The organism is Mycolicibacterium iranicum (assembly GCF_014190915.1).
In the GTDB taxonomy this organism is placed as follows: domain Bacteria; phylum Actinomycetota; class Actinomycetes; order Mycobacteriales; family Mycobacteriaceae; genus Mycobacterium; species Mycobacterium iranicum_B.
Genome location: NZ_JACHVU010000012.1, coordinates 1 through 56,219 on the forward strand (window position 1 = coordinate 1; position 56,219 = coordinate 56,219).

57 protein-coding genes, 1 tRNA gene, 1 rRNA gene and 1 pseudogene (1 of these 60 running past the window's edge) are annotated in these 56,219 nt (G+C 67.2%); 37 read left to right on the forward strand and 23 right to left on the reverse strand.

Annotated features, from left to right (window positions below; translation table 11 throughout):
- The first annotated feature begins 156 nt into the window (after window positions 1–156).
- A 5S ribosomal RNA gene (rrf, locus tag FHR72_RS21270) occupies window positions 157–269 on the forward strand.
- Between the two features lie 111 nt (window positions 270–380).
- Here the strand turns inward: rrf and FHR72_RS21275 are convergent.
- Together FHR72_RS21275 and FHR72_RS21280 are read right to left on the reverse strand one after the other, a co-directional pair.
- Entirely contained in the window at window positions 381–2,117 is a 1,737-nt protein-coding gene (locus FHR72_RS21275) for an MOSC domain-containing protein (RefSeq protein WP_183472108.1), read from the reverse strand.
- Window positions 2,114–2,776 carry a pyridoxamine 5'-phosphate oxidase family protein gene (locus tag FHR72_RS21280; protein ID WP_183471879.1) on the reverse strand — a complete coding sequence of 221 codons (663 nt, stop codon included), beginning with the start codon at window positions 2,774–2,776 and terminating at the stop codon, window positions 2,114–2,116. The genes FHR72_RS21275 and FHR72_RS21280 overlap by 4 nt, the downstream gene beginning before the upstream one ends.
- Window positions 2,777–2,863: 87 nt before the next feature.
- Between FHR72_RS21280 and FHR72_RS21285 the strand changes: the two genes are divergently transcribed.
- The 11 genes from FHR72_RS21285 (at window position 2,864) to xerD (ending at window position 14,138) form a co-directional block, all read left to right on the forward strand.
- Window positions 2,864–3,694: a tetratricopeptide repeat protein gene (locus FHR72_RS21285; RefSeq protein ID WP_183471881.1), complete on the forward strand. Its 831-nt coding sequence runs from the start codon at window positions 2,864–2,866 to the stop codon at window positions 3,692–3,694.
- Between the two features lies 1 nt (window position 3,695).
- Window positions 3,696–4,709, forward strand: coding sequence for an HAD-IIA family hydrolase (locus FHR72_RS21290; RefSeq protein WP_183471883.1), 1,014 nt, complete (start codon window positions 3,696–3,698; stop codon window positions 4,707–4,709).
- 13 nt (window positions 4,710–4,722) lie between these two features.
- A complete protein-coding gene (locus FHR72_RS21295; protein WP_183471885.1) occupies window positions 4,723–4,878 on the forward strand; it encodes a hypothetical protein in 156 nt (51 codons plus the stop codon).
- Between the two features lie 5 nt (window positions 4,879–4,883).
- Window positions 4,884–5,690 (forward strand): TlyA family RNA methyltransferase, encoded by an 807-nt coding sequence (locus FHR72_RS21300; protein WP_183471887.1) that lies wholly within the window; start codon window positions 4,884–4,886, stop codon window positions 5,688–5,690.
- Window positions 5,687–6,619 carry an NAD kinase gene (locus FHR72_RS21305; protein WP_183471889.1) on the forward strand — a complete coding sequence of 311 codons (933 nt, stop codon included), beginning with the start codon at window positions 5,687–5,689 and terminating at the stop codon, window positions 6,617–6,619. The genes FHR72_RS21300 and FHR72_RS21305 overlap by 4 nt, the downstream gene beginning before the upstream one ends.
- A complete protein-coding gene (gene recN / locus FHR72_RS21310) occupies window positions 6,619–8,406 on the forward strand; it encodes a DNA repair protein RecN (protein ID WP_183471891.1) in 1,788 nt (595 codons plus the stop codon). The genes FHR72_RS21305 and recN overlap by 1 nt, the downstream gene beginning before the upstream one ends.
- 92 nt (window positions 8,407–8,498) lie before the next feature.
- Window positions 8,499–9,683, forward strand: coding sequence for a putative cytokinetic ring protein SteA (steA, locus tag FHR72_RS21315; protein ID WP_183471893.1), 1,185 nt, complete (start codon window positions 8,499–8,501; stop codon window positions 9,681–9,683).
- 10 nt (window positions 9,684–9,693) lie between these two features.
- Entirely contained in the window at window positions 9,694–10,635 is a 942-nt protein-coding gene (locus tag FHR72_RS21320; RefSeq protein WP_183471895.1) for a copper transporter, read from the forward strand.
- 182 nt (window positions 10,636–10,817) lie between these two features.
- A complete protein-coding gene (locus FHR72_RS21325) occupies window positions 10,818–12,560 on the forward strand; it encodes a CTP synthase (protein WP_183472110.1) in 1,743 nt (580 codons plus the stop codon).
- Window positions 12,553–13,188, forward strand: coding sequence for an NUDIX domain-containing protein (locus FHR72_RS21330; protein ID WP_311736222.1), 636 nt, complete (start codon window positions 12,553–12,555; stop codon window positions 13,186–13,188). The genes FHR72_RS21325 and FHR72_RS21330 overlap by 8 nt, the downstream gene beginning before the upstream one ends.
- Window positions 13,185–14,138, forward strand: a complete 954-nt coding sequence (gene xerD, locus FHR72_RS21335) for a site-specific tyrosine recombinase XerD (RefSeq protein WP_183471897.1) — start codon at window positions 13,185–13,187, stop codon at window positions 14,136–14,138. Before FHR72_RS21330 ends, xerD begins: the two co-directional genes overlap by 4 nt.
- A gap of 10 nt (window positions 14,139–14,148) precedes the next feature.
- Here the strand turns inward: xerD and FHR72_RS21340 are convergent, their stop codons facing one another.
- Window positions 14,149–14,895, reverse strand: coding sequence for an O-methyltransferase (locus FHR72_RS21340; protein WP_183471899.1), 747 nt, complete (start codon window positions 14,893–14,895; stop codon window positions 14,149–14,151).
- Between the two features lie 126 nt (window positions 14,896–15,021).
- Here FHR72_RS21340 and FHR72_RS21345 point away from each other — a divergent pair, with 126 nt between their 5' ends.
- The 8 genes from FHR72_RS21345 (at window position 15,022) to FHR72_RS21380 (ending at window position 22,244) form a co-directional block, all read left to right on the forward strand.
- Window positions 15,022–15,891 (forward strand): ParA family protein, encoded by an 870-nt coding sequence (locus FHR72_RS21345; protein ID WP_183471901.1) that lies wholly within the window; start codon window positions 15,022–15,024, stop codon window positions 15,889–15,891.
- The gene (locus FHR72_RS21350; protein ID WP_183471903.1) at window positions 15,888–16,715 is read left to right on the forward strand and encodes a segregation/condensation protein A; all 828 of its coding nucleotides are present in this window, start codon (window positions 15,888–15,890) and stop codon (window positions 16,713–16,715) included. Before FHR72_RS21345 ends, FHR72_RS21350 begins: the two co-directional genes overlap by 4 nt.
- A 7-nt stretch (window positions 16,716–16,722) precedes the next feature.
- Window positions 16,723–17,445 (forward strand): SMC-Scp complex subunit ScpB, encoded by a 723-nt coding sequence (gene scpB / locus FHR72_RS21355; RefSeq protein WP_183471905.1) that lies wholly within the window; start codon window positions 16,723–16,725, stop codon window positions 17,443–17,445.
- 1 nt (window position 17,446) lies between these two features.
- Window positions 17,447–18,190, forward strand: coding sequence for a pseudouridine synthase (locus tag FHR72_RS21360; RefSeq protein ID WP_183471907.1), 744 nt, complete (start codon window positions 17,447–17,449; stop codon window positions 18,188–18,190).
- Window positions 18,187–18,873, forward strand: a complete 687-nt coding sequence (gene cmk, locus FHR72_RS21365) for a (d)CMP kinase (RefSeq protein WP_183471909.1) — start codon at window positions 18,187–18,189, stop codon at window positions 18,871–18,873. The genes FHR72_RS21360 and cmk overlap by 4 nt, the downstream gene beginning before the upstream one ends.
- Window positions 18,870–20,303, forward strand: a complete 1,434-nt coding sequence (gene der, locus FHR72_RS21370) for a ribosome biogenesis GTPase Der (RefSeq protein WP_183471911.1) — start codon at window positions 18,870–18,872, stop codon at window positions 20,301–20,303. Before cmk ends, der begins: the two co-directional genes overlap by 4 nt.
- A 25-nt stretch (window positions 20,304–20,328) precedes the next feature.
- Window positions 20,329–21,096 (forward strand): sulfite exporter TauE/SafE family protein, encoded by a 768-nt coding sequence (locus tag FHR72_RS21375; protein WP_183472114.1) that lies wholly within the window; start codon window positions 20,329–20,331, stop codon window positions 21,094–21,096.
- A 212-nt stretch (window positions 21,097–21,308) separates the two neighbouring features.
- Window positions 21,309–22,244 (forward strand): sulfite exporter TauE/SafE family protein, encoded by a 936-nt coding sequence (locus FHR72_RS21380; protein ID WP_183471913.1) that lies wholly within the window; start codon window positions 21,309–21,311, stop codon window positions 22,242–22,244.
- Here FHR72_RS21380 and FHR72_RS21385 read toward each other — a convergent pair.
- A complete protein-coding gene (locus FHR72_RS21385) occupies window positions 22,224–23,720 on the reverse strand; it encodes a cryptochrome/photolyase family protein (RefSeq protein ID WP_183471915.1) in 1,497 nt (498 codons plus the stop codon). The genes FHR72_RS21380 and FHR72_RS21385 overlap by 21 nt on opposite strands.
- A 96-nt stretch (window positions 23,721–23,816) precedes the next feature.
- Between FHR72_RS21385 and FHR72_RS21390 the strand changes: the two genes are divergently transcribed.
- Window positions 23,817–23,890, forward strand: a tRNA-Pro gene (locus FHR72_RS21390).
- 78 nt (window positions 23,891–23,968) lie between these two features.
- Here the strand turns inward: FHR72_RS21390 and FHR72_RS21395 are convergent.
- Both FHR72_RS21395 and FHR72_RS26635 read right to left on the reverse strand, forming a co-directional pair.
- On the reverse strand, window positions 23,969–24,445 hold the full coding sequence (locus FHR72_RS21395; protein ID WP_183471917.1) for a hypothetical protein: 477 nt from the start codon (window positions 24,443–24,445) through the stop codon (window positions 23,969–23,971).
- Between the two features lie 27 nt (window positions 24,446–24,472).
- A complete protein-coding gene (locus FHR72_RS26635) occupies window positions 24,473–24,751 on the reverse strand; it encodes a tyrosine-type recombinase/integrase (RefSeq protein WP_260156160.1) in 279 nt (92 codons plus the stop codon).
- 935 nt (window positions 24,752–25,686) lie between these two features.
- On the opposite strand from FHR72_RS26635, the gene FHR72_RS21405 reads away from it, so the two are divergent.
- Window positions 25,687–27,627, forward strand: a complete 1,941-nt coding sequence (locus FHR72_RS21405; RefSeq protein WP_183471919.1) for an SIR2 family protein — start codon at window positions 25,687–25,689, stop codon at window positions 27,625–27,627.
- A 68-nt stretch (window positions 27,628–27,695) separates the two neighbouring features.
- Complete coding sequence (locus tag FHR72_RS21410) at window positions 27,696–28,811, forward strand: hypothetical protein (RefSeq protein WP_183471921.1); 1,116 nt, start codon at window positions 27,696–27,698, stop codon at window positions 28,809–28,811.
- A gap of 252 nt (window positions 28,812–29,063) precedes the next feature.
- Here the strand turns inward: FHR72_RS21410 and FHR72_RS21415 are convergent, their stop codons facing one another.
- Complete coding sequence (locus FHR72_RS21415) at window positions 29,064–29,903, reverse strand: mycofactocin-coupled SDR family oxidoreductase (RefSeq protein ID WP_183472116.1); 840 nt, start codon at window positions 29,901–29,903, stop codon at window positions 29,064–29,066.
- A gap of 286 nt (window positions 29,904–30,189) precedes the next feature.
- Between FHR72_RS21415 and FHR72_RS21420 the strand changes: the two genes are divergently transcribed.
- On the forward strand, window positions 30,190–30,414 hold the full coding sequence (locus tag FHR72_RS21420) for a ferredoxin (protein WP_183471923.1): 225 nt from the start codon (window positions 30,190–30,192) through the stop codon (window positions 30,412–30,414).
- Entirely contained in the window at window positions 30,411–31,691 is a 1,281-nt protein-coding gene (locus tag FHR72_RS21425) for a cytochrome P450 (protein WP_183471925.1), read from the forward strand. The genes FHR72_RS21420 and FHR72_RS21425 overlap by 4 nt, the downstream gene beginning before the upstream one ends.
- Window positions 31,692–31,768: 77 nt before the next feature.
- Here FHR72_RS21425 and FHR72_RS21430 read toward each other — a convergent pair whose 3' ends face one another.
- From FHR72_RS21430 to FHR72_RS21450, 5 genes are all read right to left on the reverse strand, one after another.
- Window positions 31,769–32,347 (reverse strand): TetR/AcrR family transcriptional regulator, encoded by a 579-nt coding sequence (locus FHR72_RS21430; protein ID WP_183472118.1) that lies wholly within the window; start codon window positions 32,345–32,347, stop codon window positions 31,769–31,771.
- 102 nt (window positions 32,348–32,449) lie between these two features.
- Window positions 32,450–33,868 (reverse strand): aldehyde dehydrogenase family protein, encoded by a 1,419-nt coding sequence (locus tag FHR72_RS21435; RefSeq protein ID WP_260156166.1) that lies wholly within the window; start codon window positions 33,866–33,868, stop codon window positions 32,450–32,452.
- Window positions 33,869–33,885: 17 nt separating this feature from the next.
- Window positions 33,886–34,674, reverse strand: a complete 789-nt coding sequence (locus FHR72_RS21440; RefSeq protein ID WP_183471927.1) for a carboxymuconolactone decarboxylase family protein — start codon at window positions 34,672–34,674, stop codon at window positions 33,886–33,888.
- Window positions 34,671–35,474 (reverse strand): mycofactocin-coupled SDR family oxidoreductase, encoded by an 804-nt coding sequence (locus FHR72_RS21445; RefSeq protein ID WP_183471929.1) that lies wholly within the window; start codon window positions 35,472–35,474, stop codon window positions 34,671–34,673. The genes FHR72_RS21440 and FHR72_RS21445 overlap by 4 nt, the downstream gene beginning before the upstream one ends.
- Window positions 35,471–36,301: a mycofactocin-coupled SDR family oxidoreductase gene (locus tag FHR72_RS21450; protein ID WP_183471931.1), complete on the reverse strand. Its 831-nt coding sequence runs from the start codon at window positions 36,299–36,301 to the stop codon at window positions 35,471–35,473. The genes FHR72_RS21445 and FHR72_RS21450 overlap by 4 nt, the downstream gene beginning before the upstream one ends.
- Window positions 36,302–36,384: 83 nt before the next feature.
- Here FHR72_RS21450 and FHR72_RS21455 point away from each other — a divergent pair, with 83 nt between their 5' ends.
- The 4 genes from FHR72_RS21455 to FHR72_RS21470 all read left to right on the forward strand — a co-directional run bounded on the left by FHR72_RS21455 (window position 36,385) and on the right by FHR72_RS21470 (window position 39,458).
- Window positions 36,385–36,960, forward strand: a complete 576-nt coding sequence (locus tag FHR72_RS21455) for a TetR/AcrR family transcriptional regulator (protein ID WP_183471933.1) — start codon at window positions 36,385–36,387, stop codon at window positions 36,958–36,960.
- A gap of 206 nt (window positions 36,961–37,166) precedes the next feature.
- Entirely contained in the window at window positions 37,167–37,376 is a 210-nt protein-coding gene (locus FHR72_RS21460; RefSeq protein ID WP_183471935.1) for a ribosome modulation factor, read from the forward strand.
- A 197-nt stretch (window positions 37,377–37,573) separates the two neighbouring features.
- Entirely contained in the window at window positions 37,574–38,827 is a 1,254-nt protein-coding gene (locus FHR72_RS21465; protein ID WP_183471937.1) for a cytochrome P450, read from the forward strand.
- Window positions 38,820–39,458 (forward strand): TetR/AcrR family transcriptional regulator, encoded by a 639-nt coding sequence (locus FHR72_RS21470; protein ID WP_183471939.1) that lies wholly within the window; start codon window positions 38,820–38,822, stop codon window positions 39,456–39,458. The genes FHR72_RS21465 and FHR72_RS21470 overlap by 8 nt, the downstream gene beginning before the upstream one ends.
- Here FHR72_RS21470 and FHR72_RS21475 read toward each other — a convergent pair.
- Complete coding sequence (locus tag FHR72_RS21475) at window positions 39,448–40,038, reverse strand: ATPase (protein ID WP_183471941.1); 591 nt, start codon at window positions 40,036–40,038, stop codon at window positions 39,448–39,450. The genes FHR72_RS21470 and FHR72_RS21475 overlap by 11 nt on opposite strands.
- On the reverse strand, window positions 40,035–40,430 hold the full coding sequence (locus FHR72_RS21480) for a TA system antitoxin ParD family protein (protein WP_183471943.1): 396 nt from the start codon (window positions 40,428–40,430) through the stop codon (window positions 40,035–40,037). Before FHR72_RS21480 ends, FHR72_RS21475 begins: the two co-directional genes overlap by 4 nt.
- A 125-nt stretch (window positions 40,431–40,555) precedes the next feature.
- Here FHR72_RS21480 and FHR72_RS21485 point away from each other — a divergent pair, with 125 nt between their 5' ends.
- Window positions 40,556–41,803: a serine/threonine-protein kinase gene (locus FHR72_RS21485; RefSeq protein WP_183472122.1), complete on the forward strand. Its 1,248-nt coding sequence runs from the start codon at window positions 40,556–40,558 to the stop codon at window positions 41,801–41,803.
- Between the two features lie 11 nt (window positions 41,804–41,814).
- On the opposite strand, the gene FHR72_RS21490 is transcribed toward FHR72_RS21485, so the two are convergent.
- The 4 genes from FHR72_RS21490 to FHR72_RS21505 form a co-directional block, all read right to left on the reverse strand.
- The gene (locus FHR72_RS21490; RefSeq protein ID WP_183472124.1) at window positions 41,815–42,384 is read right to left on the reverse strand and encodes a cadmium resistance transporter; all 570 of its coding nucleotides are present in this window, start codon (window positions 42,382–42,384) and stop codon (window positions 41,815–41,817) included.
- Between the two features lie 47 nt (window positions 42,385–42,431).
- Window positions 42,432–43,799: an NAD(P)/FAD-dependent oxidoreductase gene (locus FHR72_RS21495; protein ID WP_183471945.1), complete on the reverse strand. Its 1,368-nt coding sequence runs from the start codon at window positions 43,797–43,799 to the stop codon at window positions 42,432–42,434.
- Window positions 43,800–43,820: 21 nt separating this feature from the next.
- The gene (locus FHR72_RS21500) at window positions 43,821–43,997 is read right to left on the reverse strand and encodes a hypothetical protein (protein ID WP_183471946.1); all 177 of its coding nucleotides are present in this window, start codon (window positions 43,995–43,997) and stop codon (window positions 43,821–43,823) included.
- Between the two features lie 61 nt (window positions 43,998–44,058).
- Window positions 44,059–44,418, reverse strand: a complete 360-nt coding sequence (locus tag FHR72_RS21505; protein WP_183471948.1) for an Rv2640c family ArsR-like transcriptional regulator — start codon at window positions 44,416–44,418, stop codon at window positions 44,059–44,061.
- Between the two features lie 98 nt (window positions 44,419–44,516).
- On the opposite strand from FHR72_RS21505, the gene FHR72_RS21510 reads away from it, so the two are divergent.
- The 3 genes and pseudogenes from FHR72_RS21510 to FHR72_RS21520 form a co-directional block, all read left to right on the forward strand.
- Window positions 44,517–44,936 carry an ArsI/CadI family heavy metal resistance metalloenzyme gene (locus FHR72_RS21510; RefSeq protein ID WP_183471950.1) on the forward strand — a complete coding sequence of 140 codons (420 nt, stop codon included), beginning with the start codon at window positions 44,517–44,519 and terminating at the stop codon, window positions 44,934–44,936.
- Complete coding sequence (arsB, locus tag FHR72_RS21515) at window positions 44,933–46,018, forward strand: ACR3 family arsenite efflux transporter (RefSeq protein ID WP_183471952.1); 1,086 nt, start codon at window positions 44,933–44,935, stop codon at window positions 46,016–46,018. The genes FHR72_RS21510 and arsB overlap by 4 nt, the downstream gene beginning before the upstream one ends.
- Before the next feature lie 9 nt (window positions 46,019–46,027).
- Window positions 46,028–46,453, forward strand: a pseudogene (locus tag FHR72_RS21520) (arsenate reductase ArsC); the annotation flags it as partial.
- Here FHR72_RS21520 and FHR72_RS26805 read toward each other — a convergent pair.
- Window positions 46,441–47,295, reverse strand: a complete 855-nt coding sequence (locus tag FHR72_RS26805; RefSeq protein ID WP_311736223.1) for a DMT family transporter — start codon at window positions 47,293–47,295, stop codon at window positions 46,441–46,443. The pseudogene FHR72_RS21520 and the gene FHR72_RS26805 overlap by 13 nt on opposite strands.
- Before the next feature lie 34 nt (window positions 47,296–47,329).
- A complete protein-coding gene (locus FHR72_RS21530) occupies window positions 47,330–48,205 on the reverse strand; it encodes an SDR family oxidoreductase (protein ID WP_183471958.1) in 876 nt (291 codons plus the stop codon).
- 329 nt (window positions 48,206–48,534) lie between these two features.
- Here FHR72_RS21530 and FHR72_RS21535 point away from each other — a divergent pair, with 329 nt between their 5' ends.
- Both FHR72_RS21535 and FHR72_RS21540 read left to right on the forward strand, forming a co-directional pair.
- Entirely contained in the window at window positions 48,535–50,499 is a 1,965-nt protein-coding gene (locus FHR72_RS21535) for an alkaline phosphatase family protein (protein WP_311736224.1), read from the forward strand.
- Between the two features lie 54 nt (window positions 50,500–50,553).
- Window positions 50,554–51,582 (forward strand): alcohol dehydrogenase catalytic domain-containing protein, encoded by a 1,029-nt coding sequence (locus FHR72_RS21540; RefSeq protein ID WP_183471962.1) that lies wholly within the window; start codon window positions 50,554–50,556, stop codon window positions 51,580–51,582.
- Window positions 51,583–51,612: 30 nt separating this feature from the next.
- Here FHR72_RS21540 and FHR72_RS21545 read toward each other — a convergent pair whose 3' ends face one another.
- Window positions 51,613–52,266, reverse strand: a complete 654-nt coding sequence (locus FHR72_RS21545; RefSeq protein WP_183471964.1) for a VldE C-terminal domain-containing protein — start codon at window positions 52,264–52,266, stop codon at window positions 51,613–51,615.
- Between the two features lie 67 nt (window positions 52,267–52,333).
- The gene (locus FHR72_RS21550) at window positions 52,334–53,938 is read right to left on the reverse strand and encodes a protein kinase family protein (protein ID WP_183471966.1); all 1,605 of its coding nucleotides are present in this window, start codon (window positions 53,936–53,938) and stop codon (window positions 52,334–52,336) included.
- 154 nt (window positions 53,939–54,092) lie between these two features.
- Between FHR72_RS21550 and FHR72_RS21555 the strand changes: the two genes are divergently transcribed.
- Complete coding sequence (locus FHR72_RS21555; RefSeq protein ID WP_260156161.1) at window positions 54,093–55,457, forward strand: amino acid permease; 1,365 nt, start codon at window positions 54,093–54,095, stop codon at window positions 55,455–55,457.
- A 43-nt stretch (window positions 55,458–55,500) separates the two neighbouring features.
- Here the strand turns inward: FHR72_RS21555 and FHR72_RS21560 are convergent, their stop codons facing one another.
- Entirely contained in the window at window positions 55,501–55,830 is a 330-nt protein-coding gene (locus FHR72_RS21560; protein ID WP_183471968.1) for a cupin domain-containing protein, read from the reverse strand.
- Between the two features lie 209 nt (window positions 55,831–56,039).
- Here FHR72_RS21560 and FHR72_RS21565 point away from each other — a divergent pair, with 209 nt between their 5' ends.
- Window positions 56,040–56,219, forward strand: the 5' end (the start) of a protein-coding gene (locus tag FHR72_RS21565) for an NADP-dependent isocitrate dehydrogenase (protein ID WP_183471970.1). Its footprint extends 2,058 nt past the window's final position; 180 of the gene's 2,238 nt are visible here — the first part of the coding sequence; it begins with the start codon at window positions 56,040–56,042; its stop codon lies off the right edge, out of view.

Below are 56,219 nucleotides of genomic sequence, written 5' to 3' on the forward strand. Positions count from 1 at the left end.
AAACTTACAACAACAACAAAACCTCGCAACCACACCACAACCACAAACACACCCCGGACCCACAAGTCCGAGACACACCCCACCACCAAAAAACACAGGGACACCCAAAGATTTCCCCCCACACCACGGGGACACTCAAAAACGAGTGAATAAAGTTACGGCGGTAATAGCGGCAGGGAAACGCCCGGACCCATCCCGAACCCGGAAGCTAAGCCTACCAGCGCCGATGATACTACCCACCCGGGTGGAAAAGTAGGACACCGCCGAACACACATTGGAATCGCCCCCCACCTTGCGTGGGGGGCGATTTCATTTGCATTTTTTTAATATCCATTTCGGGCGGATATTCGCACGGGAATTCCGCTGAATCGTGCGGATTTCTACAGGTCGAATACGACGGCATCCGCCGGCGTCGCGATACAGAGCAGTGCAGTGCCGTCGGTCGGCGGTTCCAGCGGCTCCAGCGGGTAGGACACGGTGCCGGAGAGCACGGCGGTCTCGCACGTGTGGCAGACGCCGGTCCTACACGACCAGCGAGTCGGCACATCGCAGGCTTCCGCGAACTCCAACACGCTGGAATAGGCGCCGTCCCACGGCGCAGACACCCCGGACCGGGCGAACTGCACCTCAGGACCCGGGCCGGGTTCGCCAGGCGGCAGGTGGGGCGTGGCCGCGACGGACCCCACGACCCCGGGATTGATCCCGGCTCGCGCGCCGAACGTCTCCGAATGAATTCTGTTGGGCTGCAAGCCATAGTCGGTCAGCGCGGCCGTCATGTCCGCCATGAAGCCCGTGGGTCCGCACACGTAGGCGTCCGCGTCGACGGGGAGGCGTAGCGCGTCGAGGGCGGTCTGATCCAGCCGCCGACCGACCTCGCCGGGGCCTGAGGGTCGGCTGTAGAAGATCTCCGTGCGACCGCGGGGCAGGAGGTCCATCAGCCGGGCCGCCTCCTCGGCGAGGGCGTGCTCGGCGTGGCTACGTGTGCTGTGCAGCCACCATACGGGCCGGTGCGAGCCGGTCTCGGCGAGCCGGTGCAGCATCGACAGCACCGGCGTCACCCCGACGCCGGCCGAGACTAAAACGACCGGTCCGTCCCCGTCGACGAGCGTGAATTCTCCTCGTGGGGCTGCCGTCTCGAGAACGCCGTGAACCTTCACCTGTTCATGCAGGTAAGCGCTCGCCACGCCGTGCGGTTCCCGCTTGACCGAGATCCGGTAAACGTCCGAAGAGGGTCCGTTCGACAACGAGTAGTTGCGGACGACCGGGGCGGAACCCGGCACGGTGACGCGCACCGTGATCGACTGACCGGCCCGCCGCGGCGGGAGCGGCTGTCCGTCGGGGTCGGCGAGGGTGAACGACGTGATGCCCGGGGTTTCGGTGTGCACGTCGACCACCTGCAGCGGCCGGAAGCCCCGCCACGCGGGCGGATCGGCTGCGGCACCGGTCAGGCCGGTGTTACCCGACGCCCCGCTCTCACTCTGTTCGAGCAGGCTCCGCAGGGAACCCTGCCATCCGGGGCTCAGGGCGGGAATCCGCAGAGCGCTCTCGAGGCGGTCGCGCGGATGCCCGGGCAGGTAGAGCAACGCGTCGATCTCCGCAACGGAGACGCGTTCGGGTCCGTCGCCGACCTTGACGATCTCCTGCCCGGGTTCGACCTCACCCTCCTGCAGCACGCGACAGTAGAAGCCGGGTCTGCGATGGCTCACCAGCAGGGCGGCCATCCGAGGCTCACCGAGACGCAGTCCCACCCGGTAGCAGGTGACCCGCGGCTGCGTCACCTCGAGGACCACGTCGCCGATGCGGTAGCGATCGCCGATGCACACCTCATCGTCGGGCAGACCGTCGACGGTGAGGTTCTCCCCGAATGCGCCGGGGGCGAGATCGTCGCGGCCGAGCTCTGCGGCCCAGTGCCGGTAGGAGTCCGTCTGGTACACGAGCACGGCGCGGATCTCCCCGCCGTGGCCGCCGAGATCGCCCTGGCCGTCTCTGTCGAGATTCATACGGCGCACCATGGTCGGCCCCGCGACCGGGGTCTTCCACGCCCCCGTGTGCACCACGCATCCGTGCCAGTCGACGTCGCGCGGCATGCCGACGTTGACCGACACCACCGCGGCTATGGCTGCCTCCCCGCCGGGATCAACTCGGCGCAATCGGCGAGTTGGGCACGGAGCACGGCGTTTTCCGCCTCGAGTGCTTTGAGGCTGTCGTTGTGTGCCTTCAACGCAGGCTCCAGTTCGGCGAGCGTGTACCGCTGTGGGATGTGCTGAGGGCAGTTCCAGTCGTAGGCCACCACCGTCACCACGACAGCACGCTCCACGACGGCGTCGTAGGTGGGGTCGACCAGTTTTCGCATCAGCTCGGGATTTTCCTCGGCGCTGACCACCGTCGCATGCCCGAACAGCTTGAGCCGGGCGCCGCGGGGATAGTCCAGGGCGATCAGAGCAACCCTGTCGTCGCCGCCGAGATTGCCGACGCTGATGTACTGCAGATTGCCCCGGAAGTCGGCCCAGGCGATGGTGTGGTCGTCGAGAACTCGCACGAAACCCGGTGGGCCGCCTCGGAATTGAACGTACGGCCACCCGGTCTCGCTGACGGTGCTCAGGTAGAAGCCGTCCCGATCGGCGAGAAAGTCCTTCTCCGCGTCGGTGAGCGCGTCCGGACCCTCCTCGGACTGCGCCATCCGGCGCTTCCTGCCGTAGAACGTATCGCTGCCGTGGTTGTGTTGGACCCGCTCGACGGCATCGGTGAAGCCGATCGCCGGATAGTGTCTGCTCACGGATCCCCCATGCAATCGGGTGGCGAAGTGGGTGCCGTGATTGTCGCGGAGCCGACCCCCGTCGCGTCGGCGAATGGCCGTATCCTCATGGCCGTGCCCCAAGACAGTCAGGGCGGCCGCGGCGAACGTCGACCCAGCCGCGCCTCGAACGACAGCAGACAGCGCCCCCGCCGTGATCAGCGGTCGGCCCCGCGTGCCTCCGGGCCGCATCGTGCGCGCACTGCGCAGCCGAGGCCCGACGGCGCGGATGCGCGTGCGAACGGGCCGGCGATCCCGCCCGGTGTCGAGGCCAAACAGCTCGCACCGGAGATCCGCGGCGAACTGACCACACTCGACCGTGCCACCGCCGACGCGGTGGCCCGCCACCTCGTCGCCGCCGGAGAGCTTCTCGACGAAGATCCTCAAGCCGCGCTGGAACACGCCCGGGCCGCCCGCGCACGGTCCGGACGCATCGCCGCGGTGCGCGAGGCCGTCGGCATCGCGGCCTATCAGTGCGGTGACTGGGCGCAGGCGCTGTCGGAGTTGCGCGCGGCACGCCGGATGGGCAGCCGCTCACCGCTTCTGGCTCTCATCGCCGACTGTGAACGCGGCGTGGGCCGCCCGGAGCGCGCGATCGAGCTCGCACGCTCGCCGGAAGCCGAGGCGCTGACCGGCGACGACGCCGATGAACTGCGCATCGTTGTCGCCGGAGCGCGCTCCGATCTGGGTCAGCACGAGCAGGCACTCGCGGTGCTGTCGAACCCCACCCTCGATCCGGCCCGGAAGGGTCAGACGGCGGCACGACTGTTCTACGCCTACGCCGAAACCCTTCTCGCACTGGGCAGGACAGACGAGGCGCTGCAGTGGTTCCTGCATACCGCCGAAGCCGACGTGGAGGGCGTCACCGATGCCGAAGAGCGGATCACGGAGCTTTCCTGACGTGGGAACCCTTGCGCAGCACCACGACTGTCTGCTGCTCGATCTCGACGGCACGGTGTTTCGCGGGCACGAGCCGACCGAGGGCGCTGTCGAGACGCTCGCAGCGATCGAGTCGCGGGTCCTGTTCGTCACCAACAACGCCTCTCGCGACGCCGGACAGGTCGCCGACCATCTCTGCGACCTCGGCTTCTCGGCCGCCGCGCAGGACGTGGTCACCAGCGCCCAGAGCGCGGCCCGGCTTCTCGCCGAACAGCTGCGACCCGGCGCCAAGGTGCTCGTCATCGGCACCGAATCGCTGGCGAACGAGGTGCGCGACGTCGGTCTGGACCCCGTGCGGGAATGGTCGCAGAACCCCGTGGCCGTCGTGCAGGGCCACAACCCCGAGACGGGGTGGCAGAACCTCGCCGAGGCGGCGCTCGCCATCCGCGCCGGCGCGCTGTGGATCGCGGCCAACGTCGACAAGACGTTGCCGTCCGAGCGCGGCCTGCTGCCCGGCAACGGGTCGATGGTCGCCGCGCTGCGTACCGCGACCGACACCGAACCCCAGGTCGCGGGGAAGCCTGCGCCGGCGCTGATATCGGATGCGCTGTCACGCGGGGACTTCGACACCCCACTGGTGGTCGGGGACCGGCTCGACACCGACATCGCCGGGGCCAACGCCGCCGAACTGCCCAGCCTGATGGTGCTGTGCGGGGTGAACTCCGCCGAGGACGCGATCTGGGCCGAGCCCGGCCAGCGACCCGATTTCCTCGCCGAGGACCTGCGCGCCCTGACCGCGCACGACGCCGACGAGCTGCGCATCCAGGCCCATGCGGGCTGGCAGGTCGAGCTGGGCGGCTCGGCAGTCACCGTCACCGCCACAGGCTCGGACCCGGGCGATTCGCTCGCGATGGTCCGGGCGGTGGCCGCCGCGGTGTGGGAGGCCGGAACAGACCGTTGCCCCGTCGTCGGGGGTGACGACGCAGCGCGACAGGCCGTCCAGCGCTGGTCCCTGCAGTCCACCCCCATCGACTAGCGTGAACCCCGACATGAGTAACGATCCCGACCAGATCCACGCGCAGATCGTCGAGCTCGTCGGCGAACGCGTCGAGCTGTCGGCGTCAGACCTGGACTCCGTGGCGGCGCGCCTCGAGGAGGCGCACGATCTGCTGGTGCGCGCGCTGGAATCCGTCGAGAAAGGCTGATCCGCGTGACGCGTCGCGCACGTGTGGACGCCGAGCTGGTACGCAGGGGTCTGGCCCGGTCACGCCAGCAGGCGGCCGAACTCATCGGCGCCGGGCGGGTCCGCGTCGACGGAATGCCCGCCGTCAAACCCGCCACCGCTGTCGCGGTCACCGCCAACCTGACGGTCGACGGCGGGGAGGAAGATTCCTGGGTGTCGCGGGGCGCCCACAAACTGATCGGCGCCCTGGACGCGTTCGGGCTCGCCGTCGCCGACCGCCGCTGCCTGGACGCGGGCGCGTCGACCGGCGGGTTCACCCAGGTACTGCTGGACCGGGGCGTGCGCGAAGTCGTCGCCGTGGACGTCGGCTACGGCCAGCTGGCCTGGCCCGTGCGCACCGACCCCCGCGTGATCGTCCGGGAACGCACCAACGTCCGTGACCTCACCGCCGACGCCATCGGCGGCCCGGTCGACCTCGTCGTGGCGGACCTGTCGTTCATCTCGCTGGCCACCGTGCTGCCCGCACTGACCGCCTGCGCGTCGCACCACGCCGATATCGTTCCCATGGTGAAGCCGCAGTTCGAGGTCGGCAAGGACCGGGTCGGCGCCGGAGGAGTGGTCTCGGATCCGCTCCTGCGGGCCGACGCGGTGCTGTCGGTGGCGCGCCGGGCGGCCGAACTGCACTGGCACGCGGTGGCGGTGACAGCCAGCCCGCTGCCGGGGCCGGCGGGCAACGTCGAGTATTTCCTGCATCTGCGGGCCGACGCAGACGTGAAGCCGTCCGACGAACTCAAGGCTGCAGTCCACCGGGCTGTGGAAGAAGGGCCGCAATGACTGAGACTTCGCCGGAGCGCACCATCCTGCTGGTCGTGCACACCGGACGTGCGGAGGCGACGGAAGTTGCCCGCCGGGTGGAGAAGGTGCTCGCCGACCACGGCATCGGGCTGCGACTCCTCTCCGCCGAGGCGGTCGATCGGGGGCCGGTCCAGCTGGCGCCCGACGACATGCGGGCGCTCGGAGTGGACATCGAGACCGTCGACGCCGAGGAGCGGGCCGCCGAACGCTGCGAGCTCGTTCTGGTGCTGGGCGGGGACGGCACATTCCTGCGGGCCGCGGAACTGGCGCGCAACGTCGAGATCCCGGTGCTGGGGGTGAACCTCGGCAAGATCGGCTTCCTCGCCGAAGCCGAGGCCGAGGCCATCGACATCGTGCTCGACCACATCGTGCGCCGCGACTACCGCGTCGAGGAGCGGATGACGCTCGACGTCAAGGTGCGCGCCGGCGGCGACGTCCTCGACCATGGCTGGGCGCTCAACGAGGCGAGTCTGGAGAAGGGGCCCCGGCTCGGCGTGCTCGGCGTGGTCGTCGAGGTGGACGGCAGGCCCGTGTCGTCCTTCGGGTGCGACGGCGTGCTCGTCTCGACGCCGACGGGATCCACCGCCTACGCATTCTCCGCGGGTGGACCGGTGCTCTGGCCCGATCTCGAGGCGATCATCGTCGTACCCAACAATGCCCACGCGCTGTTCGCCCGCCCGATGGTGACCAGCCCGGAGGCCTCCATCGCGATCGAGATCGAGGGCACCGGGCATGACGCGCTGGTGTTCTGCGACGGCAGGCGCGAGATGGTCGTTCCGGCGGGCGGGCGACTCGAAGTGACCCGGTGCGGAACCCCGCTGAAATGGGTCAGGCTCGACAGTGCGCCGTTCACCGACCGCCTGGTGCGCAAATTCCGGTTGCCGGTCACGGGGTGGCGCGGTCAGTAGTGCTAGCTGAGATCCGCATCGAGGCGCTGGGCGCCATCAGTGCCGCGACCGCCGAGTTCGACGGCGGTCTGACCGTGCTGACCGGTGAGACCGGCGCGGGCAAGACGATGGTCGTCACCGGCCTGCACCTGCTCGGCGGGGCGCGCGCCGACGCGACGAAGGTGCGTTCAGGCGCCGACCGCGCGGTGGTCGAAGGCCGCTTCACGACCAAGGACGTCGGCGACGAGGTCGCCGCGCTGGTGGACGAGATCCTCGATTCCTCGGGTGCCGAGCGCGACGATGACGGCAGCATCATCGCGGCGCGCTCGGTCAGCCGCGACGGGCCGTCCCGGGCCTACCTGGGTGGGCGCAGCGTGCCCGCCAAATCGCTGAGTGGTTTCACCAACGAGTTGCTCACCCTGCACGGGCAGAACGACCAGCTGCGCCTGATGCGACCCGACGAGCAGCGCGGGGCACTCGACCGCTTCGCCGACGTGACCGGCCGGTTGCAGCGCTACCGCTCGGCGCGCGACGCGTGGCTGGAGGCTCGAGGCGATCTGGAGGACCGCCGGCGCCGGGCCAGGGAGCTCGCGCAGGAGGCCGACCGGCTGCAGTTCGCGCTCAACGAGATCGAGGTGGCATCGCCGGAGCCGGGGGAGGACGAGGCCCTCGTCGCCGACATCCGCCGGCTCTCCGAACTCGACGCGCTACGCGAAGCGGTGCAGACGGCGCGCGCCGCGCTGGCCGGGGACGGCGACGACGCCGGGACCGACGGTTTCTCGGCGGCGACCGCCGTGGGCCAGGCCCGCGCAGCGCTGGAGAACACCGACGACGCCCCGCTCAAGGCTCTGGCCGAGCAGCTGGGGGCAGCGCTGGCCGTCGTCGTCGACGTGTCCGGCGAGCTGGGCCATTTCCTGTCCGAATTGCCCAGCGACGCCAGCACTTTGGAATCGAAGCTGGCGCGCCAGGCCGAACTGCGGACGCTGACGCGCAAGTACGCCGCCGACATCGACGGCGTGCTCGCCTGGGCCGCGGACGCGCGCGATCGCCTGTCGCAGCTCGACGTCTCCGAAGAAGCGTTGTCGGAGTTGCAGAAACGGGTCGACGAGCTGGAGGCCAAGGTCGCCGCGGCGGCGCAGGACGTGACCAAGGCGCGGGTGAAGGCCGCCAAGGGACTGTCCAAAGCGGTCACCACAGAACTGTCGGGACTGGCGATGTCCGGGGCGCAGTTCGCGATCTCGGTCACGCCGTTGGCCGCCCGTGCCGACGATGCCGCGCCGCTGACCCTGTCGCCGGGCACCGTCGTGCATGCCGGACGCGACGGTGTCGACGCCGTCGAATTCGGCTTCGCCGCGCACGGTGGCTCGGATCTGCTGCCGTTGAACAAGAGTGCGTCCGGCGGTGAACTGTCCCGGGTCATGCTCGCGCTCGAGGTCGTCCTGTCGGCCTCCTCGGAAGGCACGACGATGGTGTTCGACGAGGTCGACGCGGGCGTCGGCGGCAGGGCAGCCGTGCAGATCGGTCGGCGGCTGGCCAGGCTGGCCCGCACCCACCAGGTCATCGTGGTCACCCACCTCCCGCAGGTGGCGGCCTATGCCGATGCGCACCTGGTCGTCGAGGGTGTGGCCGCCCGCGACGACAGCACGCGGACCCGCGCGAAATCCAGCGGTGTGCGCCGGCTCGACGAGGAGGACCGCGTCGCCGAGCTGGCCAGGATGTTGGCGGGGCTGGGCGAATCGGACAGCGGTCGTGCGCACGCCCGGGAGCTGTTGGATGCGGCCCGCAAGGATCGTCACGACCCGTCCTGACGGTGTGACAGATGTGAAAGTAGATAACTTCTGAGGCTGGTGTTACGGCGCGCCTCCGACGGATTGCGGTGTGGGCTGTCCAGAATCGGCGCATGAAGATGTCAGCGCTGCTGTCTCGTAATGCCAGCTCACGGCCAGGTATCACCGGCACCGCCCGCGTGGACCGCGACATCGATCGTCTGCTCAGACGCGTCACGCCCGGCGACATCGTCGTCCTCGACGCCCTCGACCTCGACCGTGTCACCGCCGACGCTCTCGTCGAGGCGAACGTGGCTGCTGTCGTCAACGCGTCGCCCTCGATCTCGGGTCGCTACCCGAACCTCGGGCCCGAGGTGCTGGTGGCCAACGGCATCGCGCTGGTCGACGAGACGGGTCCCGAGGTCTTCAAGAAGGTCAAGGACGGCGCCCGCATCCGCCTCAACGAGGGCGGCGTGTACTCCGGCGATCGCCGGCTGGTTCTGGGCACCGAGCGCACCGACGCCGACATCCACGAGCTGATGCAGGAAGCCAAGGGCGGGTTGGTCGCCCACCTCGAGGCCTTCGCCGGAAACACGATCGAGTTCATCCGCAGCGAGAGCCCGCTGCTGATCGACGGCATCGGCATCCCTGACATCGACGTCGACATGAACCGGCGCCATGTGGTGATCGTGGCCGAGGAGGACAACGCGGCCGCCGATCTGAAGGCCCTCAAGCCGTTCATCAAGGAGTATCAGCCGGTCCTGGTCGGCGTCGGCACCGGCGCCGACATCCTGCGCAAGGCCGGCTACCGGCCGGCCCTGATCGTCGGGGACCCGGACAAGATCAGCACCGAGGTGTTGCGCTGCGGTGCACAGGTCGTGCTGCCCGCCGACGCCGACGGGCATGCCGCAGGACTGGAGCGCATCCAGGACCTCGGGGTAGGGGCGATGACGTTCCCCGCCGCGGGTTCGGCTGCCGACCTCGCGCTGCTGCTCTGCGACCACCACGGCGCGTCGCTGATCGTCAGCGTCGGCCACACGGCAAGCATCGAGGAGTTCTTCGATCGCACCCGCCAGCAGAGCAACCCGTCGACATTCCTGACCCGGATGAAGGTCGGGGAGAAGCTCGTCGACGCGAAAGCCGTTGCGACGCTGTACCGCAGCCGCGTCTCCGGCGGTGCCATCGCGCTGCTCGTGCTCGCGATGCTCATCGCGGTGATCGCCGCGCTGTGGGTGTCGCGCGCCGACGCCGCGGTACTGGAGTGGGTCTCGCAGTACTGGAATCAATTCCTGCTCTGGGTCCAGGGCCTCGTCTCGTAAAGGACTGACGGTGATCTCGCTGCGCTCGCATGCCATCTCGCTCGCTGCAGTGTTCCTGGCCCTGGCCATCGGTGTGGCCCTGGGGTCGGGGATGCTGTCCAACACGGTGCTGTCCGGCCTGCGTGACGACAAGCAGGAGATGCAGCAACAGATCGACACGCTGACCGACGATCGCAACGCTCTCAACGAGAAGCTCAGTGCCGCAGGGGACTTCGATGCCCAGATGGCGCCGCGCATCCTGCAGGACACGCTGGCCGAGAAGTCGGTGATCGTCTTCCGCACTCCGGACGCCGCCGACGACGACGTCGAGGCGCTGACGCGTCTGGTGTCCGCCGCGGGCGCCACCGTCACCGGCACCATCGGCCTCACCCAGGAGTTCGTCGACGCGAACTCGGCCGAGAAACTGCTGTCCGTCGTGAACTCGCCCATCGTCCCGGCAGGGGCCCAGTTGAGCACCACCACGGTGGACCAGGGTTCCCAGGCCGGCGACCTGCTGGGTATCTCGGTGCTGATCAACAGGGATCCGAAGGTGCCCCCGGTCGACGACGTCCAGCGCGGCACCGTGCTGGCCGCGCTGCGCGACACCGGTTTCCTGACCTACGGCGCCGACCGCATCGGCGCGGCCGACACCGCACTCGTGGTCACCGGCGGACCCCTCGGCGACGACGCCGGCAACCAGGGTGCCACCGTCGCGCGATTTGCCTCCGGCCTCGCCCCGCACGGCTCCGGCACCGTCCTGGTCGGACGTGACGGTTCGGCCACCGGCACCTCCGCGGTGGCTGTCACCCGCTCCGACGCCGCGCTGAAGAACGCCGTGAGCACCGTCGACGACGTCGGCAGCGAATCCGGACGCATCACGTCGATCCTTGCCCTCAGCGCGCTCGTCAACGGCGCCGGGCCCGGCCAGTTCGGCATCGGCCCGGGAGCAACGGCGGTCACCGTCGGGCAGTGACCTCGGAGCCGATCGGTTTCCCCACGCTGCGGCGCGCCGGAGACACGGTGTCGGCGCTGGTGTTAGGGTGAGATTCCGTGGGTCGGCAGGCCCCAACCTGGGCCCGAGAGCACGTGGAAGGCCCGACCGAACGAAGCCCTGCCCGGTCATCACGGAGGTATTACTTGCCTGGCCAAACGAGGCTGTTACGCAAGCACCCGCAAACGGCCACCAAACACCTCTTCGTCACCGGTGGCGTGGTGTCGTCGCTCGGCAAGGGGCTCACGGCGTCCAGCCTCGGTCAGCTCCTGACCGCACGCGGCCTGCAGGTGACCATGCAGAAGCTCGACCCGTACCTCAATGTCGACCCGGGCACGATGAACCCGTTCCAGCACGGCGAGGTGTTCGTGACCGAGGACGGCGCCGAGACCGATCTCGACGTGGGCCACTACGAACGCTTCCTCGACCGCAACCTGTCGGGGTCGGCCAATGTGACCACCGGACAGGTCTATTCGTCGGTGATCGCCAAGGAGCGGCGAGGTGAGTACCTCGGCGACACCGTCCAGGTGATCCCGCACATCACCGACGAGATCAAACGGCGCGTCCTGGAGATGGCCGAACCCGACGAGGACGGCAACCGGCCCGACGTCGTCATCACCGAGGTCGGCGGCACCGTCGGCGACATCGAGTCGCTGCCGTTCCTGGAGGCCGCCCGCCAGGTTCGCCACGAGGTCGGCCGTGAGAACTGCTTCTTCCTGCACTGCTCGCTGGTGCCCTTCATGGCGCCCTCCGGTGAGCTCAAGACCAAGCCGACCCAGCACTCGGTGGCCGCGCTGCGCAGCATCGGTATCCAGCCCGACGCGCTGATCCTGCGCTGCGACCGCGACGTTCCCGAGCCGCTGAAGAACAAGATCGCACTGATGTGTGACGTCGACATCGACGGCGTGATCTCGACCCCCGACGCCCCGTCGATCTACGACATCCCGAAGGTGCTGCACCGCGAGGAACTCGACGCCTACGTCGTGCGCCGGCTCAATCTCCCGTTCCGCGACGTCGACTGGACCCAGTGGAACGATCTGCTCCACCGCGTGCACGAGCCTCGGGAGTCGGTCCGAATCGCCCTGGTGGGCAAGTACATCGACCTCTCCGATGCGTACCTGTCGGTGGCCGAGGCGCTGCGGGCGGGCGGCTTCGCCCATCACGCGAAGGTCGAGATCCGCTGGATTCCGTCCGACGACTGCGAGACCGACATCGGTGCCTCGACCGCACTGGCCGACGTCGACGGTGTGCTGATCCCCGGTGGTTTCGGCATCCGTGGGATCGAGGGCAAGGTCGGCGCGATCCGCTACGCGCGCAAGCGGGGGCTGCCGGTGCTCGGGCTGTGCCTGGGTCTGCAGTGCATCGTGATCGAGGCCGCCCGGTCGGTCGGTCTGACCGAAGCCAGTTCCGCGGAGTTCGATCCGGACACCCCGGATCCGGTGATCTCGACGATGGCCGACCAGCGTGACGCGGTCGCAGGCGAGGCCGACCTCGGAGGCACGATGCGGCTCGGCGCGTATCCGGCTGTCCTGCAGAAGAATTCGTTGGTTTCCAAGGCCTATGAGGCGACCGAGGTGTCCGAGCGGCACCGGCACCGCTACGAGGTGAACAACGCCTACCGCGAGCAGATCGCCGAGAGTGGACTGCAGTTCTCGGGAACCTCGCCCGACGGCCACCTCGTCGAGTTCGTCGAGTACCCGGCCGACGTGCACCCGTTCCTCGTCGGCACCCAGGCCCACCCCGAGCTCAAGAGCAGGCCCACCCGACCGCATCCGCTGTTCGTGGCGTTCATCGGGGCCGCGGTCGAGTACAACAACGGCGAACGGTTGCCCGTCGAGATGCCCGAACACGAACTGAAGGCCAACGGGGCCGAGCACGCGTTGCAGGACGCCCCGGCCCGTGGCTGAGGACGATCCGGGCAGTCACGAGTTCTCGATCGCCGATTCGGAGACGGTCTACGTCGGCAACATCCTGGCGCTGCGCGCCGACGTGGTGCGCATGCCGGGCGGCGGCACGGCCCGGCGCGAGGTGGTGGAGCACTTCGGCGCGGTCGCGGTGGTCGCCCTCGACGACGAGGGTCGCATCGTCCTCATCCACCAGTACCGCCACCCGTTCGGCAGGCGGCTGTGGGAACTGCCGGCCGGGCTGCTGGATTTCGGGGGTGAGGAGCCCCACGTGTCGGCGGCCCGGGAGCTGGTCGAGGAGGTCGGGCTCGCTGCGGAGTCCTGGCGGACGCTGGTCGATCTCGATTCGGCCCCCGGCTTCTGCGACGAGAGCGTGCGGGTGTTCCTGGCCACCGGCCTGACCGAGGTGGAGCGACCGGAGGCGCACGACGAGGAAGCCGACCTGACGGTGCGACGCTTCGCGCTGTCCGATGCCGTCGCGAAGGTGTACTCCGGCGAGATCTGCAACTCGATCTCGGTGGCAGGCATCCTCGCCGCACATGCAATGCCCCACCCGGACTCCCTGCGGCCGGTCGACGCCCCCTGGACGGACCGACCGCAGGCGCTCGCCCGCCGCAAGGGACATCTGTGACGGCGGGAGTCGGATCGACAGCACTGGACGACCAGTTCCAGGGCTACCTCGACCACCTCGCCATCGAACGCGGGGTCGCGGCCAACACGTTGAGCTCCTACCGACGCGATCTGCGCCGCTATGCCGACCATCTGGCGGCGCGTGGGGTCGGCGACCTCGCCGGAGTGGCCGAGGCCGACGTCAGCGAGTTCCTGGTGTCGCTGCGCCGTGGCGATCCCGACAACGGGGTGGCGCCACTGTCCGCGGTGTCGGCGGCCAGGGCGCTGATCGCCGTGCGTGGGCTGCACAAGTTCGCCGCCGCCGAGGGAATCGCCGCGCTCGATGTGGCCCGTGAGGTCAAGCCGCCCACCCCCAGCCGCCGACTGCCCAAGAGCCTGAGCCTGGACGAGGTGCTGGCGCTGCTGGAGGCCGCGGGCGGCGACAGTGAGTCCGATTCACCCTTGACGCTGCGCAACCGTGCCCTGCTCGAAATGCTGTATTCCACCGGCGCCCGCATCTCCGAAGCGGTCGGACTCGACGTCGACGACGTCGACACCCAGGCGCGATCTGTCCTGCTGCGCGGCAAAGGCGGCAAGCAGCGGCTGATCCCGATCGGCCGCCCCGCGGTGAGCGCCCTGGACACCTACCTGGTCCGCGGCCGGCCCGACCTGGCCCGTCGAGGCCGGGGGACGCCCGCCATCTTCCTCAATGCCCGCGGTGGCCGCCTCTCCCGGCAGAGCGCGTGGCAGGTGCTGCAGGATTCGGCGGAACGCGCGGGGATCACCGCGACGGTGTCGCCGCACGTCCTGCGGCACTCGTTCGCGACCCATCTGCTCGACGGCGGCGCCGACGTGCGCGTCGTGCAGGAACTGCTCGGACACGCCTCCGTCACGACCACGCAGATCTACACCATGGTCACCGTCAACGCGCTGCGCGAGGTGTGGGCGGGGGCCCACCCGCGGGCCCGCTGACCGCCGGGTTCTACCCGAGGTACTCCGACTCCAGGACCAGGTCGGGCAGCAGGGACTGATACTCCACGTGGGCCCTGTGCTCGACGGTGTCCCACAGCCGTCCCTGGTTGCCCCGCAGGTAGGCCCGGTAGGCGGGGGCGCCGGGGATGCCGACGTTGTCGGCGACCACGATCGAACCGCGGTGCAGCCACCGGCGCTGAAGGATGCTGCGCAGGTCGGACAGATAGGCCCGCTTGTCGTGATCGATGAACACCAGGTCGACCGAGCCGTCGGTGAAGCCGTGGTGGTCGGCGAGGGTGTCGAGGGTGACGCCACCGTCGCCGAGGGTGCCGACGATGCAGGAGATCCGGTCCGCAACCCCGGCGTGTCGCCAGATACGTTGTGCCACCTCGGCATTGGCCGCCGAGAACTCCACCGAGCAGATCCGCGCGGACGGGGCCTGCCGGGCGATGCGCAGCGCGCTGTAGCCGCAGTAGGTGCCCAGCTCGAGCACGAGGCCGGGCGCGGCGCGGGTCACCGCGGCGTCGAGCAGCCGGCCCTTGCTGTCGCCGATGTTGACCAGCGTCGCCTTCTCGTAGGCGAACGCGTCGATCGCGTCGAGGACCCCGTCGAGATCACCCGGCGCGACGTTCGCCTCGACATGCGCCGCACAGGCGGCTTCCCTGCCGTCACCGATCTGGCCGGTGCGCACGAACGACGGCATCCCGACCAGGAGCCGAGCCCAGGACCACATCACCGGCTGTTTTCTGTCGCCCATGCCGCCAGACTAAGCAGGGTTGCGGGCGTGTTGCCTGCGGGTCTGCCTCACGGGCGCGTCACACACCGTTAAACTTGCCCGGATGTCCGCCACGCCTGAAGGTTGCCTGACCAGCGACGGTCCGGCATGACCGACGACACGGCAGTGGACCCCGAGCCCACACCGGGCCTGACCGGCCGTCTCCCGCGCCGCATCCCCGAGCCGGCACCACGGTATTCGCACGGGCCGGCCAAGGTCATCGCGATGTGCAACCAGAAGGGCGGCGTCGGGAAGACGACCTCGACGATCAACCTGGGCGCCAGCCTGGCCGAATACGGCCGACGGGTGCTGCTGGTCGACCTAGACCCGCAGGGCGCGCTGTCGGCGGGTCTGGGCGTGCCGCACTACGAGCTCGAGCACACCGTGCACAACCTGCTGGTGGAGCCGCGGGTGTCGATCGACCAGGTGCTCCTGACCACACGGGTGCCCGGGCTGGACCTCGTTCCCAGCAACATCGACCTGTCGGCCGCGGAGATCCAGCTGGTCAACGAGGTGGGCCGCGAGCAATCCCTGGCCCGTGCGCTGTATCCGGTGCTGGACCGCTACGACTATGTGCTGATCGACTGCCAGCCGTCGCTGGGCCTGCTCACCGTCAACGGCCTGGCGTGCAGCGACGGGGTGATCATCCCGACCGAGTGCGAGTTCTTCTCGCTGCGCGGCCTCGCGCTGCTGACCGACACCGTGGAGAAGGTGCACGACCGGCTCAATCCGAAACTCGGCATCAGCGGCATCCTCATCACCCGCTACGACCCGCGCACGGTGAACTCCCGCGAAGTGATGGCCCGCGTCGTCGAGCGTTTCGGCGATCTGGTCTTCGACACGGTGGTGACCCGGACCGTGCGCTTCCCCGAGACCAGCGTCGCCGGCGAACCCATCACCACGTGGGCGCCCAAATCGGCTGGCGCCGAGGCGTATCGGGCGCTCGCGCGTGAGGTCATCCACCGGTTCGGCGCGTGAGCGGGAATGCGACCCCGGAGGAGCCCGACGAGGCGTCGGCCCAGGTAGGTTTCCAGGTCCGGCTGAGTAACTTCGAGGGCCCGTTCGACCTGTTGCTGCAGCTGATCTTCGCCCACCGCCTCGACGTCACCGAGGTGGCGCTGCACCGGGTCACCGACGAGTTCATCGCCTACACCAAGGAGATCGGTCCGCAGCTCGGTCTCGACGAGACGACGTCGTTCCTGGTGGTGGCCGCGACGCTGCTCGACCTCAAGGCCGCCCGGCTGCTGCCCGCCGGCGAGATCCACGACGAGGAGGACCTGGCGCTGCTGGAGGTCCGGGACCTGCTGTTCGCCCGGCTGCTGCAGTACCGGGCGTTCAAGCACGTCGCGCTGATGTTCGCCGAACTGGAGGCTGCGGCGATGCGCAGCTATCCGCGCGCGGTGTCGCTGGAGGACCGCTACGCCGAACTGCTGCCCGAAGTCATGCTGGGTGTCGACGCCGCGCGCTTCGCCGAGATCGCCGCGGCCGCATTCACGCCCCGGCCGGTGCCGTCGGTCGGCCTGGATCACCTGCACCAGGTGTCGGTGTCAGTGCCCGAGCAGGCCGCCAACCTGATCTCGCTGCTCGAGCAGCGCGGGGTCGGGCACTGGGCGTCGTTCTCCGACCTGGTCGCCGACTGCCAGATGCCGATGGAGATCGTCGGACGGTTCCTGGCGCTCCTCGAGTTGTACCGGGCCAGGGCGGTAACATTCGAGCAGCCAGAACCGCTGGGGGTGCTCCAGATCTCGTGGACCGGGGAGCGGCCGAACAGCGAACAGTTGGCCACCGCTGACGCGGAATAGAAAGACTATGACAGAAGACATTTCGACGGATGCCGGGTCTGAACCGACGACCGTGTTCGACCCGACCGCCAAGGACGCAGACGATACGGGCGCTCCCGAACTCGACGACTCCGAACTCGATTCCGTCCTCGAAGCGCTGCTTCTGGTCGTCGACACCCCGGTGACGGTCGACACATTGGCGAGTGCCACGCAGCAGTCAGCGTCTCGGATCGCCGACAGGCTGCACGTCCTTGCCGCCGGGTTGACGGCGCGCGACAGCGGCATCGATCTGCGTGAGGCCGCCGGGGGGTGGCGCATGTACACGCGAGCCCGGTACGCGCCGTTCGTAGAGCAACTCCTGCTGGACGGCGCCCGGTCGAAGCTGACCCGCGCAGCCCTGGAGACCCTGGCCGTGGTGGCGTACCGGCAGCCGGTCACCCGGGCGCGCGTCAGCGCGGTGCGCGGCGTCAACGTCGACGCGGTGATGCGCACCCTGCTGGCGCGGGGCCTGATCACCGAGGCGGGCACCGATCCCGACTCGGGCGCGGTGACGTTCTCGACCACCGAGCTGTTCCTGGAGCGGCTCGGATTGACCTCGCTGACCGACCTTCCGGACATCGCGCCGCTGCTGCCCGACGTCGACGTCATCGACGACCTCAGTGAAACCCTCAGCGAAGAGCCGCGTTTCATGAAACTCAACGGGTCGGCGGCGCCTGAGGCGCCCGCGGCCATCGACGTGGATCGGGATTGACATGACGGACAACGACGGCGTACGCCTCCAGAAGGTGTTGTCACAGGCGGGAATTGCGTCGCGCCGGGTCGCCGAGAAGATGATCCTGGACGGACGCGTGGAGATCGACGACCGGATCGTCACCGAGCTCGGTACCCGCGTGGATCCGTCGGTCTCGGTGATCCGGGTCGACGGCGCCCGCATCACCGTCGACGACACGCTGGTGCATCTGGCGATCAACAAACCGCGCGGCATGCATTCCACGATGTCCGACGACCGTGGCCGACCCTGCGTCGGCGACCTAGTCGAGCACCGGGTCCGTGGCAACAAGAAGCTGTTCCATGTGGGGCGCCTCGACGCCGACACCGAGGGCCTGCTGCTGTTGACCAACGACGGCGAGCTCGCCCACCGGCTCATGCACCCCTCGTTCGAGGTGCCCAAATCGTATGTGGCCACCGTGATGGGAACGGTGCCGCGCGGACTGGGCCGCAAGCTGCGCGACGGGATCGAGCTCGACGACGGCCCGGTTCGGCTCGACGACTTCGCGGTGGTCGACACGGTCCCGGGCCGCACCCTGGTGCGGGTGACGCTGCACGAGGGGCGCAAGCGCATCGTCCGGCGCCTGTTGGCCGAGGTCGGATTCCCCGTGCAGGAACTGGTGCGCACCGACATCGGCGCGGTCACGCTGGGCGACCAGCGGCCGGGCAGCATCCGTGTGCTGACCCAGAAGGAGATCGGCGAACTGTACAAGGCGGTGGGCTTGTGAGCCATTCCCTGGTGATCGCGATCGACGGGCCGGCGGGCACCGGAAAGTCCTCCGTCGCACGGGGTTTGGCGTCGGCACTGCAGGCCGGTTACCTCGACACGGGTGCGATGTACCGCATCGTCACCCTGAGCGTGCTGCGTTCGGGGATCGATCTGGCCGACCCGGCGGCTATCGCGGCCGCGGTCGACGGTGTGGAACTGGCGGTGGGACATGAGCCCGGGGAGGACATTTCCTTCCTCGCGGGCGAGGATGTGTCGGCAGAGATCCGCGGCGACGCGGTCACCAAGGCCGTCTCGGCGGTCTCGGCGGTGCCCGAGGTCCGTGCGCGGCTGGTCGACCTCCAGCGCGAACTCGCCTCCGCGCCGGGCAATGTCGTCGTCGAGGGACGCGACATCGGCACCGTCGTGCTGCCGGACGCGGACGTGAAGATCTTCCTGACCGCCTCGGCGGAGGTGCGCGCACAGCGGCGCCACGACCAGAACATCGCCAGAGGGCTTGCCAGCGACTACGAGGACGTCCTGGCCGATGTGCGGCGCCGGGATCACCTCGACTCCACCCGCGCGGTCTCTCCGCTGCGGGCCGCCGACGACGCGGTCGTCGTCGACACCAGTGACATGAGCCAGGACGAGGTCGTCGCGCACCTGACCGAGCTGGTCGAACAGAAAGTTGGTGCGCCCCGATGACCGAAGAGAACAGCGCCGGCGCCGACGGCGTCTGGTTCGACGAAGGCGACTGGGAGCAGTGGTCGGAGGACGCAGACGTCGCCGAGGCCATCGACGAAGCGGCGGCGCCGCCGCCGGTGGTGGCCGTCGTCGGCCGTCCGAACGTCGGGAAGTCCACTCTGGTGAACCGGATCCTCGGCCGCCGGGAGGCGGTCGTCCAGGACATCCCCGGGGTGACCCGCGACCGCGTCTCCTACGACGCGAGCTGGTCGGGGCAACGCTTCGTCGTGCAGGACACCGGCGGGTGGGAACCCGACGCCAAGGGCTTGCAGCAGCTCGTCGCCGAGCAGGCTTCGGTGGCGATGCGGACCGCCGACGCCATCATCTTCGTCGTCGATTCCGTGGTCGGGGCGACCGCGGCCGACGAGGCGGCGGCGAAACTGCTCCAGCGCTCGGGCAAACCGGTGTTCCTGGCCGCCAACAAGGTCGACAACGAGCGGGGCGAGGCGGACGCCGCGGCCCTGTGGTCACTCGGCCTCGGGCAGCCGCACACGATCAGCGCCATCCACGGTCGCGGGGTGGCCGACCTGCTCGACACGGTCATCGAGGCGCTCCCGACGATCTCGGAGGTCGCGGGCGGCGGCGGGGGAGGGCCCCGTCGTGTCGCGCTGATCGGCAAACCGAACGTCGGCAAATCTTCACTGCTGAACCGACTTTCGGGCGACGAGCGGTCAGTCGTCCACGATGTGGCCGGTACGACCGTCGACCCCGTCGATTCGTTGATCGAGATGGACGGCAAGCTCTGGCGGTTCGTCGACACGGCGGGCCTGCGCCGCAAGGTCGGCCAGGCCAGCGGCCACGAGTTCTACGCCTCCGTGCGCACCCACGGCGCGATCGATTCGGCCGAGGTCGCGATCGTGCTCGTCGACGCCTCGCAGCCGCTGACCGAACAGGACCAGCGCGTCCTGTCGATGGTCATCGAGGCGGGCCGAGCGCTGGTACTCGCGTTCAACAAATGGGATCTCGTCGACGAGGATCGCCGCTACCTGCTCGACCGGGAGATCGACCTGCAGCTCGCGCAGCTGCAGTGGGCTCCCCGGGTGAACATCTCGGCCAAGACCGGCCGCGCCGTGCAGAAGCTCGTGCCGGCGCTGGAGACCTCACTGGCGTCCTGGGACAAGCGCATCACCACAGGCCAGTTGAACAACTTCCTCAAAGAGGTCGTCGCCGCCACACCACCGCCGGTGCGCGGCGGAAAGCAGCCACGGATCCTGTTCGCCACCCAGGCGACCGCCCGCCCTCCGACCTTCGTACTCTTCACCACCGGCTTCCTCGAGGCGGGTTACCGCCGGTTCCTGGAGCGGCGGCTGCGCGAGACGTTCGGCTTCGAGGGCAGCCCGATCCGGATCAACGTCCGGGTGCGGGAGAAGCGGGGCCCCAAGCGCCGATAGGGTCGGTCGAGTGTCTGCACTCGACATGGTTCTCATCGCGCTGGCCGGTGTCGGGGCGGGGGCGATCAACGCCATCGTCGGCTCCGGCACGCTCATCACTTTCCCGACCCTCGTGGCGCTGGGCTTCCCACCGGTGACGGCGACCATGTCGAACGCCGTGGGTCTCGTCGCAGGCGGGGTGTCGGGCACGTGGGGCTATCGGCGCGAACTGCGGGGGCAGTGGAGCCGCCTGCGCTGGCAGCTCCCGGCGTCCTTCGTCGGCGCCGCCGGCGGGGCATGGCTGCTCCTGCACCTGCCCGAGCGGGTGTTCATCCAGATCGTCCCCGCACTTCTGATCCTGGCCCTGGTGCTGGTGGTGGTCGGCCCGAGGATCCAGGCCTGGGCGAAACGCCGCGCAGAGGCCTCGGGACGCGCCGCCGACCGGGTGTCCGCAGCGCGGATGACAGCGCTGGTGGCGGGGACCTTCGCCGTCGGCGTGTACGGCGGCTACTTCACCGCCGCACAGGGCATCCTGCTGATCGCGGTGATGGGCGCACTTCTGCCCGAGGACATGCAGCGCATGAATGCGGCGAAGAACCTGCTGTCGCTGGTCGTCAACATCGTGGCCGCGGTGGCCTACACCGCGGTCGCATTCGACCGCATCAGCTGGGCTGCGGCGGGCCTCATCGCGGTCGGGTCGCTGCTCGGCGGATTCGTGGGTGCGCACTACGGTCGGCGCTTATCGCCGAATGTGCTGCGGGCCGTGATCGTGGTGGTGGGATTGATCGGGCTCTATCGGTTGTTGACCGTGTAGGCTTTCGAAGGTTTCCGGGTAAGTCTCGACGATGGGTTCACGATGGCAGATCGCGTGCTGGTCACGCCGGCGCCGTCTGACGTGTCCGCGCTCGAGCCCTTCTGGCCGTCACGCCGCCTGATGGCGTTCGACGAGTGGTGTCGTCCGCGTCCCTGACGCTCCCCACCCGTCCGTCCGGTCGCGCTTGCTGACCGCAGCCCCCGAAAGCAGCCATGCGTTCGCTCCTCATCTTCACCCTCGTCGGCGTCGGAGCCCAACTCGTCGACGGCGCGCTCGGGATGGCGTTCGGCGTCACCGCCACCACGCTGCTGGTGCTTTCCAATGTCGGCGCCGCGCAAGCCAGCGCCGCGGTGCACCTCGCCGAGGTCGGCACCACCTTCGCCTCGGGCCTGTCGCACTGGAAGTTCAAGAACATCGACTGGGCGATCGTCGGCAAGCTCGGTGCACCCGGTGCCGTCGGCGCGTTCCTCGGCGCGACGGTGTTGTCGTCTCTGTCGACCGAGCATGCCGCGCCCCTGATGGCCGCGATCCTGGTCGCGATCGGTACCTACGTGTTGCTGCGGTTCTCCTTGCGCACACCGCTGACCATCGGCACGCGGGGCAGCAGCCACAGCGCGAAATTTCTGGCACCCCTCGGCCTGTTCGGCGGATTCATCGACGCCTCCGGCGGCGGCGGGTGGGGCCCGGTGACCACCAGCACGCTGCTCTCGCAGGGAAAGACGGCCCCACGGACCGTCATCGGGTCGGTCAGCGCCTCGGAATTCCTTGTTGCGGTGTCGGCGTCGCTGGGCTTCCTCGTCGGACTGCGGGAGGAATTCCTGCAGAACTGGCCGGTGGTCGTCGGGCTCATGGTCGGCGGCGTCATCGCTGCGCCGCTGGCAGCGTGGCTGGTCAGCCGGATCAGCCCGGCCCTCCTCGGCACCGCGGTCGGCGGCGTGATCGTGCTGACCAACAGCCAGAAGCTGGTGCACTTCTTCGACATCCACTGGCCGTGGTCGACGGCCATCTACTTATTGATCGTCGTGGCGTGGGTGTCTCTGGTGGTCCACGCGTGGCGCGTCTCGCGGGCACCGCGGTTCGCGCCGGCGACTGCAGATCCGGTCGACGCAGCGCAGACCGACCCGGAGTCAGAACCGGTCGCGCGCTGATTCCTGCTCCAGCACCGCGTCGAGGTCGCTGAGACGTTCCATCGACGACACCGCGCGCCGGGTGCGCATGTTCTTCGAGAGCCGGTCACGGTGGCGATGTGTGAAGGCCCAGTAGCCGGCGGTGAACGGGCAGGCGTCCTCGCCGACACGCTTCTTGGGGTCGTAGGCACAGTCGCCGCAGTGGTCGCTCATCTTGTTGATGTAGGCCCCGCCCGAGGTGTAGGGCTTGGTAGCGAGGAGTCCGCCGTCGGCGTGCTGGCTCATGCCGACCACGTTGGTGGGCATCACCCAGCGGAAGCCGTCCACATAGGCGGTGGCGAACCATTCGGTGAGTTCGTCGGGGCGGTAGCCGCGTTGCAGCGCGTGGCTGCCCAGGATCATCAGGCGCTGGATGTGGTGGGTCCAGCCGCGATCGTGGACGCCCTTGAGTGCGTGGTGCAGACACTGCGCGGTGACCGCGTCGGCGTCGAGGTCGGCCCACCAGTCGGGCAGCGGAGTCCGGGCCTTCAGCTCGTTGTTCTCGCCGGTGTAGTCGGGACCGAAATGCCAGTAGAGGTGCCACATGTATTCGCGCCAGCCCAGGATCTGCCGGATGAATCCCTCGACCGCCGACAGCGGGGCCGCGTTGTCGCGGTAGGCCTGCTCGGCAGCCTCGACGGCGTCGAGCGGGTGGAGAACGCCCAGGTTCAGCGGCACCGACAGCAGCGAGTGCGCCATGGCCCAGTCTTCGCTCATGATGGCGTCTTCGTAGCGGCCGAAGGTGGGTAGGCGCTGATCGATGAACCGCGTCAGTGCCCGCTTCGCCTCGCCGGGGGTGACGGCGAACAGGCGGGGTCCGTCGGCACCGACGGTGTCGAGGTCCATGGCGTCCAGGTCGCGGCGGACCTGTTCGTCGATGTCGTCCTCGCGAGGTTTGTAGGGGGCGGGCACATCGAGTCGCGCCTGCTTCTTCGGCGGTGGCTCCCGGTTGTCCTCGTCGAAGTTCCATCGATTCCCGACGGGGTCGGCACCGTTCATCAAGACGTCGAACCGGCGGCGCTGGTCGCGGTAGAAGTCCTCCATCCGGAAGCGGGTCCGTTCCCCGGCCCAGGTCTCGAAGTCCTTGCGGGGCAGCGCGAAGGTGGGGGTGGGGAGGACCTCGGCGACGAGCCCCCGCTCCTGAAGTCGGTTGACGAACGCTTCGGCGGCATGGGACGTCGGTTGATGGACGAGCACGGGACGTCTGATGCGGTTCAGGCCCTCGGTGTAGGTGGCGGCCTTGATCAACGTGGCGCGGTCTCCGAGGTCGCGGTCGGCGTGGCGCAGGGCGGACAGGACCAGGTGCAGCTTCTGGCGGTGGTAGCGGCGCTTCGCCAGCGCCGACGTCGCTTCGATGAGAACGACCTCGCGGTGGGCGTGCTCGCCGCCGTACACGGCCGGCCCGAGCTGGTCGGCGAACAGCCACAGGGGAGTGTCGTCGCGCGTCGTCGTCACCATGTGGAAGTACCCGTACCGACGCCGTCGACGCGGTTGGGATCTAGCGGTAAGCCTGCTGTAAGCTTTCGACCGCCGCCGGCGATCCCGGAGGCACCGCGGGCTGTGGCGCAGCTTGGTAGCGCACTTGACTGGGGGTCAAGTGGTCGCAGGTTCAAATCCTGTCAGCCCGACGAAGGTCAGAGGCACTTTCCGAAGTTTGGAAGGTGTCTTTTTCCGTCCTTACCCAATCCCTGTAACCCAAACCGAGTTCACGACGGAAGTTTCGCGATGCGGCGGAAGTCTGTGATCAATGCACGATGTAGCTCATCGAGGCCGCTGGCCGACAGCACCTTAAGTTCCTCCATAGGATCGACCTCTTCTTGAAGCGAGGCGTAGTCCCACTCCGCATCCGCATGGGCTTTCCATACGGCTTTTGCGCTTTCCGCGAGTTCATCGTCTAACAGCCGGATCTGCTCCACGATCAACTCCATCTGCCACACGTGCTGCTTGGTCTTTCGCTCCTCTCGGCCGGGCAGGCGTGAGCTGAAGTTCGATACGTACGCTTCGTATTCATCCCCGAGGTCACTCTGACGGTCTCGAGACAGCTGGAGAAGATTACTTACGAGCTTCTGCAGCTCTTCGCGCCGCCACTTAATTGTGTCCCTGCGGGTTATCGCCCACTGCGTATAAAGGAAATTTGTGACAGTGCCTGCGACTGCCAGACCCGCGAATACTGTTGCCCACACGAAGCGCAGTATGCGCTAAGCATGAGCTCAGAGGCCAAGTACGGTCCCTAAACCGTTGACCGCAGCTCGCGCGGTGTCGTCCGAGGTAAGGCCGTAAAGATCGTCGGTAATGCGGATTGAGGAATGTCCGAGTAGATCGGCCGCGGCCGTGATGTGCACGCCTGATTCCAGCCAAGCGACCGCTGCGCTGTGGCGCATCGTGTGAGCGCCGACCTTCTCGATTCCGGCCTTCGCGGCCGCGAGTTCGACGGTGCGCAGGAGATTGCGCGGATCGACCATCGTGCCTAGCTCCGTGGCGAATACCATTTTGGCGTCGGTCTACCGATCACCCGCCGCGAGCCGTTCGGCCACTTGCTGTTTGCGCCAGGCCTTCAGTTTGGCAATAGCTCTTCTCCGTCCCGGTAACGGATGTCGTCTCGGAGTGTTAGGAACGCGATCATGAAGTTCGGCGGTTGCGCTCCAGGGTTTGGGTTGAGTTGCTCGAGAACCATCAGGCCAAAGTTCTCGAATCCCATGAGCAGCCAGAGTGCCCCGTCGGCCACCGGGGTTGACCCTGCTCGCCTTGCCTAGGCGGGAAGTTCGCTCCCTCAGGTATGGGCAGACGATCGAGGAATACAGCGCACAGGAGAGATGGAGTGGGCCTGCAGTGTCGTGGGTGTGGTCGCTCTGTTCTATCCGGATGTCAGCAGCATCGCCTTGGGAGAATGTTCGATAGACGCGGTGCCCCTCTGCCATCTCGAAGCCGCACAACGCGCACGCCCGGTTAATTGCTAAAGCAACCGTCCGGTCCATGTCGTTCCTACTGAAGGTGGGTTTTCCACTGAGGTAACCAGCCTCCGCTAAGACATAGAATCCACGCTCATCTTGAGGTAACCCCTCGACCCAAGGTGGTGGCGGCGCCATCTCCATAGTCGTTCCCCCTGTCTTGTGTTAGCGCTCACCTAAGTAACAGACCCGCTAGGGCTACCCCGTGCCAGTTTCGCCAGCCATGGCCCGAATGGCCTCTGCCAGGTGGGTTTACCCGTTCGCCAACTCCCGCGTGGAAGCATTCTGGGTGCTGCGAGCGACAGCCCGGAACTCGTTGGCTGCGGTGGTGGCCCACTGTGCGGCGGTGTCGTTCATGGCCGAGAAAGTAGCGGATGTGTCTGACACGAGGTGCGGCGATCCACCGTCACCGCCGGTGACCCTAGGGGAGTGCTGCGTGCGTGCGCTGGGTCCAAGCGGACGTAATCTCACAAATGATGGTTACCAATCTGCTTCTTGATGACCCATACCTTCCGCTGGCTTTCTCTCTTTTTTCAAACCCTGGCGCTTACGCAGTCTTAGCCGGGGCTGGTGTTTCCCGAGGAGCCGGGCTCCCAACAGCCTGGGATATCGTCGTCGACCTCGTTGCGCAGATTGCGCAGCAAAGCGATGACGGCTACGAGATAACGCCTTCGACGGCGGCGCCGTGGTACGAGGAGCGGTTCGGGAAGACACCGAGCTACAGCGAGATCGTCGAGCGCCTAGCCCTCACGCCTACCGAGAGGCAGAGCCTCTTAAAGGGGTATTTCGAGGCGTCGTTGGAGGGGGACAGTCCCGCTCCGTCGCTCGCCCATAGATCCATTGCCAGACTAATGGCGGGAGGTGCAGTGCGCGTCGCTGTCACCATGAACTTCGACCGCCATCTTGAGCGAGCCTTAAGGGAGCTCGATATTGAGCCGACGATAGTCGCTACAGAAGCAGACGCCGAAGGGCTCACGCCCCTTCATACCATCGATCAGTGCGTAATTCACCTCCATGGCGACTACCTGAACGCCGCTTCAATGAAGAACACTATTGTCGAGCTGAGCGGCTACGGCCCAAGCATGACGGCACTTCTCGAGCAGATCATCTCCGATTACGGGCTACTAGTCGCCGGCTGGTCCGCGGAACACGACCACGCGTTACGGGATGCCGTATCCGCCAAATACCGCTCGATCTACACGATGGGTTGGATCTCGCCCGGACAGCTATCGCCAGCTGCCCAAGGACTGATTACAAGCAAGAAAGCGTTGAAGCTAGACGCGAAGGCTGACGATGCTTTCGGGCGGCTTGCCGATCAGGTCCAGTCAATGCGGGAACGCGTTGCGCGACATCCACTCTCGTTGGCTGTCGCCGCCAGCAGAATCAAACGCGAACTGTCCGAACAGTTCCCCGCCATTTCTTCGCACGATATGCTCGCAGCCGAATTTGACGAGCTGCGCGCCAATCCTGCGCTCAATTTGGACAAGTATATGGACGACGACAATGCCCGGTATCAAACCCATCTCGACGGGGTGTTTGAGGCCAGCCGTATCGCCGCCGGCAGCGTGGCCGTTCTCTGTTACTGGGGGCCGGACTCGGCTTTAACTTGGTGGAGATCGCCGGTTGAGAAGTTGGCCCGGACCCGATTGCTCAGCGGCACAATTCGACTTATAGAGCTTCCCCTGATTCCTGCATCGATCGTCTTCTACTCCGCGTGCCTAGGTGCGACTGCCCATGGGCGGTACGGGCTGCTCGCGCAGATCCTTGAACTTCGCGGCCACAGGACAGACCGAGTTCGTCGACCTTTCTACGAGTTGCTCACAGCTGCAACCCTTCTCGACGATCAGCGGGTAGGCAAATTCCACGCGGTAATCAGATCTATTGGCGAGGAAGGCTTGGGGCTCAGCCGAGGTGTCATCGACGAGGCGCTCCAGACGTTCGAGGTGTTAAGACTGTGCAGAGAGATACTCGCACATCCCGATTTCGCCGATGAGATGGACGAATACGAACTCCCATCAACTCCAACAGAAGATTCTGCGTTGAGGACACCCACCGAGGTTTATCTCCGTAGAGAACGAAACAAAACGTTGAAAAGGATTGGGCACCTCTGTGATCCCCGTGGCGCTTATCTCTTGGCGTCAGGACGCATACTTGATCACGAGCCGACCGGTACGAAGTGGGGCTGTGCAGTAGCTGAGAACCTCGCCGAAGACGTCCAACGAGTCGGCGCACAGCACCCGGTCAGCTCCGGCTGGAGTATTCCACCGCTGAAGCTTTTCGTAGCCCTTCGAGCTGTCAGCGCGGCTGCCGGCCATCAGGGCCGTCAGCTGCAGTTCGCTGCGACGCCCGTCAACACAGCAGGATTTGTTCCATCCGCTTTCTGGCTGGACACCGGCAAAGCAGGTCCGGACGAGTAGATACTGCCTGCGGCAAATCCACCTAAGCAGCATGCAACCCTTCGCGCGTCTAACTAGCCTTATTTTGTATGACGACCCCAGATGACCGCGACGAATACGAGCAACGAGTGCTGCCCGCAACGGCGAGCTTGAGCCGCTTCGTGGAGAAGCTCGTGAGCGAGCTAGATCTTGAGAACGGCGCCTTCCCGTGGTGGTCAGGTCATTCCGATTGGAAAACGCTGACCCTGTTGGCTGACTACTTGCTCCAGTCGCTACAGGGGGCAGAGGACGCTCTATTGTCAGCGTCACTTTCCGCTCAGATTCACCGGCAATCGATGTACGCCGAGGAGCACTCCCTTCGGACTGTTTGGAGAGCCGCAGCCCAGTCGAAACGACAGAACGCGCAATCTCTCATGGCAGTGCTGCCTCAGGACGCGCAAGCTCGGCGACGGCGCATGACGATCACGTCTTCGGCTGAAAACTGCTTCTTTCACCTCGGTCAGTCGCTGGACCGGTTGGCGGCAGCGGCAATGATTGTTGGAGGTTTTGAGATTCCAGGCGAAATAACCGGCATCTATTGGAGCACGCTCGAGCAGTACGCCGAGATGCTAAAGGCGGGGAATCAGAGAAGTACGGTTCTGCAGCCGGTTGAGACGGCTGGGCGTGCAATTCAGGAAGCACTTGTGAAACCCGTGCACGAGTGGCAGCAGTTCGGCCCGACTGATTGGTTCCCGTGGATGCGAGCTACTCGCAACGCGATGTCGCATCGAGCGGTGGGGACGAAGCTCAACGTTACGGCGGGCACAAGACTGACCCGGTTGTTCTACCGCGCTCCAAAGTGGAGCGAGCTTCAGTCGCTTGTTTTCGGCGGCAGGCCTCCTAAGAAGCCGTTCTTCGATGCTTTCATCCCGGTTGGTTCGCAGGAGATCCTGGAGGGGTTGTGCGATTCGACCACCAAGATGATCGAAGCGGTGGTGCAAGAAATGGTCACGTGCTGGGACGCGCGGCGGGCGAATCCTGAGGCGATCGTGCAACATGGCGCTCAGTGGCCCACGGTCGAGCCATCACAGTCGGCACCCGCCTTTCCCGGTTATGGTCCCCCTCTGTCGATCTCTGGCAAACAGTTGGTCCTCCATCCGTTGGACGCTCGCAGGTGGGAAGCTGCGCGAGCAAGCGATGACCGGGTGGCGGATTGGTACCGATAGAGGCGTGCCTCAATGCCGCATCTCAATACCCGGGTACGGCAGGGGTCTACGCGGATAGTTCGTGCGCGACGGCTCGTGCGGAGTGCTGCGCATCCATGCATCGACATCCTCGGCAGTCAGCCAATACGACCGTCCACCGGTACCCACTGCGGGACCAGAGTCAGAGCGGGTTTTATGTATTTGGTGCCGCTGCTCGTACCGTCGGCCATACCGGAGGCGGGGTGCAGATTTCTCTTCCGGCTGGGTTGCTCCCTACTTCAGCATGCTTCCTGCGTCGACCGTCACGGGCAGACCCGTGACATAGCGTGATTCGTCGGACGCGAGGAACAGCACGGCATTGCTGATGTCGACCGGCTCCACCCAGCCGACAGGAAGCACATGCATCATCTGCGCGACGACGGCCATGTCGTCCGGTCCCGGATTGTCCAGGTCAGGGCGGAACAGCTTCATCGTGCCCTCATTCATGAACATCGGCGTGTTCACGTTCGTGGGACAGACCGCGTTGACGCGGATCGAGTGTTGGCCGAGCTCGACGGCGAAAGTACGCATCAGGCCGATGACGCCGTGCTTGGCGGCGATGTAGTGGCCGGTGTGCGGGTAGGCCTTGAGGCCGCCGACCGAGCTGGTGAGCACGATCGAGCCACCGTCGCCGCCGGAGATAATATGCGGGACAGCCGCTTTCACCGATTTCCACACGCCGGAGAGATTGATGGCGAGCATGTCATCCCAGTCCTCCTCGCGGGTCTTGTCCAGCGTCTGCCCCCCATTGCCGATACCGGCGTTGGCCACCACGATGTCGAGACGCCCGAGTTGCTCGACTCCGCCGTCGACGGCGGCCTTGAGCGCGTCGTAGTCGCGGACGTCGACTTCGGCAGTGACGATGCGCCGATCAAGACCTTTGATCAGATCGGCGGTCCCAGCCAGGTCGCCAGGCGTGGACGGGGCAATCTGCGCGTCCTCGCTGATCGGGCCGCAGATGTCCACCGCGATGATGTCGGCGCCCTCTTGGGCGAGCCGCACCGCGTGACTCCGGCCCTGACCGCGTGCTGCGCCGGTGATGAAGGCAACCTTGCCCTCGACTCTTCCAGCCATATGGCAACTCATTTCTTCTCGGAGAACTAGGTGTTGGTCGGTCGATCAGGAAGAGTTGCACCGAAATGAAGCGCCGTCAACCGCAGGTTTCAGCCCAGCGGTGCGTCTCTGCGGCTGAGAAACCCAGCGGAAAGGTGGATCAACGGATATCTGCGCATCCCGCAGGCCCGCCATCTCAGGCGACTCCATTGACCGTCAGCCACCGAAATGATAAGCATGGCCCGTACAATCGAACTGGTCGATCGATCAAGAATGGGGAATCGATGCGTCAGATGGACGGCAGGTCATGACGACGCCCAGGCGCTTGCGGGTGGACCGGCGGCTGTGCGAAGGGCACGCCCTCTGTCTCCAGTCAGCGCCGGAGATCTTCATTCTGTCCGACGACGACGTCGCAGAATGCGTTGCGCAACCCTCCAACGATCAGTGGGATCAGGCCGCCGCCGCCATCGATGCCTGCCCACGGGGAGCCATCGCCCTCGTCGAAGACTTGAAAGGACAGCCCGTCCGATGACCGACCTCGCCTCCGTGAACTTCTTCGCCGACCCGGACGTCAGCCAGAGTCCTTACGAGTATTGGGATTATCTGCGTGAGCAGGGCCCGGTCACCCGGGAACCGCATTTCGGCGTCTTCGCGGTGACGGGCTACCAGGAGGTGATGGCCGCCTTCAAAGATCATGCATCGTTCTCAGCGGTGAACGCCATCGGCGGCCCCTTCCCCCCGTTGCCTTTCACCCCGGAGGGCGACGACATCAGTGATCAGATCGAGGCACACCGACACCTGTTCCCGATTCATGAGCACATGGTGGTCATGGACCCGCCGGCTCATGAGCGTGCGCGTTCCCTGCTCGCAAAACTCCTGACGCCACGACGGTTGAAGGAGAACGAGGACTACATGTGGCAATTGGTCGACAGCCAGCTCGACGCCATCATCGGTAAGGGCCGCTGCGAATTCCTGTCCGAGTACGCGAAGCCCTTCGCGACTTCCGCCATCATCGACCTGCTGGGGGTTCCCCAGGAGGACCGGCCGGAATTCCTGGCAGCGCTCGGCGCAGAACGTCCCGAGGGCAACCGCGTCGGCGCGCTCGACGGCGAGCCCGTCGGGCTCGACCCGCTGCAGTACCTCGACGACAAGTTCTGCGGCTATCTGGCTGAACGCAGACGGGAGCCACGCGGTGACGTGCTGTCGGGGATGGCGACCGCGCTTTACCCCGACGGATCCACTCCTGAGATCCTTGAGGTGGCCAAACCCGCGACCTTTCTGTTCGCCGCCGGGCAGGAAACTGTCACCAAGCTGCTGAGTGCTGCGGTCCAGACTCTGGGCGACCGTCCCGAGTATCAGCAGCAACTGCGTGCAAATCCCGAGGGCATACCGACGTTCATCGAGGAGTCACTGCGGATGCACTCACCGACCAAAATCGACTTCAGACTGGTGCGGCGCACCACCTCACTGGGCGGCGTACACCTGCCCGCAGGCAGCGTCGTGATGCTGTGCCTGGGTGCGGCCAACCGAGACCCCGCCAAATTCGAGGATCCGCACGAGTTCCGGCCCGATCGAAAGAACGTCCGCGAGCACATTGCTTTCGGTCGCGGAATCCACACCTGTGCCGGCGCACCCCTGGCGCGCGTCGAAGGACAGATCACTGTCCGGCGGATGTTGGATCGCCTGGCTGACATCCGGATTGACGAGTCGGTGCACGGCCCAGCCGGTCGGCGCGACTACACCTACGAACCAACGTTCCTGCTACGGGGTCTGACGCAGTTACGCATCGAATACACCCCCGCGTCCTGAACGCGTGCCGGTGGGCTGGCGAGAACACCTGAGCGCATCGCCGACGCAACGCGACGGGCTACGTGCACGACGGGCGGCTAGTCACCGAGCTCCTTCAAGCGCGCCTCGACAAAAGCGCGCATCTCGGCATGCCCGAGATTGACCCCGACGGAATCCTCGTTGCACAGGCTGCGTGCTATTTGTGCGATGAGCATCGAGATCGCCACCGGCGGATATTTGTCGGTGTCCAGGCCCCGTGCGCGCATCGCAACGGTGACCGCCGCGGATTCGATGTCACGAACCCGTTCTGCGTACGCCCGTAACTCTGCACGAATTGCTTTGCGGTGGTTCGCAAGTGCCATGAATTCGGTGTTGAGCGCCGTCAGGCGGGAGTCACTGTTCATGTCCCACAACGTCCGCAGCGGATCGTCAGCCACGAGGGCGGCGCGCATCCGTTCGAGCGAGGCATCGGCTCCGGCCCGCAGCACCTCCACGAACAGGTCGTCCATGGTGGGGAAGTAATAGTAGACAAGGGCTTGCTTGACGCCGGCTTCCGCAGCCACCCGGCGCGAGGTGGCGGCCGCGTAACCCTCGTCCCGCATCACTCGCGCTGTCGCCTCGATCAGCCGGTTCCGCGCGTTGGTGTCCGGTGCACTGGGCTTTCGTGCCGGCGTCATCACGCACGCTCCATCGGCAGGCCGGGTGACCATGAACAACACACCACGATGGGCATGACGAATGCTAACAGTCTGGTCTATCGACCAGTTCGACGGAGACGGTCAGTCCAGCCCGAGTCGGATGTTCTTGACCTGTAGGAATTCATACAGACCCTCGACGCCGCCGGTACGCCCGAAGCCGCTCTGTTTGTATCCGCCGTACGGTCCTTGTGGCGAGATCCGGCTTATCGAATTGATCCACACCGAGCCTGATTCGAGAGCCCGGGCCACGCGGTGGGCGCGCCGCAGATCCCGCGTGTGCAGGAAGGCATTCAAGCCGTACGCCGTATCGTTGGCGATCCGTACCGCCTCGCCGTCATCACCGAATCGGATGAGGGAGACCACTGGGCCGAAGGTCTCGTGCTGCGCGATCGGCGATGTGTTGTCCACGTCGCCGAGGACCGTGGGCTCAAGGTAATAGCCCTGTGCGAGCGGCCCTCCGATGCGTCTGCCGCCGGTGAGCAGGGTGCCGGCGCCGCTGCCGGCGGCAGTGTCCACTGCATCGAGAATGCGTTGCAGCGACGCCTCGGAGATGACCGGCCCAAACCTCGTCGACGGATGCATCGGGTCGCCCACGACCGCTGAGTCGATGACCGCGAGGAATTTCTCGACGAAGACGTCATACACGGATTCATGGACCAGCAGTCGGCTGGCACAGGCGCAACTCTGCCCGGACTGCATCAACGGCCCCTGATGCGCAGACAGCACTGCGGCTCGATCCAGGTCGGCGTCGGCGAATACGATGTTCGCCGACTTGCCACCTAGTTCGGCGACCACCGGCGTCAGATTTGTGGCTGCAGCCCGCAGTACAGCGCGAGCCGTTTCCCCGCCTCCCGTGAAATGCACCTTACGAACAGCCGGGTGACGCACCAGTGCGTCGCCGCCCTCGGCACCGGCCGGCACGATGTTCACCAGGCCGGCGGGCAGGCCTGCCTCCACGCAGAGCTCACCGAAGCGCAGTGCGGCCAGCGGTGCCAACTCCGACGGTTTGAAGACGACCGCGTTTCCGGCAGCCAACGCCGGAGCCACACAGGAACCCGCAACAACCAGAGATCCGTTCCACGGGGCGATGATGCCGACGACCCCATAGGGTTCACGTTCGACGAGGTTGACATCGAAGCATCCGCTCACCGGGGTGCTCGCGCCGCAGACTTTGTCCGCATACCCGGCGAAGTGGCGCAGGAAGCTCTCCAACAGAGTGGCGGTGCCGGCAAGTGACAGCGGTACGGCGTAGTCCTGGACATTCAGTACAGCGAGTTCGTCGAGGCGCTGATGCACGACGTCGGCGAGGTCGATCAGCAGATCACGACGTACGTCCACGGTCAGGGAAGCCCATTCACGCTGAGCGTCTCCTGCGGCGAGGACGGCCCGATCCATCTCCGCGGCCCCCGCCAACGCAACCGAGGCATTGGGCTGACCGGTCGCGGGGTAGATGTGATGATGCACAGTCTCCGTCGAGGTGATGCGGTCTGTGCCCACCAGAAGGCCGAGGGTGTCCGTCACGAGCGCGCAGCCTCCTGTGCCCACTCGCCCAGCACCCGGATCTTCTGCTCGCCGATCACCTGATTCAGATGTGACGCTTTGGGCCAACCGTAGTAGGCCGCGAAATGCAATGCCAGTTCGTCCATTTCGTCGAACGTCAGATCGCGGCTCTTCAGTGCGGCGTACACATGGCTGACGATGGGATAGGGGGCATCTTGAAAGGCCACACACGCGACCGTGATCAGTCTGCGCTCTTTCCTACCCAGGCCGGGGCGCAGCCACATCTCGCCGAACACGAAGTTGAGGATGCCGGCGCCCTGAAAGGGATTGTCCCGGGTCGGCGCGTAGGGAAGGCAGTTGATGTCCATGAACGATTGCTCACCGACTGCAAGGCGGGCCTCTGGATCGCTGGGTGTCTGCAGCGGAAGGAGCGGCACCGGGGGCGGCGGTTGCTCACCCCGTTCACGGTGGATGCGATCCCACTGCTCGTCGACCACCATGTTGAACCGCGATGCCTTGGGCCACCCCCCGTACACGGCGAAGTGCAGCACGGCTTCCTGTATCTCGGTGATGTCGATGTCCCCGCTGTTGAGGGCGGCATACACGTGATCGCGCAGGGGCCCTTCAGCATCCGAGGCGGCGACGCACGGCAGCGTGATGAATCGGCGGTCCCGCCGGGTCAGGACGGGCCGTTGCCAGACATCGGCGAAGACGAAGTCGAGCATGCTTGCGGTCGTCGGGCTTCCGTCCTCGGGTGCGGGGAAGGTCATCACGTCGCGGAATGCTTCACGGCCCCGGTCGCTCATCGAATCGTCACTCCCGCATCGACTTTGAACTCGAGACCGGTCACGTACCGGGATTCGTCGGAGACCAGGAACAGCACCGCGTTGCTGATGTCGGCGGCCTCGGCCATCACGATGGGCAGGGCGTTCTGGAAGATCGGCGCCAGGTCCGGACGCTTGTCGACCAGCAGCGAGTGCAGTGACGCGGGCTGCATGCCGGTCTCCACGCCGGTGGGATGCACGGTGTTCACCCGGACGCCGACCGCGGCGAGCTCATTGGCCAGTGCCTTGCTCATACCGACCACGCCATGTTTGGACGCGGTGTACGGAGTGTGCAGCGGACTGCCTTTGATACCTGCCGCCGAGCTGATGTTCACCAGGCTTCCGCCTCGCTCGACCAGATGCGGTAGCGCCGCGGCGCAGGTGTTCCAGGTGCCGATCAGATTGACGTCCACCACGGTGCGCCATTGCTCGGACGTGGTGGTGTCCCATGTCCCGGCGGTCAGCACGCCGGCGTTGGCCACCGAGGCGTCCAGTCCACCGAGTTCGGCGACCGCGGAGTCCACGGCCGCTGTGAGCGCTTCGGCGTCGCGGACATCGACGATGTGGGTGATCGCGCGGCGGCCGAGACCGGTTATCAGACGGGCGGTTTCGGCGAGGTCCTCTGGGGTCGACAGGGGATACTCCACGTCGGGCAGGGACGCGCAGATGTCGACGAGGATGAGGTCCGCGCCCTCCTCTGCCAGCCTGACGGCGTGGCTGCGCCCCATGCCGCGGGCCGCGCCGGTGATGAGGACCCGTTTGCCGGCGATGCGACCGTTCACAGCTTGTTGCAGAATCCGGCGTCGACGGGGAAGGTGACCCCGGTGACGTACTTGGCAGAGTCGGAGACCAGGTAGGCGATCGCCGCGCTGATGTCCTCGGGTTCGAGCAGCGACACCGGCATCGGGTTCTGCAGATGTGGCCCGCCGTCGGGGTAGTGCTCCAGGAAGGCGGTCATCGCCGGATTCACGGCCATCATGGTGTTCACAGCGGTCGGGTGCACGGTGTTCACGCGGATGCTGTGCGGGGCAAGCGCATTGGACAATGTACGCATCAGTCCGACGATGCCGTGCTTGGAGGCTGCATAACCCAGACCACCACCTTGTGAGCCGCCGAAGCCCCTCAGGCCGGCGGTCGAACTGGTGAAGACGATCGCGCCCCCGCGCCCGCCTGCGATGAGATGCGGGATCGTCGCCTTGGCGGTGTGGAAGGACCCGACGAGGTTGACGTCGATCGCCGCCGACCACATGGCGAGGTCTTCTTCGACGCTGGTTTCTCGGAATGCAGTCGGGGCGATGCCGGCATTCGCACAGACGATGTCGAGGCGACCGAATCGATGTACCCCGGCGTCGACCGCCGCTTTGACCGCGGAGAAGTCACGGACATCGGCGACCGTTCCGAGCATCCTGGCACCCGTCGATTCCACCAGCGCGACGGTTTCCTCGAGCTCGCCACGGCTCGCCAGTGGGTAGCCGTTGGCCGAGATGTCGGCACAGATGTCGATGCCGACGATGTCGGCGCCGTCGTTGGCCAGCCGCACCGCGTGGCTGCGTCCCTGACCTCGTGCCACGCCCGTGACGAACGCGACCTTGCCGCGCAAAGAGTCCATGAATCCTCGCTCCGTGCCATGAGTAACTTGGTTACTGCGGGTACGGTAACCGAGTTACTGCACACAGGCAAGGGGTGTATCGGATGTCGGACGTAGAGGATCGTCTGCTCGCGGCGGTCATCGAAATCCTCGAGACCGAGGGCTACGACGCCGTCCAATTGCGTGAGGTCGCGCGCCGCGCCCGTTCTTCTCTGGCCACCATCTACAAGCGATACGCCACCCGCGAGGATCTGATCCTGGCCGCGCTGGAAGTGTGGCTCGACACGTACCGCTACTCGGAAGTGTCGCCGCATCGCCGGGCCGCGGGGGAGTCTCTCTATTCGGCGCTGATGGCGCTGTTTCGCACCATTTTCGAACCGTGGGAGCGCAATCCGGGCATGCTTGTGGCGTACTTTCATGCTCGAGCGTCGTCGCGCGGGCAGCAGTTGTTCCGCCGTGGCTTGGATATCGTCGCGCCCGCGGGGTTGGAGCTGTTGGTAGATGTCGACGACGACTTTGTCGCCGACCTGAACACAATCATCTCCAGCGTGGTCTATGGACTGCTGGGTCGCTTCGTTGCCGGGGAGATCGAGGCCACCGACATTCTGCCCGCCTTGGACCGCACGGTGTACTGGCTCACGGCGGGATACGAGGCGACGAAAAGTGGCGCGGCAGAATGACGGTGAGGGAGTCGCTCGCCAGCTGAGGAATGTCGCTGACCACTCGATCAGGCGCGTGCCCACTGGCATCCACAACCGGGCAGGCGCCACGCGCGGGGCATCCTCAACCCGATGTGTGTTCCAGGTCGGCGACCCGGCCCGAGCGCCTGCCTTCGTCGTCGGCGTGGTGTCCGGCGTTCGAGCCCCTCTGCCTCCATGCTGGGCAGATGTCGAAGCGCGCCGAGTACATCTACGCCCTGTACGAAGGTTCGCTCGCCGAGCCCGGCGATCGCAATCCGTACGCCGGCGACTCGCTGATCCTCGCGAAGTTGTGGCTGCGCGGTTACCAGCGGATGCTCTCCGTGCGGATCGACACCGGGCCGGCGATGCAGCGCTACCGTGCGGCGCAGGCCGAGGAAACGCAGCGGCCCGACTGACGACAGCGCTCTCCGGTCACGCCGCCGGCCTACCCCGGGCATCCGGGGCGGACACTAAAACTCTCAACGTATGACCTGGCGGGACCTTCGGTGCCATACGAAGGAGCTTTCATTGACGAACCGCCGTCATGGTCATACGCTTCGACACAATATGTCGGCACCGCCGCCCGCCGCTACGCAGTGAAAGTCGAGACATCGTGGTCGTGACCAGCACCGCCCCCAGCGTCTTCGACGCTGACCTCCCTACGTTCACCTACGGCCTCACGGCCACGCCGCACGACATCCTCGATGATGTCCGCGAGGCGCAGGCGCGGGCGCCCATCGCGATCGGCCCCTTCGGTCCGGAGATCCTGTCCTACGAACTCGCCCGCGAGATGTTGCGCGACAACAGGTTCCGTCTTCCACCCGGCATCACCCTCGCCGCCCAGGGCATCACGTCAGGTCCACTGTTCGACAAGATCACCACCAGCCTGCTCGGCTTGGACGGCGAACCGCACACCCGGCTGAGGAAACTGGTCTCCAAAGCGTTCACACCCCGCGCCACGGCGCGCCTCCACGACACGATCCACGAGGTGGTGAACGGGCTGATCGACCGGGTGCAGGACGCCGGACACTGCGATGTCGTCACCGCTATCGCCCGCCCGTACCCCACTCCCATCATCTGCGCACTCATCGGCGCTCCGAGCGACGACTGGCAGCTGTTCGCCGACTGGACCGAACAGGTCTTCACCGCTTTCAACTTCCAACCGGGGGCCGACTTCGACGAGGCGGAGATCATGCAGGCGTGGGGTGAACTCGACGCCTACGTCGACGGCATGGTCGCCGACCGCCGCGGCACGCTGACCGAGGATCTGCTCTCCGAACTCATCCGCGCCGAAAGTGACGGCGAACGGCTGACTCTCGACGAACTCCGCATGCTGGTGGCAGGCTTCCTGATGGCAGGGACGGACACCACCCGCAACCAGTTGGCCGCATCGGTACAGGTGCTCAGCGAGCATCCGGATCAATGGGCGAAGTTGGGCGAGCACCCCGAGTTGGCGATGCAGGCGGTCGAGGAGAGCATGCGTCACTCGCCGGCGGCGTCGATCGTCCCGCGGGTCGCCACCCAGGACGCCGAGTTCGGCGGTTACACCTTCCCGGCGGGCACCTTCGTCTTCGTCAACACCTTCGCCGCCAACCGTGATCCCGCGATCTACGGCGATGCCGACCGCTTCGACATCGCGCGCAGGGACGCCCCGGCGATCCTGACCTTCGGTGGCGGCGCCCACTACTGCCTCGGCGCGAACCTCGCGCGCCGCGAACTGGCCGAAGCGCTCACCGTTCTCACCCGGCGACTCGCGTCACCACGTCGCACCGGGCCGGCCCCGTGGAAGCCCCTCCTCGGAATGACCGGGCCGACAGCACTTCCCATCGAGTTCACCACTCGCACGCCGGTGGCCGCGGATGCGTAGCCGCGGCTGGGCCGGGGCCACACCGGACACCGACGAGGAGGCCATCGGCCGAATCCTCGATGCGGTCGACGACGTGGTCGCCGAGCACGGACCGGCCTTACGTCTGGCCGACGTGGCCCGCAGGCTCGGAGTGACCCGTCAGACCGTGTACCGGTACTTCCCGAACGCCGACGCGCTGCTCATGTCCAGTGCGATGCGTGCAGGCAACGGATTCATCGACCAGATCGTCGAACACGTTCGCGGGGTCGAGGACCCGGTGATGGCACTGGTCGAGAGCGTGTCCTTCGGAATCGAGAATCTCGCGGGCGACCCCCAACTGGAGAAGCTGCTGACCGGGCGGCAGGACGGCGAAGCGCTCACCTCGCTGACGTCCGACACGGCCACCACTTTCTGCCTGTCGGTCTTTCAGCGCTTCGATGTGGACTGGCGGCAGCACGGATTCGACGACATCGCGCTCGGTGAACTCGTCGAAATGACCCTTCGCAGTGTGCAATCGCTGCTGATCGACCCGAGGCACCCCGCCCGCACAGGAGTCGAACTACGCCGATTCATCGCCCGCTGGCTCGGTCCCGCGATCGTCTACCCACGGATGGCGTCCCTGTTCACCCTGGGGGAGGCCGTCAGGGCCTGACGTCGGCCGGCCACCGCCGGGTCAGTGCCGACGGTGTCCACTGCGGCCAGGTCGGTGATCCGATGGCGTAACCCGCGGCCATCTGGGCGACGATGCGCGGGCCCCGCGAGGCGCTGTTGTCGTAGAACGTGGCCGATGTTGAACGCGAAGCCGCCGTGGCGACCAGGCTCCAAAGTCGTTGATAGCGTTCGCGGATCTTCTCCTCCGGTACGTGGTGTCCGCCTGCCCGGACCCGGTGGCGCACCCGTTCCACCGCCAGCTTCTCGGGGATGAGTAGGGCGTGCAGGACGACCGTGTACCCCGCGGCGTCGGCCGCGTCGATGAGCTCGAGTTTCGACGGGTGCGAGAAAACGGTCTCGGCGATGAACGATTCGCCGAGTTCGATCAGTTTCGTGCGCGTGCGCGCGGCGATCTGGGCTGCCTCATAGCTGTGCTCGGCCGCGGCGTCCGGCCACTGCCGCTTGGCGATCTCGTCGGCGTTGACGAACATGCTGCGGGGCAGCAGGGGAGCCAGGGTCAGCTCCACGAAGGTGGACTTGCCGGCGCCGTTACAGCCGACGACCAGGTCGAGTCGGTTCACCGGTCATCGGCGCGGTGCAGCACGGTTGAGCTGCCGTCGGGCCGGTATTGGACGATCTCTCCGTCGGCGTTGAGCGCCACGGCGGTAACACCGCGCGCGGCGAGCGTCTTCCCGTAATCGGCACCGGCCAGACTCTCTTCGATGGCAACCGCCACCTCCGCGTTGAACACGATTCCTTCCTCAGCGGTGAGGTCGCCGAGCCCGGTGTCCCCGGACAACGCAGCCTCGACCCGGCGGCGGGCGGCGCTCTGCTGGCTGGAGACTGCGCGGCCCACACGGGCCCAGTGGTCGAGTTGCTGCTTGGCCGACCGGCTCTGCCGAGAGCCCTCGGCAGCGGCGCTGTCCATCAGATCTGCCGCGATACGCGTCACGCGGTCTGTGGTGTCCGGCATCAGCACCCTCCTGTGTAGCAGTGTGCTACCACTGTAGCAGGATGCTACGTGAGCGAGAGGCTGCCACAATGGCATCTCCTCCCAGGCGGGTTTGTGGGCACACATGCAGGGATACACCGATGACTATGACCGAGCGCGAAATCCTCGCGGGGCGCTACGAACTGCGAGGTGTTCTGGGCTGCGGGGGAATGGCCGAGGTCCGTGACGGCTGGGACATGCGCCTGGACCGGGCCGTGGCCGTCAAACTGCTGCATCCGGCGCTGCTCGCGCAGCCCGACCTCCGCCGCCGCTTCGAAGACGAAGCACGATGCGCCGCGGCTCTGACCCACCCGAACATCGTGAGTGTGCACGATTCGGGGGAGGACGACGGCCGTCCCTTCATCGTCATGGAGCGCCTCCCCGGGGACACTCTGCACGACCACATCGCCCAGGGACCCCAGGCGCCGCACCGGGTCCGCGCAATGCTCGACGACGTACTCGCCGCGCTGGCGGCCGCGCACGGCATCGGCCTGCTGCACCGGGACATCAAACCGGGCAACATCCTGGTGGCCGCGGACGGTGTCAGCATGAAGGTCGGCGACTTCGGCATCGCCAAGTCCGCCGGGACCGCCCACACCATGACCGGCCAGATCATCGGAACCATCGCCTACATGAGCCCCGAACGGATCGGCGGCGCCCCGGCATCGGTGGCAGACGATCTGTACGCCGTGGGTGTCGTCGGCTACGAGGCGCTCACCGGCCGCCGGGCCTTCCCCCAGGACAATCCCGCCGCGCTCGCGCACGCGATCATGTCGTCGGGCCCGCCCTCGCTGCGCGCGGAGCGCCCCGACATCGACCCGGCGATCTCCGGTGCGATCGAGCGTGCGATGTCCCGTGACCCGCGCCAGCGGTTCGCCACCGCGAACCAGATGAGGGCCGCCCTCAACGGAGACCACACGGCCCTGCTCGCAGGGGCGGGTGTCGCCCCACCTGGGCCGCGGCCGGCCACCAAGGTCCTCGCCCAGCCCGTGCCCGCGCAACCCGACTACTTCGCAGGACCCGCGTCGGTGGCGTATGTGCCGCCGCGGCGCCGGGCGCCGATGAGCCGGCCAAAGAAGATCCTCGCCGCGGCAGGAGCTCTGACGGCGATCACCGTGACCGCCGTGGCGCTGGCTTCCGACCCCTCCAGCACGACCACCACCCCCGAACCTGTGGCGACCAGTACCGCCCCGCCGCCACCGCCGCCGCCACCGTCGGCTCTTCCACCACCGCCCCCTCCCACCTCGGCGCCGGTCACCGCGACCTACCAGGAAGGTCAGGACAGCGGTGGGCCCGGTGAGTCGAAGAAGAAGGGCGGCAACGGAAATGGAAAAGGCAACGGCAAGCGCGACTGACCGGTCGGCCGTCACAGCCCGAAAGCTCCGCCCTCGGCCAGGATCGCCACCCCGAGACCGATGAGGACGACGGGCAGCACGATGTGCCCCCACGACACGAGCACCGCAGCGACGGGACGGCGGGTCGCGAGGAACCAGCCGACGGCGCACCACAGGGCGACCCCGACCAGGAACACCACGGCATAGACCGGGATCTCCTCGGCGCCGGAGACGGCGAACACCGGGACGTAGACGCCGATGTTGTCGCCGCCGTTGGCGAACGTGACGGCAGCGACCTGAAGCATCCCGGCCGGCGACGCGCCCTCGACGTCATCGAGATCGGCATCGGTCGATCCGCGGCGTCGCCAGACCTCCCACGCCGCACGCACACCCAGGATGAGCGGTAGGAGACCGAGGTAGGGGATGGCCGCCTCCGGCAGGAGTTCGGCACCCAGCGCGCCGAGGACCGCAACCGCCACGATGGCCGTGAAGCCGATGTACTGACCCGCGGCGATGCGCCATGCTGCGGAGCGCGAGCGTGCGGCCTGACCGAAGAACACGGCCAGGACGAGGAGGTCGTCCACGTTCGTCACCGCGAACATCGCGACGGCCCTGCCGGCCACCGTCCAATCCACAGACGCTGCGTGCGCTAGGCGGTGTGGCCGGAAGCGGGCTTGTCGCCGGACCGGTTTCCCTGATGCACCGGAGATTCCCAGGTGTATGGCTCCTCGGGATGGCCCGAGCCGCCGAGGATGAAAGTCCGGTCGCTGCGGTTGGCCCGCGCGATGGTCGCCATCCACGTGCCGACGGTGCTGAACCGGTTACGCACGCCGGTGAGGAACGCGATGTGGATGAAACCCCAGCCGAGCCATCCCAGAGCTCCGGTGAGCTTCACCGGACCGGCTTGAAGCAGGGCGTGCCCTCGGCTGATGTACGCAGCCGACCCCAGATCGCGGTAGCGAAATTTCTTGCGTCTGCTGCCCGCAAGGTCGCGCCGGATGGACGCGGCCGCGTGGAGCCCGCCCTGCATGGCGTTCTCCGCAACCCCGGGCAGCCCGTCGCGCCCGGCCAGGTCACCGATCACGAACACCTCGGGGTGCTGCGGGACCGACAGGTCTTCGTCGACCGCGATTCGGCCCGACCGATCGGTCGTGGCGCCCAGCATCTCGGCGGCGTGGCGGGCGAAGGGGACCGCCTCGACGCCGGCGGTCCACAACACGGTGCGCGTCGCGTAATCCCGGGATTCTCCGGCGCCTTTGGGCTTCACGGTGATGCCGTCGCGGCGGACGTCGCTGACGTGGACGCCGAAGTGCAGTTCCACGCCCAAGTCCTCCAGCACGCGGGAGGCACGCTCCGACAAGGCGGGGGCAAAACTCTTGAGTACACGATCGCCGCCGTCGAACAGCAGCACCCGCGCGTCCTGGGGCTCGATGCTGTGGAACTCGTTGGCCAGCGCCCTGGTGGCCAATTCCCTGATCTGCCCTGCTAATTCGACACCTGTCGGACCCGCGCCCGTCACCGCGAAGGTGAGCCACTGGTCGCGTTCAGGGCCGGGCGGGAGCGTCTCGGCGATCTCGAAGGCGGCGAACAGGCGCCGCCGGATGCTCAGCGCGTCGTCGAGGGTCTTCATGCCCGGCGCCCACGCAGCGAAATCCTCGTTGCCGAAGTACGACTGGCGCATGCCGGCGGCGATGACGAGGTAGTCGTAGTCGAGTTCGAAGGTGGAATCGTCGGGGCGGCGCGCCGTTACGCGGCGCTGCTCGACATCGAGGCGAACGGCCTCACCGAGCAGCGTGGTGACATTGCGGTGCTCGGAGAGCTCTTCGCGCAGCGAGCGGCTGATCTGGCCGATACTCAGTGTGCCGGTCGCACACTGGTAGAGCAGGGGCTGGAAGACGTGGCACGCCGCGCGGTCGAGCAGCGTGACGTCCACGCCGACGCGGCCGAGCCGGCGGGCGCAGAACAGCCCGCCGAACCCGCCGCCGATGATGACGACCTTGGGCCGTTGCTCATCCATGTGCTGACAGGCCGGCCGCGGTCAGCCCTGCTGACCGGGCCGCTCCGCATCGACGATCTTGCGCTCGTGCTCGGTGCGACGTTCCAACTCGTCCTCGTCGAGGTGCTTGGACTCCTTGGCGTGCTCGCGGTGGTCGGGGTGCACCTGCTCGGTCGGCACCATCACATCGTTGAGGTCTGCTGCATCGTCGGTAGCCATGCACAAGCCGTACCCATTCTGGCCGGAATTGCACCTGGGAACCGGCCGGCCCCGATCCGGATCAGGTGCAGCAGTTCGGATCGAGTGCCGTGCACAGCGCCTGCAGGGACTCGGGACGCACCCGGTGGTAGACGTTCATGCCGCGCCGGTCGGAGACCACCAGCCCTGCTCTGCGCAGCTGTCCCAGGTGATGGCTGACCGTCGACTCGCTGAGCTGCAGGACGGCGGCCAGTTCACCGGAGACCTCTTCCCCCGTCGGGGAACTGAACAGATGGGACACGATCTTCACGCGAACCGGGTCGGCCAGTGCCTTGAGCCGTAACGCCACCTCGAGGGCGTCGGCGTCACTCATCGGTCCTGAGGCCACGGGCGCACAGCACACCGGGGCGGTGGTGTCGATCACCGGCAGCGCTTTGGGCATGGTGCCATCATGCCACAAGAATTGACATATATCGAAAAGGTGGGCCATCATGGGTCAGCACGAATTCGACATATATCTCAAGCCCTGGAGGCGACACCATGTCCCGTGTGCAACTCGCGCTCAACGTCGACGATCTCGACGAGGCAATCGCGTTCTACCGCAAACTCTTCGGCGTGGAACCCGCGAAGGTCAAACCCGGCTACGCGAATTTCGCGGTGGCCGATCCGCCACTCAAACTCGTCCTGCTGGAGAACCCCGGTTCCGGCGGGACCCTCAACCATCTCGGCGTCGAAGTCGGTTCCAGCGACGTGGTCCGGTCCGAGATCGAACGCCTCACCGAGCAGGGGATGTTCACCGAAGAAGAGATCGGTGCGACGTGCTGCTTCGCCACCCAGGACAAGGTATGGGTGACCGGCCCCGGATCGGAGAAGTGGGAGATCTATACCGTGCTCGCCGATTCCGACACGTTCGGCACGACGCCCACGCTGCTCTCACCTGACCCGGCCGCGTCCGCGTGAGCGGACAGGCAGCCGTCGAACGACCCTCCACCGCAGGGCTTTCGACGCTGGATCGGTGGTTGCCGCTGTGGATAGGCCTGGCGATGGCAGCGGGTCTGCTGCTCGGACGCGCGGTGCCCGGCATGGGTTCACTCCTCGACGGCATCCAGGTCGACGGCATCTCGCTACCCATCGCCCTCGGTCTGCTGATCATGATGTATCCGGTGCTGGCCAAGGTGCGCTACGACCGGATCGGCACCGTGACCGGCGATCGCCGACTGCTGCTGAGCTCGCTCCTGCTGAACTGGGTGGTCGGGCCGGCGCTGATGTTCGGACTGGCCTGGCTGCTGCTTCCCGACCTGCCCGAGTACCGCACCGGGCTGATCATCGTCGGACTGGCCCGCTGTATCGCCATGGTCATCATCTGGAACGACCTCGCCTGCGGGGACCGCGAGGCCGCCGCGGTCCTGGTGGCGTTGAACTCGATCTTCCAGGTCGTCATGTTCGCCGTACTGGGCTGGTTTTATCTGTCGGTGTTGCCCGGCTGGCTCGGGCTGGAGCAGGCCAGCATCTCCGCATCCCCCTGGGAGATCGCGAAATCCGTCCTGATATTCCTCGGGGTCCCGCTGCTCGCGGGCTACCTGACGCGGCGGTTCGGCGAACGCGCCCGGGGACGCGCCTGGTACGAGACCGCCTTCCTGCCCCGCATCGGTCCCTGGGCCCTGTACGGGCTGCTGTTCACGATCGTCGTTCTCTTTGCCCTGCAGGGTGACCAGATCACGAGCAGGCCCTGGGACGTGGCCCGGATCGCGGTGCCGCTATTGATCTACTTCGCGGTCATGTGGGGCGGAGGTTATGCGCTCGGGGCGATGATCGGCCTGGGGTACGAACGCACCGCGACCCTGGCGTTCACCGCGGCCGGCAATAACTTCGAACTCGCCATCGCGGTGGCCATCGCGACCTTCGGGGCGACCTCGGGGCAGGCGCTCGCCGGGGTGGTGGGCCCGTTGATCGAGGTTCCGGTCCTCGTGGCTCTGGTCTACCTGTCCCTGGCGCTCAAACGGCACTTTCACCGAATGCCGTCGAAACCTGTTGAGAGGTAGACCATGTCAGGTACACCAACGGTCCTGTTCCTGTGCACCCACAATGCCGGGCGTTCGCAGATGGCACTCGGGTACTTCAGGCACCTGGCCGGTGTCCGTGCCGTCGGGTGGTCGGCCGGATCTGAGCCCGCCGACCAGATCAACCCGTCGGCCGTCGCGGCGATGGCCGAGGTCGGCATCGACATCACCGGTGAGTTCCCCAAGCCGTGGACCGACGAGAGCGTGCGCGCCGCGGATGTGGTCGTCACGATGGGTTGCGGCGACAACTGCCCGTTCTATCCCGGGAAGCGTTACGAGAACTGGGAACTCGCCGACCCCGCGGGGCAGTCGGTCGCTGCTGTCAGGCCGATCCGCGACGAGATCGAGAGCCGCGTGCGCGGGCTCCTCGCCGAGCTCGATGTCCTGAAAGACGGACCGGGTTCTCAGCCGGTCTGATCGGGTTGCGCCGGTACCGATTTCGCGCGCACTGCGAGCAGGCCGCCCCCGATCACCAGCGCCATGCCGAGGTAGGTGAACAGCGTGGGGCGGTGACCCCACACGATCCAGTCGATCACGGCGGTGAAGACGATGACGGTGTAGATGAACGGCCCGAGTTTTTCCGCCGAGGCGTAGCGGTAGGCCGCGACGATCAGGATCTGCGACAAGAGCTGGGTCAGTCCGAGCCCCACGAGCCAGGGCCACGCCGCGGGCTCGGTGGGTTGCCAGTCGGCGAGCGCGATCGGCACTGACAGCACGGTCGACAGCAGGAAGTAGTAGAACAGGATGCGCAGCGCCGGTTCCGTCCTGCCCAGCCAACGGACCGACATCATCGCGACAGCCAGAAGCAACGCGCCCGCCAGAGCCGAGAGTTCGCCGGCCGAGAAACCGCGCCCCTGGGGCTGGAGCACCAGCAGCACTCCGACGAAACCGACGCCGGCGCCCAGCCAGGTGGCAGCAGCCACCCGCACCCTGGTGACAGCCCACGCGATGAGGGGCATCCACAGCGGAGCGCTGTAGGTGAGCAGGGTCGCGTTGGCGAGCGGGATCTGGCTGATCGCGAAGAACAGGGCATACCAGCACCCGGTCCCCATGACCGCGCGCAGCAGGTGTAGCCCCACCACTTGGGTACGCATCGACCGCCACCCGTCGCGCCACGCCGCCGGCAGCAGGAACAGCAGGCAGACGGCGTTCTGGAACAGCAGCAGGACACCGGTCGAGGTGTACTGGCCCGAGACCTTCGCCAGAGTGCCGACCAGCGCTACGCAGAAGAAGGCGGCGGTGGTGAGAAACGCTCCCACCCTGAGGTTCTCGCTGCGGTAACCGGCAGTCGCCTCACGCACCGGTACCGCCGACCGACTGCGCCGGGCGGGGCGTCGACCGCTTCATGACGCCGTTGAGCAGGCGCGGCGACACGAGGTCCAGTGCCCGCAGCGGCAGCATCTTGCGGGGCGCGATCCGTACCGGCCTCGTCTGCGCGGCGACCACCATCCACTCGGCGGCCTCGTCGGCGCTCAGCGCGGCCAGGCCGTCATAGGCCCGCGTCGGCGCGATCATCGGCGTGGCCACCAGGGGGTAGTAGATCGTCGTCGAGTGCACGCCCGAGTCGGCCATCTCGTTGTCGATCACCCGGCTGACGGCGCTCAGCGCCGCCTTGGAGGCGTTGTAGACGCCGAACAGCGGAGAGGATTCCGGCATCACCCGCCAACTCGAGATGTTGATGATGTGACCGTCTCCGCGCTCGACCATGCCCGGCGCGAGTCCGCGGATGAGCCGCAGCGGCGCGTAGTAGTTGAGTGCGATGGTGCGTTCGACGTCGTGCCACCGCTCCAGGGATTCGAGCAGCGGCCGCCGGATCGACCGGCCCGCGTTGTTGATCAGGATGTCCACCGCGCCGACGCGCTGCACGAGGTCGTCGACGGCGTCGAGGTCGGCGAGATTCGCGGCCATCGCGATCGCATGACCACCCCGGGCGCCGACGCGTTCGACGAGTTCGTCCAGCAGCGGTGCGCGCCGAGCCACCACGATGACCGTCGCCCCCAGGGCGGCCAGCCTCTCCGCGGCGACCTCGCCGATGCCCGAGGATGCCCCGGTGAGCAGTATGCGCTTGCCCCGCAGGGCGATTGGAGCTCGTGCCGCCCGGCGCGGCAGCGGACGCATGCCCGCCAGCCGTAGCGCCCGACGCAGGTCGGCGGCACGGTTCTCGGTCATGGGCCCGCTTTCGTGGTCGTCGGCCCCGGCCAGGGCGCGAGGGCGCGAGCGCCTGCAGCGATTGTGGCGGATCCGAGGCCGGCGGACCGCCGAACGGGGATCTAATTTCCGCAACCGTCATTTTTGGTGGGCGCCCGCGCACCCGGCCCCGCGGCATTGCGGTGCCAACTCGTTCAATCGTGGACAGCGAACCGCTCGCAGGGCGTAATTTACGGGCAGAACAACCGTGTTCCTGTCGGGCGACGCCTGCGCGCGCCGGCCGCGGTGTCCCCGAGGTAAGGACTGTGATGGGTTACGCCAACAACATTGGTCGTGTCGGAGCGCTCGCCGTGACACTGGGGGTCGGGTGGGCCATCGCCTCGGCACCCGGAGTCGCGTACGCCGACACCTCGGATTCCTCCGCGTCGAGCGAATCCTCGTCGAGTGCGTCTGCGGATTCCGACGCGCCCTCCTCGCCGTCGTCGCAGACTGACGACTCCGGGGCCGGCGGTTCCTCGTCGGCACACGACGAGACCGAATCCGACAGCGACGAGCCGAACGATACGGATCCCGACGCCGGGGATGCCGACGTCACGGACGCCGGCGAGACAGACACGGACGCCGACGAGGTAGCCGCCGAGGCAGCCGCGGACGCCGAGGCCGGGCAGCAGACCGGCACTTCCGAAGGCCCGGCTCCCGAGGACGAGAACGCCCCGGAGAAGGAGACCGCAGCCGGGGACACGGGACAGGCGTACGCGGCCAGTGTCGATGCCTCCGAGCCGCAGCCCGGGCCGGCCCGCGCAACAGCCCGGACCACGCTCGTCACCGCGATCTCCGAGGTGGTGACATCGTTGTTCCAGCCGCGGCCGGAGCCGGCGCCCGTGACACCGCTGCAGGGATCGACGATGCTGGCCTCGCTGGCTGCGGTGCGGGATCAGTTGGAGCGCAGCACGAACCGCCGTGCCGCACCCTCACAGACCGTCGGCCTGCTGGCCGACACCCCCAACGTGCTCGTGATCGGCGTCGACGGCACGAACCTCAGCCGCGTTCTCGCCGACCCCGCCAACGTCAACTTCTTCAGGCTGATCCAGGGCGGTACCACGGCGGCGTCGTCGATCGTCGGGCACACCACCGTCTCCAACCCGTCGTGGTCGTCGATTCTGACGGGGGCGTGGGGCGAGAAGACGGGTGTCATCAACAATGTCTTCACCCCGTGGACCTACAACAAATGGCCGACGGTGTTCACCCAGTTGGAATCGCTCAACCCCGACATCGAGACCACGTCGATCGCGAACTGGAACGTCATCTCGGCGATCGCGAGCTCGGGGCTCGGCGTCGACAACCTGTTCAACGTCCCCGAGCTCGCCGACGATCCGCGATGGTTGAAGTCCGACGACCTGGTCGGCGACCTCACCGAGATCGCGATCGCGAATGCCAGCTCCGATGTCGCCAACCTGATGTTCAGCTACTTCGTCGGCGTGGACGAGAACGGCCATCTGTACGGCGGCGATTCCCCGGAGTACGCCGAGGCCATCCGGAACTTCGATCGCAACCTCGGCGAAATCATGCAGGCCGTCGACACGTGGGAAGCGGCCACCGGCGAGCAGTGGACCATCCTGATGGTGACCGACCACGGCCATCAGCCGCAGCAGGGTCTCGGGCACGGGTTCCAGTCACCGGACGAGACTTCGACCTTCGTCGTCGCGAACAACCCCGATCTGTTCACCGCGGGTGGGGTCAATCTGAAGTACTCGATCATCGACGTGACCCCGACCCTGATGGACCTCTTCGGTTTCGAGCCTTCCCCGGACTCGGACGGGGTGTCCCTCACCGACCTCGGTGGCAGCACCCTCACCCCGGCCGATGACGATGCCGCGTTGCGTGCCGCGCTGCAGGACGCCATCGCGATGAACGGCTATCCCGACATCGCCACCAACATCGCGCTCAGCATCCGCACCATCGCGGCCACCATTCCGTACTACGTCGACAACATCGTCAACGGCATCACCTCGGGTCTGCAGTCCCTGGCCGACGACGGCGTCTTCCTGATCAGTCCGCTCGCGGCCCTGGCCATCGTGCCGGTCAAGTTCTTCGGCGATCTGGCCTACGTCGCGACCAACATCGTCGCCCAGATCGTCGCCCGCCTGACCGGCGTGACCGGGGCGAGCATCTTCCCGCTGGTCCGACCGGAGCCGCCCACCTTCCCCGAGACACCCGACGGCGTCTCGACGCCCGACCTCGTGGCTGTCGCCTGCACAGGGGGGCGCGTCTCGAGCGCGGTGTTCGCCTGCGGGGCACCGGCAATCGCGGTCTGAGAATGGGTGCCAGCAGGAATGCCCGCGGCGGCATCCGTGCCTAACGTGTGACGTATGCCGACCTACCGAGCCTTCCAGGTCACCGGCCAACGCCGTTTCGAGTTGGTCGAGCGTGACATCGTCGATCCCGCACCCGGTCATGTCCGGGTGCGGGTGCTCACCTGCGGGGTGTGCCACAGCGACTTCCTCGCCGTGGAAGGGGAGCGTCCCGACCCCGACCGGCCGGTCGTGCCCGGTCACGAGATCGTCGGCGTCGTCGACGCGGTCGGTGACGGGGTGACCGGTTGGCAGCCCGGCGACCGGGCCGGGATCGGATTCCTGGGCGGGCATTGCGGCCAGTGCGAATGGTGCCGACGTGGCGACTTCGTGAACTGCACGGATCAGCCGCTGCCAGGTACCTCGATCGACGGCGGCTACGCCGAGATGGTCACGGTGCGCGCCACCGGTCTGGTCCGGGTCCCTGCGCAGTTCGACCCGCTGTTGGCCGCGCCGCTGCTGTGCGCCGGCATCACCACGTTCAACGCGCTGAAGGCCGCCGACGCCGCGCCGGGCAGCCTGGTGGCCGTGCAGGGTCTGGGGGGCCTCGGCCATCTGGGCGTGCAGTACGCCAAGAAGCTCGGATACCGGGTGGCGGTCATCGCCCGCGGTTCCGAGAAAGCGCAATTGGCAACCATTTTGGGTGCCGATCACTACATCGACAGCAGCGCGGCGGACGCCGCCGAGGCGTTGAACGGCCTCGGCGGCGCCGCGGCCGTCATCGCCACGGCGTCCAGCGGATCGTCGATGACCCCGTTGCTCGCGGGCCTACGCCCACGCGGTCGCCTCGTCGTGGTCGGCGCGGCGCCCGATCCGATCGAGGTCGCGACCCCGGGTCTGATCTTCGGCAGCCGAAGCATCGTCGGTAGCCTGACGGGCTCGCCGATCGAGAACGAGGACGGCCTGAATTTCAGTCTCGCGGCCGGGATCACCCCGATGATCGAGCCCATGCCGTTCCTGGACGCGCCTGACGCGTACGACCGCATGATGTCGGGTGCCGCGCGCTTCCGCGTCGTGCTCCAGATCGGTACTTCGCCGGATCCCTAGCCCTGCCGGATCCCTAGCCCTGCCGGATCCCTAGCCCTGCATGGAGGCGATGTAGTAGGTCTCGTCGCCGTCGGGATATCCGCCACCGTCGGTGGCGATGTGGACGTGGTCGAAGTGGTTGAGGGTCTCCGAGCCGTAGTCGGCCGTCCAGCTCGGCGCGCCGATGCCCGGATAGAACCCCTGGCGCCAGATCACGTGGATGACGCCCATCCGCTCGGCGTTGGCCAGCGCGTAGCCGGCGATCTGGTTGCCGAGATCGATGCCTTCCTTGCTGTTGTGATCGGGAATCATCACGTCGATGGCAAGGCCGTTCGGATGCCATTTCAGCGCGTCCTGCCGGTAACCGCCGATCGTGGTGATCTGCGGGAACATCGCACTGATCGCCCGCGCGATCCAAATGGTGTGCACCTGGAGTCCACCCTCGGGAGCGATCCCCTTGGCCAGGGCGAAGTCGAAGACCCGCGCGTCGGCGGGGGCGCTGGCCGCGAGCAGTTCCGCCTGGGACGGCACCGGTGTGGTGGGAGGCTCGGCGGAGAAGGCCGGCATCTCGGCGACCGGCGACGGTGGCTGCTGGGCGACGGGAGGCTGGGTCTGCTGGGCGTACAGCATGGCGGCCGACAGCGCGATGGAGGCGCCGATCGCCATCCATCGCCCTCGGCCGTTGGCTAACAGGTTCCTGCCCATTCAGAGCACTTTAATGTCCGTACCGGACCACTACTGGCAATTACGGCCAACGCGTCGCGCCGGATTCTCAGGCGATCGCGGGGGCGTTGACGGCGATCTCGGCGATCTCGGCGCGGTGGGCCCCGGCCGTGTCGCCGAGGCCGGTGATCCAGACCAGCACCGTCGACGTCTGGGCCGCTGCGCCGAGCGGGATGCGGTTCGGCCCGGGTTGCAGCGGCACGGGCGGACCGAGCTCGGTGGTGTCGGCCAGCGTCTTGGGCTCGGCAGTCGCGGCGCTGCGGATCTGCACCGTGGTGCCCGAGCTTCTCGTCTCGACGCTGACCGCGCCGACCTTCGTCGGTTCGGGGAGCACCAGCAGCACGCCCAGGCCCTGCTTGAAGGCAGGGAACGGGTTGGCGTCGTAGTAGCGGTCTGTCGACCACACCGTCGCGGGATCGCCGTCGATGACGTTGCGTGCGGTTTCGGGATTGTCGGGTGACCCGTCGGGGGAGAAGACGGCCGCGGCGACCGGGACGACCGCGGGATCGACGGCACCCTGCTTGAGGACCTTCGGCGGCGCCGGGGCCGTCGTGGCGGGGTCGGGGCTCAGACCCAGCTGGGCAGGATCCATGGCGACCGTGTCGTCGTGGGCGTCGAGCACCCGGTTGACGGTCGAGCCGAGCCCGGTGAGGGCGACGAGCATGACCGCCGCGGCGACCCCCAGGACCGTGTAGGTCAGCTGTCGTCTCGCCCGCTTTCTCTCGCCGGCGTCGTCCCGGGTGCGGAAGACCGCATAGCCTCCGCGACGGGCAGGCGCCGGTGTGGTCGGCGGCGGGCGGTGCTCGGCGGGTGTCGGGTGCTCGGGTGTCGGCCCGGCGTGCTTGAGCAGGGCCAGAAGGGTGGACGTGCTCTCGACGCCACCGTCGGCGCGGAGCAGACCGGCTGCGGCGCTGGAGATCAGGAACGGGATACCTGGCGTGATCGCGGCGGGTTCGCGCGCCCAACCGGCCTCGTCGAGATCGGCGGGCACCCACCCGTCCGGCATCGGATCCTGTGGCGGCCACCTGTTCAGGAGCAGCGCATACAGGACGCCGCCGAGGCCGCGGAGGTCGTCTGCGGACGTTGTCTGCGCCAACGGCGCCGGGAAGGCGAGGACGGCTCGGCCGTCGGAGCTGATGCGGACCCGCCCGGGATGGTCGATGCCCAGGACCAGACCGGCGCGGTGGGCGGCGTCGGCGGTGACGACGAGGGATTTGAGGGCCGCGGCCGACGCCGTCGGAGACGGGGCGGTGTCGGCGACCTCGCGCAGCGTGCCGCCGGGCACCCATTCGGACACGACCACCCCGACGTCGCCGACGGTGAACGTGTCGACGAGCGGCGCCAGCCCGGACATTTCGAGGGCGGACAGTCTGCGGGCCCGATCCAGAATGTCGCGGATCGCCCCGACCGACGTCGCGGGGCCCGGCGGAATCAGGGTGACCCCGACCGGCCGGCCGGAAGCGAGGTCGTGGCCCTGCCAGAACTGCAGCGCGCCGCTCACATCCTGCACAGCGATCAGCCGGAAACGTCCGGCCAGTCGCGCGCCCGCGCCGATGCCGGCCGCGGCCGGGGCGGTGGGCAGCACCTGCGTCGCGCGTTCGTGGATGCGGGGCAGTGGCGCGGTGTCGTCACCGACCGGGTCGGTCATCGTCATCGCCCACCCTCAGTTCGCCGGTCTCGCCATGTTCAGCGCAGAGATTGCCCCGCCGCGACGGGGTCAAACTCGCCGTTTGACCGCGTGGCTATCCGGGAACCCCGGGGCTCTCGTGCGGCGGGGCACGTCACGGCACTCAAGAGAGGGTTGGGCGATGGGTGGAGGCGAAACGCTGGGCACGAGTCTGAAGCCCAGGCACATCACCATGATCTCGATCGCCGGGATCATCGGCGCGGGCCTGTTCGTCGGCTCTGCGAACGCCATCGAGGAAGCCGGCCCGGCGGTGATCCTGTCGTATCTGATGGCGGGCACCCTTGTCGTTCTGGTGATGCGGATGCTGGGGGAGATGGCTGTCGCGAACCCCGACACGGGATCGTTCTCCGTCTACGCCGACCGCGCGCTGGGCGGATGGGCGGGCTTCTCGATCGGCTGGCTGTACTGGTGGTTCTGGGTTCTGGTCATCCCCGTGGAGGCGACGGCGGCGGCAGAGATCCTGACCAGTCTGATCGGTGGGGCGCAATGGTTCTGGGCCCTTGCGGTGACCCTGCTCCTGACCGTCACGAACCTGATCAGCGTCGGCAACTACGGCGAGTTCGAGTTCTGGTTCGCGCTGATCAAGGTGGTGGCGATCGTCGCGTTCATCGCGATCGGCGTGGCCGCCATCTTCGGGCTCATCCCCGACTCCCAGGTCAGCGGCGTCGAAAGCCTCTGGCAGCCCGACGGATTCATGCCCAACGGGTTCGGGGCCGTGGTCGCCGCGATGCTCATCACCATGTTCTCGTTCATGGGCACCGAGATCGTCACGATCGCCGCCGCGGAGTCGCCGAACCCCGAAGCCGGGATCTCCAAGGCCGTGAACTCGGTGATCTGGCGGATCTCCCTGTTCTACGTCGGCTCGATCTTCGTGATCGTGGCGTTGATGCCGTACGACCAACTCGACGACGGCTCCTACCAGTCGACCCTGCAGGCCATCGGCATCCCCGGCTCGAAGCTCATCATGGACATCGTCATCCTCACGGCGGTGGCGTCGTGTCTGAACTCCGCGCTCTACACCGCGTCGCGGATGCTGTTCTCCCTGGGCGAGCGCCGCGACGCCCCCCAGGCGGTGAAGAGCCTGACGCGCAACGGCGTTCCGTGGGTGGCCGTGCTCGCCTCGATGGTGGTGGGGTTCCTGGCCGTCATCGGCAACTATCTGCTGCCGGAGAAGATCTTCGGCTATTTGCTCGCCACCAGCGGCGCGGTCGCGCTGTTCGTCTACCTTGCGATCGCGGCGAGCCAGTTCGTGCTCGGCCGGGCGATGCGGGCGGCCGGAGAGAAACCGGCCGTCCGGATGTGGCTGTTCCCGTATCTGACCGTGGCCGTGGTCGTCGTGATCGTCGGCGTGCTCGTGCTCATGGCCTTCGACCCCGATCAGCAGCAGGCGATCGGACTCTCGGTCGTGTCCGCGGCCATCATCGTCACCGCGGGCGTGGTCGTCCACCGACGGCACGCGAAGAGCCGTGAGGGCGTCCCGCGCTAGCGGAGGTCCCACGTCGCGGCGACACCCGCGACGGCGACCGCGCTCAGCCCAGTTTCGCCACGGTCAGCAGCAGCGCGGAATCCGCCAGCGCGAGCAGCGAGTGCCTGCTGTCGGGGAGAAGCAGCAGATCGCCGGTGCGCGCGTCCCACTGCTGCCCGCCGGCGGACAATCGCACCGAGCCGCTGAGAACGTAGAGGGTCGCCTCGCCGGGGTTCTCGTGTTCGCCCATCTCCGAGCCGGACGTCATGCCGATCACGGTTTGACGCAGAACCTTCTCGTGGCCACCGACGACGGTGTCGGCTGCGTTGCGACCGCTGGCGGCTGCCTGGGACAGCTGCTGACGGGCCAGGGCTTCGAGCGACACCTTTTGCATGTGTGCCATTCCATGCCCGAGAGCGCGGACCAGTCAACCCACGAGATGATGACGGCGCCGACGCACGCTCTCCCCGGCGCGGCGAATCGGGTCTCGCAGGCACGATCGCAGGCCGGGCACAGCTGACCGATCCCAGACGTCACGCTTTCGATAGGCTTCGCCAGAAGGGTGCCTTCGAACTGACCGAAACTGAACGCGGGAGACCACACATGAGCGCCGAGCAGCCGTCCATCATCTACACGCTGACCGACGAGGCGCCGCTGCTTGCGACCTATGCCTTCCTGCCCGTGGTCCGCACCTTCGCCTCCGCGGCCGGTATCGACGTGAAACCCAGCGACATCTCGGTCGCCGCGCGCATCCTGGCCGAGTTCAGCGACCGGCTCACCGAC

Bases quoted from the DNA above. Each gene is read 5' to 3' on its own strand.
- FHR72_RS21540 (WP_183471962.1), top strand. From the start codon at position 50,554: ATGCCGACCTACCGAGCCTTCCAGGTCACCGGCCAACGCCGTTTCGAG.
- FHR72_RS21430 (WP_183472118.1), bottom strand. From the start codon at position 32,347: ATGACGCCGGCACGAAAGCCCAGTGCACCGGACACCAACGCGCGGAAC.
- FHR72_RS21295 (WP_183471885.1), top strand. From the start codon at position 4,723: ATGAGTAACGATCCCGACCAGATCCACGCGCAGATCGTCGAGCTCGTC.
- FHR72_RS21420 (WP_183471923.1), top strand. From the start codon at position 30,190: ATGACGACGCCCAGGCGCTTGCGGGTGGACCGGCGGCTGTGCGAAGGG.
- FHR72_RS21500 (WP_183471946.1), bottom strand. From the start codon at position 43,997: ATGGCTACCGACGATGCAGCAGACCTCAACGATGTGATGGTGCCGACC.
- FHR72_RS21360 (WP_183471907.1), top strand. From the start codon at position 17,447: ATGACGGACAACGACGGCGTACGCCTCCAGAAGGTGTTGTCACAGGCG.
- FHR72_RS21440 (WP_183471927.1), bottom strand. From the start codon at position 34,674: ATGAGCGACCGGGGCCGTGAAGCATTCCGCGACGTGATGACCTTCCCC.
- FHR72_RS21480 (WP_183471943.1), bottom strand. From the start codon at position 40,430: ATGCCGGACACCACAGACCGCGTGACGCGTATCGCGGCAGATCTGATG.
- FHR72_RS21340 (WP_183471899.1), bottom strand. From the start codon at position 14,895: ATGGGCGACAGAAAACAGCCGGTGATGTGGTCCTGGGCTCGGCTCCTG.
- FHR72_RS21490 (WP_183472124.1), bottom strand. From the start codon at position 42,384: ATGTTCGCGGTGACGAACGTGGACGACCTCCTCGTCCTGGCCGTGTTC.
- FHR72_RS21530 (WP_183471958.1), bottom strand. From the start codon at position 48,205: ATGACCGAGAACCGTGCCGCCGACCTGCGTCGGGCGCTACGGCTGGCG.
- FHR72_RS21450 (WP_183471931.1), bottom strand. From the start codon at position 36,301: ATGGACTCTTTGCGCGGCAAGGTCGCGTTCGTCACGGGCGTGGCACGA.
- FHR72_RS21385 (WP_183471915.1), bottom strand. From the start codon at position 23,720: ATGGTGACGACGACGCGCGACGACACTCCCCTGTGGCTGTTCGCCGAC.
- der (WP_183471911.1), top strand. From the start codon at position 18,870: ATGACCGAAGAGAACAGCGCCGGCGCCGACGGCGTCTGGTTCGACGAA.
- FHR72_RS21285 (WP_183471881.1), top strand. From the start codon at position 2,864: ATGGCCGTGCCCCAAGACAGTCAGGGCGGCCGCGGCGAACGTCGACCC.
- FHR72_RS21555 (WP_260156161.1), top strand. From the start codon at position 54,093: ATGGGTGGAGGCGAAACGCTGGGCACGAGTCTGAAGCCCAGGCACATC.
- FHR72_RS21425 (WP_183471925.1), top strand. From the start codon at position 30,411: ATGACCGACCTCGCCTCCGTGAACTTCTTCGCCGACCCGGACGTCAGC.
- FHR72_RS21510 (WP_183471950.1), top strand. From the start codon at position 44,517: ATGTCCCGTGTGCAACTCGCGCTCAACGTCGACGATCTCGACGAGGCA.
- FHR72_RS21410 (WP_183471921.1), top strand. From the start codon at position 27,696: ATGACGACCCCAGATGACCGCGACGAATACGAGCAACGAGTGCTGCCC.
- FHR72_RS21455 (WP_183471933.1), top strand. From the start codon at position 36,385: ATGTCGGACGTAGAGGATCGTCTGCTCGCGGCGGTCATCGAAATCCTC.
- FHR72_RS21505 (WP_183471948.1), bottom strand. From the start codon at position 44,418: ATGCCCAAAGCGCTGCCGGTGATCGACACCACCGCCCCGGTGTGCTGT.
- FHR72_RS21460 (WP_183471935.1), top strand. From the start codon at position 37,167: ATGTCGAAGCGCGCCGAGTACATCTACGCCCTGTACGAAGGTTCGCTC.
- FHR72_RS21305 (WP_183471889.1), top strand. From the start codon at position 5,687: ATGACTGAGACTTCGCCGGAGCGCACCATCCTGCTGGTCGTGCACACC.
- scpB (WP_183471905.1), top strand. From the start codon at position 16,723: ATGACAGAAGACATTTCGACGGATGCCGGGTCTGAACCGACGACCGTG.
- FHR72_RS21560 (WP_183471968.1), bottom strand. From the start codon at position 55,830: ATGCAAAAGGTGTCGCTCGAAGCCCTGGCCCGTCAGCAGCTGTCCCAG.
- FHR72_RS21495 (WP_183471945.1), bottom strand. From the start codon at position 43,799: ATGGATGAGCAACGGCCCAAGGTCGTCATCATCGGCGGCGGGTTCGGC.
- FHR72_RS21485 (WP_183472122.1), top strand. From the start codon at position 40,556: ATGACCGAGCGCGAAATCCTCGCGGGGCGCTACGAACTGCGAGGTGTT.
- FHR72_RS21470 (WP_183471939.1), top strand. From the start codon at position 38,820: ATGCGTAGCCGCGGCTGGGCCGGGGCCACACCGGACACCGACGAGGAG.
- FHR72_RS21345 (WP_183471901.1), top strand. From the start codon at position 15,022: ATGACCGACGACACGGCAGTGGACCCCGAGCCCACACCGGGCCTGACC.
- FHR72_RS21415 (WP_183472116.1), bottom strand. From the start codon at position 29,903: ATGGCTGGAAGAGTCGAGGGCAAGGTTGCCTTCATCACCGGCGCAGCA.
- FHR72_RS21550 (WP_183471966.1), bottom strand. From the start codon at position 53,938: ATGACGATGACCGACCCGGTCGGTGACGACACCGCGCCACTGCCCCGC.
- FHR72_RS21375 (WP_183472114.1), top strand. From the start codon at position 20,329: ATGGTTCTCATCGCGCTGGCCGGTGTCGGGGCGGGGGCGATCAACGCC.
- steA (WP_183471893.1), top strand. From the start codon at position 8,499: ATGAAGATGTCAGCGCTGCTGTCTCGTAATGCCAGCTCACGGCCAGGT.
- FHR72_RS21380 (WP_183471913.1), top strand. From the start codon at position 21,309: ATGCGTTCGCTCCTCATCTTCACCCTCGTCGGCGTCGGAGCCCAACTC.
- FHR72_RS21545 (WP_183471964.1), bottom strand. From the start codon at position 52,266: ATGGGCAGGAACCTGTTAGCCAACGGCCGAGGGCGATGGATGGCGATC.
- FHR72_RS26635 (WP_260156160.1), bottom strand. From the start codon at position 24,751: ATGGTATTCGCCACGGAGCTAGGCACGATGGTCGATCCGCGCAATCTC.
- FHR72_RS21405 (WP_183471919.1), top strand. From the start codon at position 25,687: ATGGTTACCAATCTGCTTCTTGATGACCCATACCTTCCGCTGGCTTTC.